The 54,091-nt window shown below is 68.8% G+C and carries 60 protein-coding genes, 1 tRNA gene and 5 pseudogenes; 24 read left to right on the top strand and 42 right to left on the bottom strand.

Translation table 11 applies throughout. The annotated features are described in order from the left end of the window. The first annotated feature begins 13 nt into the window (after positions 1-13). Positions 14-1,099 (top strand): molybdopterin-dependent oxidoreductase, encoded by a 1,086-nt coding sequence (locus tag ASG52_RS18855; RefSeq protein WP_056096995.1) that lies wholly within the window; start codon positions 14-16, stop codon positions 1,097-1,099. Between the two features lie 3 nt (positions 1,100-1,102). Here the strand turns inward: ASG52_RS18855 and ASG52_RS18850 are convergent, their stop codons facing one another. The 5 genes from ASG52_RS18850 to ASG52_RS18830 are packed head-to-tail and all read right to left on the bottom strand — an operon-like array spanning position 1,103 to position 4,070. Further along, positions 1,103-1,474, bottom strand: coding sequence for a YidH family protein (locus ASG52_RS18850; protein WP_055958930.1), 372 nt, complete (start codon positions 1,472-1,474; stop codon positions 1,103-1,105). Continuing rightward, positions 1,471-2,361, bottom strand: a complete 891-nt coding sequence (locus ASG52_RS18845; RefSeq protein ID WP_055958927.1) for a LysR family transcriptional regulator — start codon at positions 2,359-2,361, stop codon at positions 1,471-1,473. The genes ASG52_RS18850 and ASG52_RS18845 overlap by 4 nt, the downstream gene beginning before the upstream one ends. Next, a complete protein-coding gene (locus tag ASG52_RS18840) occupies positions 2,358-3,167 on the bottom strand; it encodes an anti-sigma factor family protein (protein ID WP_055958925.1) in 810 nt (269 codons plus the stop codon). The genes ASG52_RS18845 and ASG52_RS18840 overlap by 4 nt, the downstream gene beginning before the upstream one ends. Then, on the bottom strand, positions 3,164-3,673 hold the full coding sequence (locus ASG52_RS18835; protein WP_055958922.1) for an RNA polymerase sigma factor: 510 nt from the start codon (positions 3,671-3,673) through the stop codon (positions 3,164-3,166). The genes ASG52_RS18840 and ASG52_RS18835 overlap by 4 nt, the downstream gene beginning before the upstream one ends. A 13-nt stretch (positions 3,674-3,686) precedes the next feature. Continuing rightward, entirely contained in the window at positions 3,687-4,070 is a 384-nt protein-coding gene (locus tag ASG52_RS18830) for a COG4315 family predicted lipoprotein (protein ID WP_055958920.1), read from the bottom strand. Between the two features lie 182 nt (positions 4,071-4,252). On the opposite strand from ASG52_RS18830, the gene copM reads away from it, so the two are divergent. Both copM and ASG52_RS18820 read left to right on the top strand, forming a co-directional pair. After that, a complete protein-coding gene (gene copM / locus ASG52_RS18825; protein WP_055958917.1) occupies positions 4,253-4,708 on the top strand; it encodes a CopM family metallochaperone in 456 nt (151 codons plus the stop codon). Continuing rightward, a complete protein-coding gene (locus ASG52_RS18820; RefSeq protein WP_055958914.1) occupies positions 4,705-6,141 on the top strand; it encodes a YncE family protein in 1,437 nt (478 codons plus the stop codon). Before copM ends, ASG52_RS18820 begins: the two co-directional genes overlap by 4 nt. Before the next feature lie 404 nt (positions 6,142-6,545). Here the strand turns inward: ASG52_RS18820 and ASG52_RS18815 are convergent, their stop codons facing one another. The 14 genes from ASG52_RS18815 to ASG52_RS18745 form a co-directional block, all read right to left on the bottom strand. Beyond that, positions 6,546-6,806: a hypothetical protein gene (locus ASG52_RS18815; RefSeq protein WP_056096991.1), complete on the bottom strand. Its 261-nt coding sequence runs from the start codon at positions 6,804-6,806 to the stop codon at positions 6,546-6,548. Positions 6,807-6,995: 189 nt separating this feature from the next. Further along, the gene (locus tag ASG52_RS18810) at positions 6,996-8,321 is read right to left on the bottom strand and encodes an MFS transporter (protein ID WP_056096988.1); all 1,326 of its coding nucleotides are present in this window, start codon (positions 8,319-8,321) and stop codon (positions 6,996-6,998) included. A gap of 7 nt (positions 8,322-8,328) precedes the next feature. Further along, positions 8,329-8,595: a metal-sensing transcriptional repressor gene (locus tag ASG52_RS18805; protein WP_056096985.1), complete on the bottom strand. Its 267-nt coding sequence runs from the start codon at positions 8,593-8,595 to the stop codon at positions 8,329-8,331. A gap of 305 nt (positions 8,596-8,900) precedes the next feature. Continuing rightward, the gene (locus ASG52_RS18800) at positions 8,901-9,356 is read right to left on the bottom strand and encodes a threonyl-trna synthetase (protein ID WP_232627758.1); all 456 of its coding nucleotides are present in this window, start codon (positions 9,354-9,356) and stop codon (positions 8,901-8,903) included. A gap of 383 nt (positions 9,357-9,739) precedes the next feature. Continuing rightward, positions 9,740-12,988, bottom strand: a complete 3,249-nt coding sequence (locus ASG52_RS18795) for an efflux RND transporter permease subunit (protein ID WP_056096979.1) — start codon at positions 12,986-12,988, stop codon at positions 9,740-9,742. A gap of 11 nt (positions 12,989-12,999) precedes the next feature. Further along, positions 13,000-14,406, bottom strand: coding sequence for an efflux RND transporter periplasmic adaptor subunit (locus ASG52_RS18790; protein WP_056096976.1), 1,407 nt, complete (start codon positions 14,404-14,406; stop codon positions 13,000-13,002). Between the two features lie 570 nt (positions 14,407-14,976). Next, positions 14,977-15,225 (bottom strand): hypothetical protein, encoded by a 249-nt coding sequence (locus ASG52_RS27965; RefSeq protein ID WP_056096972.1) that lies wholly within the window; start codon positions 15,223-15,225, stop codon positions 14,977-14,979. Between the two features lie 137 nt (positions 15,226-15,362). Continuing rightward, entirely contained in the window at positions 15,363-15,620 is a 258-nt protein-coding gene (locus ASG52_RS26600) for a hypothetical protein (RefSeq protein ID WP_082476696.1), read from the bottom strand. A 435-nt stretch (positions 15,621-16,055) separates the two neighbouring features. Continuing rightward, complete coding sequence (locus tag ASG52_RS18770) at positions 16,056-16,313, bottom strand: hypothetical protein (RefSeq protein WP_056096966.1); 258 nt, start codon at positions 16,311-16,313, stop codon at positions 16,056-16,058. 99 nt (positions 16,314-16,412) lie between these two features. Further along, on the bottom strand, positions 16,413-17,741 hold the full coding sequence (locus tag ASG52_RS18765; protein ID WP_056096963.1) for an ATP-binding protein: 1,329 nt from the start codon (positions 17,739-17,741) through the stop codon (positions 16,413-16,415). After that, entirely contained in the window at positions 17,738-18,487 is a 750-nt protein-coding gene (locus tag ASG52_RS18760) for a response regulator transcription factor (RefSeq protein ID WP_056096961.1), read from the bottom strand. Before ASG52_RS18760 ends, ASG52_RS18765 begins: the two co-directional genes overlap by 4 nt. Positions 18,488-18,501: 14 nt before the next feature. Then, a complete protein-coding gene (locus tag ASG52_RS18755; protein ID WP_056096959.1) occupies positions 18,502-19,188 on the bottom strand; it encodes a ZIP family metal transporter in 687 nt (228 codons plus the stop codon). 7 nt (positions 19,189-19,195) lie between these two features. Next, the gene (locus tag ASG52_RS18750) at positions 19,196-20,155 is read right to left on the bottom strand and encodes a cation diffusion facilitator family transporter (protein ID WP_056096956.1); all 960 of its coding nucleotides are present in this window, start codon (positions 20,153-20,155) and stop codon (positions 19,196-19,198) included. Positions 20,156-20,237: 82 nt separating this feature from the next. Then, positions 20,238-20,660: a MerR family transcriptional regulator gene (locus ASG52_RS18745; RefSeq protein ID WP_056096954.1), complete on the bottom strand. Its 423-nt coding sequence runs from the start codon at positions 20,658-20,660 to the stop codon at positions 20,238-20,240. Between the two features lie 62 nt (positions 20,661-20,722). Here ASG52_RS18745 and ASG52_RS18740 point away from each other — a divergent pair, with 62 nt between their 5' ends. Next, entirely contained in the window at positions 20,723-22,861 is a 2,139-nt protein-coding gene (locus tag ASG52_RS18740) for a heavy metal translocating P-type ATPase (protein ID WP_056096951.1), read from the top strand. Between the two features lie 417 nt (positions 22,862-23,278). On the opposite strand, the gene ASG52_RS18735 is transcribed toward ASG52_RS18740, so the two are convergent. Further along, complete coding sequence (locus tag ASG52_RS18735) at positions 23,279-23,617, bottom strand: hypothetical protein (RefSeq protein WP_156384035.1); 339 nt, start codon at positions 23,615-23,617, stop codon at positions 23,279-23,281. 753 nt (positions 23,618-24,370) lie between these two features. Here ASG52_RS18735 and ASG52_RS18730 point away from each other — a divergent pair. From ASG52_RS18730 to ASG52_RS18705, 6 genes are all read left to right on the top strand, one after another. Continuing rightward, positions 24,371-25,879: a hypothetical protein gene (locus ASG52_RS18730; RefSeq protein ID WP_156384034.1), complete on the top strand. Its 1,509-nt coding sequence runs from the start codon at positions 24,371-24,373 to the stop codon at positions 25,877-25,879. Position 25,880: 1 nt separating this feature from the next. Then, positions 25,881-26,420, top strand: coding sequence for a hypothetical protein (locus tag ASG52_RS18725; protein WP_056096942.1), 540 nt, complete (start codon positions 25,881-25,883; stop codon positions 26,418-26,420). Positions 26,421-26,547: 127 nt separating this feature from the next. Further along, positions 26,548-26,925, top strand: coding sequence for a hypothetical protein (locus ASG52_RS18720; protein ID WP_056246680.1), 378 nt, complete (start codon positions 26,548-26,550; stop codon positions 26,923-26,925). Beyond that, on the top strand, positions 26,925-27,191 hold the full coding sequence (locus ASG52_RS18715) for a hypothetical protein (RefSeq protein WP_056096937.1): 267 nt from the start codon (positions 26,925-26,927) through the stop codon (positions 27,189-27,191). Before ASG52_RS18720 ends, ASG52_RS18715 begins: the two co-directional genes overlap by 1 nt. Positions 27,192-27,193: 2 nt before the next feature. After that, positions 27,194-27,463 (top strand): hypothetical protein, encoded by a 270-nt coding sequence (locus ASG52_RS18710; protein ID WP_056096935.1) that lies wholly within the window; start codon positions 27,194-27,196, stop codon positions 27,461-27,463. Then, positions 27,418-28,320 (top strand): glycoside hydrolase family 108 protein, encoded by a 903-nt coding sequence (locus ASG52_RS18705; protein WP_442919072.1) that lies wholly within the window; start codon positions 27,418-27,420, stop codon positions 28,318-28,320. The genes ASG52_RS18710 and ASG52_RS18705 overlap by 46 nt, the downstream gene beginning before the upstream one ends. Here ASG52_RS18705 and ASG52_RS28810 read toward each other — a convergent pair. The 7 genes and pseudogenes from ASG52_RS28810 to ASG52_RS27400 all read right to left on the bottom strand — a co-directional run. Beyond that, positions 28,240-28,413 (bottom strand): annotated as a pseudogene (locus ASG52_RS28810) (L5-gp82 domain-containing phage-derived protein); the annotation flags it as partial. The gene ASG52_RS18705 and the pseudogene ASG52_RS28810 overlap by 81 nt on opposite strands. A 38-nt stretch (positions 28,414-28,451) precedes the next feature. After that, on the bottom strand, positions 28,452-28,784 hold the full coding sequence (locus ASG52_RS18700) for a hypothetical protein (protein ID WP_156384033.1): 333 nt from the start codon (positions 28,782-28,784) through the stop codon (positions 28,452-28,454). Positions 28,785-28,797: 13 nt separating this feature from the next. After that, entirely contained in the window at positions 28,798-30,423 is a 1,626-nt protein-coding gene (locus tag ASG52_RS18695) for an AAA family ATPase (protein WP_056096926.1), read from the bottom strand. 73 nt (positions 30,424-30,496) lie between these two features. Next, positions 30,497-31,036: a hypothetical protein gene (locus tag ASG52_RS18690; protein ID WP_056096924.1), complete on the bottom strand. Its 540-nt coding sequence runs from the start codon at positions 31,034-31,036 to the stop codon at positions 30,497-30,499. 71 nt (positions 31,037-31,107) lie between these two features. Next, entirely contained in the window at positions 31,108-31,383 is a 276-nt protein-coding gene (locus ASG52_RS18685) for a hypothetical protein (RefSeq protein WP_056096921.1), read from the bottom strand. A 105-nt stretch (positions 31,384-31,488) separates the two neighbouring features. Next, positions 31,489-31,833, bottom strand: coding sequence for a hypothetical protein (locus ASG52_RS18680; RefSeq protein WP_056096918.1), 345 nt, complete (start codon positions 31,831-31,833; stop codon positions 31,489-31,491). A gap of 364 nt (positions 31,834-32,197) precedes the next feature. After that, the gene (locus tag ASG52_RS27400; protein WP_156384032.1) at positions 32,198-32,737 is read right to left on the bottom strand and encodes a hypothetical protein; all 540 of its coding nucleotides are present in this window, start codon (positions 32,735-32,737) and stop codon (positions 32,198-32,200) included. Between the two features lie 59 nt (positions 32,738-32,796). Between ASG52_RS27400 and ASG52_RS18670 the strand changes: the two genes are divergently transcribed. The 7 genes from ASG52_RS18670 to ASG52_RS18640 are packed head-to-tail and all read left to right on the top strand — an operon-like array spanning position 32,797 to position 35,360. Beyond that, a complete protein-coding gene (locus ASG52_RS18670) occupies positions 32,797-33,027 on the top strand; it encodes a hypothetical protein (RefSeq protein WP_056096912.1) in 231 nt (76 codons plus the stop codon). Continuing rightward, complete coding sequence (locus ASG52_RS18665; protein ID WP_056096909.1) at positions 33,020-33,337, top strand: hypothetical protein; 318 nt, start codon at positions 33,020-33,022, stop codon at positions 33,335-33,337. Before ASG52_RS18670 ends, ASG52_RS18665 begins: the two co-directional genes overlap by 8 nt. Further along, on the top strand, positions 33,334-33,984 hold the full coding sequence (locus ASG52_RS18660) for an ACT domain-containing protein (protein WP_056096907.1): 651 nt from the start codon (positions 33,334-33,336) through the stop codon (positions 33,982-33,984). The genes ASG52_RS18665 and ASG52_RS18660 overlap by 4 nt, the downstream gene beginning before the upstream one ends. An 11-nt stretch (positions 33,985-33,995) precedes the next feature. Then, the gene (locus ASG52_RS18655) at positions 33,996-34,424 is read left to right on the top strand and encodes a hypothetical protein (RefSeq protein ID WP_056096904.1); all 429 of its coding nucleotides are present in this window, start codon (positions 33,996-33,998) and stop codon (positions 34,422-34,424) included. Next, a complete protein-coding gene (locus ASG52_RS18650; RefSeq protein ID WP_056096901.1) occupies positions 34,421-34,693 on the top strand; it encodes a hypothetical protein in 273 nt (90 codons plus the stop codon). Before ASG52_RS18655 ends, ASG52_RS18650 begins: the two co-directional genes overlap by 4 nt. Further along, positions 34,690-35,100, top strand: coding sequence for a hypothetical protein (locus ASG52_RS18645; RefSeq protein WP_056096899.1), 411 nt, complete (start codon positions 34,690-34,692; stop codon positions 35,098-35,100). The genes ASG52_RS18650 and ASG52_RS18645 overlap by 4 nt, the downstream gene beginning before the upstream one ends. Beyond that, positions 35,097-35,360: a hypothetical protein gene (locus ASG52_RS18640; protein ID WP_056096896.1), complete on the top strand. Its 264-nt coding sequence runs from the start codon at positions 35,097-35,099 to the stop codon at positions 35,358-35,360. Before ASG52_RS18645 ends, ASG52_RS18640 begins: the two co-directional genes overlap by 4 nt. Here the strand turns inward: ASG52_RS18640 and ASG52_RS18635 are convergent. Then, positions 35,355-35,708, bottom strand: a complete 354-nt coding sequence (locus ASG52_RS18635) for a hypothetical protein (RefSeq protein ID WP_056096895.1) — start codon at positions 35,706-35,708, stop codon at positions 35,355-35,357. The genes ASG52_RS18640 and ASG52_RS18635 overlap by 6 nt on opposite strands. 81 nt (positions 35,709-35,789) lie before the next feature. Beyond that, positions 35,790-37,310, bottom strand: coding sequence for a tyrosine-type recombinase/integrase (locus tag ASG52_RS18630; protein WP_056246677.1), 1,521 nt, complete (start codon positions 37,308-37,310; stop codon positions 35,790-35,792). 118 nt (positions 37,311-37,428) lie between these two features. Here ASG52_RS18630 and ASG52_RS27395 point away from each other — a divergent pair. Continuing rightward, positions 37,429-37,524, top strand: a tRNA-Met gene (locus ASG52_RS27395). A gap of 234 nt (positions 37,525-37,758) precedes the next feature. After that, a complete protein-coding gene (locus tag ASG52_RS27390; RefSeq protein WP_210170417.1) occupies positions 37,759-38,502 on the top strand; it encodes a hypothetical protein in 744 nt (247 codons plus the stop codon). A 95-nt stretch (positions 38,503-38,597) separates the two neighbouring features. On the opposite strand, the gene ASG52_RS18625 is transcribed toward ASG52_RS27390, so the two are convergent. Continuing rightward, on the bottom strand, positions 38,598-39,287 hold the full coding sequence (locus tag ASG52_RS18625; RefSeq protein WP_056246675.1) for a hypothetical protein: 690 nt from the start codon (positions 39,285-39,287) through the stop codon (positions 38,598-38,600). Positions 39,288-40,096: 809 nt separating this feature from the next. Further along, a complete protein-coding gene (locus ASG52_RS18620) occupies positions 40,097-40,744 on the bottom strand; it encodes a phage tail tape measure protein (protein WP_056246672.1) in 648 nt (215 codons plus the stop codon). 485 nt (positions 40,745-41,229) lie between these two features. Here ASG52_RS18620 and ASG52_RS18615 point away from each other — a divergent pair, with 485 nt between their 5' ends. Both ASG52_RS18615 and ASG52_RS18610 read left to right on the top strand, forming a co-directional pair. Further along, positions 41,230-41,649, top strand: coding sequence for a hypothetical protein (locus tag ASG52_RS18615; RefSeq protein WP_156384030.1), 420 nt, complete (start codon positions 41,230-41,232; stop codon positions 41,647-41,649). A 76-nt stretch (positions 41,650-41,725) separates the two neighbouring features. Beyond that, positions 41,726-42,274 (top strand): hypothetical protein, encoded by a 549-nt coding sequence (locus ASG52_RS18610; RefSeq protein WP_056246666.1) that lies wholly within the window; start codon positions 41,726-41,728, stop codon positions 42,272-42,274. 1,742 nt (positions 42,275-44,016) lie between these two features. Here the strand turns inward: ASG52_RS18610 and ASG52_RS18600 are convergent. From ASG52_RS18600 to ASG52_RS18560, 11 genes and pseudogenes are all read right to left on the bottom strand, one after another. Next, positions 44,017-45,006, bottom strand: a complete 990-nt coding sequence (locus ASG52_RS18600) for a 2-hydroxyacid dehydrogenase (RefSeq protein ID WP_056246660.1) — start codon at positions 45,004-45,006, stop codon at positions 44,017-44,019. Between the two features lie 40 nt (positions 45,007-45,046). Continuing rightward, a complete protein-coding gene (locus tag ASG52_RS18595; RefSeq protein WP_056246659.1) occupies positions 45,047-46,126 on the bottom strand; it encodes a tartrate dehydrogenase in 1,080 nt (359 codons plus the stop codon). Positions 46,127-46,166: 40 nt separating this feature from the next. After that, a pseudogene (locus ASG52_RS18590) lies at positions 46,167-46,571 on the bottom strand (VOC family protein); the annotation flags it as partial. 213 nt (positions 46,572-46,784) lie between these two features. Continuing rightward, positions 46,785-47,138 (bottom strand): annotated as a pseudogene (locus ASG52_RS26585) (transposase); the annotation flags it as partial. A gap of 51 nt (positions 47,139-47,189) precedes the next feature. Next, positions 47,190-47,999 (bottom strand): IS5 family transposase, encoded by an 810-nt coding sequence (locus ASG52_RS18585; protein WP_286159102.1) that lies wholly within the window; start codon positions 47,997-47,999, stop codon positions 47,190-47,192. A 96-nt stretch (positions 48,000-48,095) separates the two neighbouring features. Beyond that, positions 48,096-48,596, bottom strand: a pseudogene (locus ASG52_RS18580) (winged helix-turn-helix domain-containing protein); the annotation flags it as partial. Positions 48,597-48,840: 244 nt separating this feature from the next. After that, a complete protein-coding gene (locus tag ASG52_RS18575) occupies positions 48,841-49,413 on the bottom strand; it encodes a hypothetical protein (protein WP_156384029.1) in 573 nt (190 codons plus the stop codon). A 127-nt stretch (positions 49,414-49,540) separates the two neighbouring features. Next, entirely contained in the window at positions 49,541-49,663 is a 123-nt protein-coding gene (locus tag ASG52_RS28455) for a hypothetical protein (protein WP_286159101.1), read from the bottom strand. A 903-nt stretch (positions 49,664-50,566) separates the two neighbouring features. Continuing rightward, entirely contained in the window at positions 50,567-50,812 is a 246-nt protein-coding gene (locus tag ASG52_RS18570) for a hypothetical protein (RefSeq protein WP_056246645.1), read from the bottom strand. A 46-nt stretch (positions 50,813-50,858) separates the two neighbouring features. Then, positions 50,859-51,428: a hypothetical protein gene (locus ASG52_RS18565; protein ID WP_156384028.1), complete on the bottom strand. Its 570-nt coding sequence runs from the start codon at positions 51,426-51,428 to the stop codon at positions 50,859-50,861. Positions 51,429-51,488: 60 nt separating this feature from the next. Then, a complete protein-coding gene (locus ASG52_RS18560; RefSeq protein ID WP_056246640.1) occupies positions 51,489-52,262 on the bottom strand; it encodes a PRC-barrel domain-containing protein in 774 nt (257 codons plus the stop codon). A gap of 261 nt (positions 52,263-52,523) precedes the next feature. Between ASG52_RS18560 and ASG52_RS18555 the strand changes: the two genes are divergently transcribed. From ASG52_RS18555 to ASG52_RS28075, 3 genes and pseudogenes are all read left to right on the top strand, one after another. Beyond that, a complete protein-coding gene (locus tag ASG52_RS18555) occupies positions 52,524-53,339 on the top strand; it encodes a universal stress protein (RefSeq protein WP_056246638.1) in 816 nt (271 codons plus the stop codon). Between the two features lie 49 nt (positions 53,340-53,388). Further along, positions 53,389-53,631, top strand: a pseudogene (locus ASG52_RS28805) (4-fold beta flower protein); the annotation flags it as partial. A 1-nt stretch (position 53,632) separates the two neighbouring features. After that, positions 53,633-53,839, top strand: a 207-nt coding sequence (locus ASG52_RS28075; RefSeq protein WP_353612500.1) for a 4-fold beta flower protein, incomplete at its 5' end; no start/stop codon positions are given. Between the last annotated feature and the right edge of the window lie 252 nt (positions 53,840-54,091).

Below are 54,091 nucleotides of genomic sequence, written 5' to 3'. Positions count from 1 at the left end.
GGACAAAGACCCCATGCTCGGCCTGTTCCAGCGCAAGGACCGCCTCATCGTCCACGGAAAGACGCCCTACAACGCCGAGCCGCCGCTCGATCGCCTGCGGGCCGCCTTCCTGACTGATCAAGCCGACTTCTACGTCCGCAGCCACGGCGACATCCCGGACCTCGACGCCGACGGCTACCGCCTGACCGTCGACGGGATGGTCGCGACGCCCCTCGACCTCTCCCTCGCCGATCTCAAAGAACGCTTCGCGCCCGTCACCGTGACGGCGGTGATGCAATGCGCCGGCAACCGCCGGGCCGACATGCTGGCGGTGGCCCCGGTCTCCGGCGACCCGTGGGCGCCCGGCGCCATCGGTAATGCGGAATGGACCGGCGTGCGGCTCGCCGACGTGCTGCGCGCGGCCGGCATCAAAGCGGATGATGAGCGCCACGTCGCCTTCGAGAGCCACGACCGGATCGCGGACACGGACACGCGCTTCGGCGCCTCGATCCCGCTCGCCAAGGCGCTGGCGCCCGAGACGCTGCTTGCCTTCGCGATGAACGGCGAGCCTCTCGCCCCCGAGCACGGCCATCCGTTACGCGTGGTGGTGCCGGGCTTTGCCGGCATCCGCAGCCCGAAATGGCTCGCCCGGATCACGGTGCAGGACCGGCCCTCCGACAACCCGATGCAGGCCGACGACTACAAGCTGTTTCCGCCCGACGTGACGGCCGAGACCGCCGACCCGGCCCACGGCATCACCATCGAGGCGATGCCGTTGAACAGCGCGATCTGCGAGCCCGCCCGCGGCGCTGCGTTGAAGGCCGGCCGGCACGCGATCCGCGGCTACGCCATCGCCAGCGACCGCGCGGTCGCCCGCGTCGACGTCTCGACGGATGGCGGCCGCAGCTGGGCGCAAGCCCGGATCGAGCGCGATGCCGACGCGCCCTACGCCTGGACGTTCTGGGAGATCGAGCGCGAACTGACCGCGGGCGAGCACGAGCTCGCGGTGCGGGCCTGGGATTCCGCCGGCCAGACCCAGCCGGCCGCCCCCGACGACACCTGGAACTACAAGGGTTACCTCAGCGCCGCCTGGCACCGGGTGCGAGTGACGGTGGCCTGACCCTCACGCCCAGAGCAGGGCGGTGGCCGCGAGGCCGGAGATCGCGATGAGCAGGGCCGCAATCCCGACGGTGAGGAGGCGCGGCATCATCGGGATCTCGGAATGGGCGAGCCGTGCCCGGATCGCCCGGTCCCGCCACACGGCGCCGGCGAATGAGGCGAGCGCGCAGCCGATCAGCGTCAGCGACAATACCTTCAGCGGCCAGACCGCGAGCACCTCCCGCAGGAAGCGCTGCGCGGCGAGGCCGACGCCTAGGAACGCGAGCCCGGTGCGAAGCCACGCCACGAAGGTGCGTTCGGCCGCTAGAACCGTCCGATCCTCGGCGAGTCTCACCCGGGGATCGTCGGGGGGCACGGGTTTCGCGAGCTCGCTCATCCGGCATTCGCTGTCGCGATCAGGTCGAGAAGCGCGTCGGCGGCCCGGCTGCGGTAGCGCTCCTTGTGGCGCAGCACCCGGAACGGCCGGCTCGGTAAGTCGAACGCCGCCCGGACCAGGGTCCCGGCCCGAAGCGCGGCGGCGACCACGGTCTCGGACAGGACGGCGGCCCCGCCCCCGGCCTCGACGGCGGCGCGGACCGCCTCGTTAGAGGGCAGTTCGAGCGTGACCCGAAGCTGGGCGGCTGCGAGGCCGGCCGCACCCAGGGCCGCCTCGAAGGCCGAGCGGGTTCCCGATCCCGCCTCGCGCAGCACCCAATCGACCCCGGCGAGGTTTTCGGGTTCGAGGTGGGTCGCCTCGGCGAAGGCATGGCCAGGGGCGACCACGAGGACCAGTTGGTCCTGCGCGATGGTCGTGCTCGCGAGCGTCGGGTCGTCCAGCGCCCCCTCGACAAAGCCGAGTTCGGCCTGCCCCGCGCGCACCGCGTCGGCGGCGTCGGTGGTGTTGCCCACCGCCAACCGGATGGCGATCTCAGGGTAGGCCCGGCGGAAGGCGACGAGGTGGCGCGGCAGCCAGTCGCTGGCGATGGTCTGGCTGGCATAGAGGGCCAGCGTCCCGCGTCGCATGCCACTGAGGTCGGCGAGCACCAGTTCGGCGGCCTCGGCCCGGGCGAGTACGGCGCGGGCCTCGACGAGGAACACGCGTCCCGCCTCGGTCAGCTCGATCCCGCGGCCGACCCGGTGAAACAGCTTGGTGGCGTGCCGCCCCTCGATGTTGGCGATCGCCGTGCTGACTGCCGACTGGACGAGGTTCAGCGCCTCTGCAGCCCGGGTCACGTGCTGCCGCTCCGCCACGGCCACGAAGATGCGGAGTTGGTCGAGGGTCATGGTTGCCGCGGCGGAACCGGCAATCCACGGACCTGCGCGTCAACCGCCTGCGCGACGGTCAACAGCCGCGCCTCGTCGGTGCGACCCGTCACGACGTAGGACATGCCGCCATCGACCCAGGAGAAGGCAGCGACATCGCCCTCGCGGGCGAAGCGGAACACCGTGCGGCCATCCGCATCGCCCACGCGGCTGTAGAGCGTCAGCCGGGTGCCGTGATCGTCATCGTACATCAGCATCGCGGCGGATTCGGAACCCGCCGGCAGCAGCCGGCCGCCCATCAGGCGGAAGCCGTAGGCCGTGAGGTCGGGGGTGGTCACCGCCCGGCCGAGGCGCTTCGAGAGCCACGTCACGAGGTGCGGCTTCTCGTCGGCGCGCACCTCCACCGGATGCACCGCCTCGACCACGTAGGTGCGGAAGGCCGCCACTGCGTCGTCGGTCGCCGGCTCGGTTCGCGCGAGCGTGACCGTGGGTACCTGCCGCACGGCATGGCCGAACCAGCCGGCGGCACCGCCGACCGCGAGGCAGAGCACGGCCGCAGCCGCGACCGGAAGCCAGCGCCCGGTTATCGGGCGATGTCGCGAGCGGATATTGGCGACCCTGAGCCGCGCCGGGATCGCCTCCTCGGCGATCGGCGCGAGGCGGGCACGCAAGCGCTCGCGCAAGGCGCGATCCGCCGAGACCTCGGCCGCCCGCGCGGGATTTCCCCTGAGCCATGCCTCGACCAGCGCCTGCCGCTCCGGTTCCAGACGACCGTCGATCAGGCCGTGCAGGTCGTCCTCGCCGACCGGGCGCGGATCCCCGCTCATTTTACCCTCCTCAACAAGCCGGTTCGGCCGGTTTCCAGAAAACTTCGCATCCGCTCCCGGGCTCGGCTTAACCGCGACATCACCGTGCCGAGCGGTACTCCGAGCACCTGGGCCGCTTCCGCATAAGACAGATCCTCAACCGCGACGAGCAGCAGCACCGAGCGCTGCTCCTCGGGCAGCGCATCGAGCCCGGTGAGCACGTCACGGGCTCCCATAGCGGTCTCGGGGTCGGCACCCGGATCAGGCACCTGCTCCAAAGCCTCCGCGCCGAGATCGACGCCGCGCCGGCCCCGGCGTCGAACAGTGCCGAGGAACAGGTTGCGCTCGATCGTGAACAGCCAGGCCCGCAGGTCGCCGTCGCGGCGGCGTCCGGACCAGCCGGACAACGCCCGCTCCAAAGTGTCCTGGACGAGGTCGTCCGCCGCTTCGCGGTCCCGTAACAGCGCGACGGCGTAGCGCCGCAACGCTGGGATCTGCGGTTCGATGAGGGCAGCGATCTCGTCCACGAGGCTTTACCGATCAGGGCTTGGCGATGTGCCATGCACCGTTGAGGAATCCGTCGCCGGTGATGTCGCCGGGCTTCGTATCCTTGGCGAAGGTGTAGAGCGGCTTGCCCTTATAGGCCCACTGCATCGTGCCGTCGTCCCGCGTCACCATCGTCCAGTCGCCACTAGCAGCCGAGCCGGGCGCCGCCATCAGGGCGGGCCAGTTGGCGGCGCAGGGGCCGTTGCACATCGACTTGCCGCCCATGTCCTTGTCGAAGGTGTAGAGGGTCATGCTCTTGGCATCGACGAGCGCCGGCCCCTTGGCAGTCTCGGCCGTCATCGCAGGCGCAGCGGCCTGGGCGGCGACGGCGGAGAAGGCGAAGGCCGCAAAGGCGGCGCGGATCAGCATGGTGCGCATGAGTGAGGTCTCCGGCGGTCGACCATGACCGCATTGGGAGAGATGCCGAACGGGCGCGTCTATTCCACTGACATTTGGAAAAGATCGATCACATCGGCAGGGCCGCGAATTCGTCCCCGGCCAGGGAATAAAACCGTTTCCCCGGCATCTCTCCCCTCGACAACGAACAGGGAGGACGGCTCATGCGCGGAGCATTGGGATTTGCGCTCACGGCCGCCGTGATGGCCGGCGGCCTCGTCGGCGGCCGGATGATGATGCCCCCGACGCTGGCCGCTGCCGAGCCGCCGGCCGTCGTCTCCGCGTCCTTCGACGCGGTGATGGCGCAGTCGATGACGCGGATGCATGCCGACATGATGGTCCCGCCCTCGGGCGATCCGGACCGCGACTTCGCCGCGATGATGATCCCGCACCACGAGGGCGCGATCGCGATGGCCCAGGCGGAGCTGCTCTACGGCAAGGATCCGGTCCTGCGCCGCCTCGCGCAGGGGATCATCGTCGAACAGGGCCAGGAGATCGCGGTGATGCGCCGGGCGCTCGCCGATCTCCCTCCCGCGCCGGATTCGTCCGCCGCAGCCGCCCACCTTCACCACCATGGCACGGCCCCTGCCGCCGAGATGCCTTCGGAGATCTGCCGATGAAGACCGCCCTCACCCTCCTCGCGCTCGCGCTGCTCTCCGGCTCGGCTCTCGCCGGGCAGGCCCCGGGCGCAGCCTCCGCACCGGACGTGCCGGTCAGCGGCAGGGACCGGTTCTACACCTCGGACCAGTTCTCCAACACGGTCTCGGTGGTCGATCCCGCCGCCAACGTCCTGCTCGGCGTGATCCGGCTCGGCGACCCGACGCCGATGAACCTGAGCCCGCTCTATCGCGGCCAGCTCCTCGTCCACGGCATGGGCTTCTCGCCCGACCACAGGACGCTGCTCGCGGTCTCGATCGGTTCGAACTCCGTGAGCTTCATCGACACGGCGACCAACACGGTCCGCCACACGGCCTATGTCGGCCGCGCGCCGCACGAGGCCTTCTTCACGCCGGACGGCCGGGAGGCCTGGGTGAGCGTGCGCGGCGAGGACTACATCGCCGTACTCGATGCCGCGACCGCCAAGGAGACGCGCCGGATCACCGTGCCGAACGGGCCCGGCATGACGATCTTCTCGCCGGACGGCGCCTACGGCTATGTCTGCTCCAGCTTCAGCCCCGAGACGGTGGTGATCGACACGAAGACCCACACCATCGTCGGGCGCGTGAAGCAGGAGAGCCCGTTCTGCCCCGACATCGCCGCGACACCGGACGGCAAGCAGGTGTGGTTGACCCTCAAGGATGTCGGCCGGACCCAGGTGTTCTCTGCGACGCCGCCCTTCGCGCCGCTGAAGACCATCGAGACCGGGCCGATCACCAACCACGTCAACATCGTCTCGACCAAGGCCGGCCAGTTCGCCTACGTGACGATCGGCGGCCTGAACCAGGTCAAGGTGTTCCGCACCGACGACTTCACCCAGGTCGCCACCATCCCGACCGGCGCCCTGCCGCACGGGCTCTGGCCCTCGGGCGACGGCAGCCGCGTCTATGTCGGCCTAGAGAACGCCGACAAGGCGGCGGTGATCGACACCGCATCGAACACCGTGATCGCCGAGGTTCCGATCGGCCAGGGGCCGCAGGGCGTGGCCTACGTCCCGAACGCCGTGCCGGAGGGGGACGGAAAGCAGAACCTCCAGCCGCTGGGCGCAGCCGGCAAGACCAGCGCGCTGACGCTCGCAGGCACCGATGGCAAGCCGGCGACGCAGGTGACCCTGTTCGACCAGGGCGTGCTGCAGACCCTGCAGGCCGCGGTCACGGGACTGGCGCCGAAGACGCCGTTCGTCCTGGCGCTCGCCGCCGATCCGAAGGGGGCCGCCGGCCTGGAGCCGCTCGCCGCCTTCATGACCAACCCGGCCGGCGCGGCCATCGTCAACGCCATCGGCCCGATCCGCCAGATCACCCGCACGGATGCCGGCGCGAGCCGGCGCTACCTCGTGGTGGTCTCGGGCAAGCCCGGTGAACTCGGCGGCGTCGTCCAGATGCAGACTGTGGATTGAACGGGCGGCCTCACGAGCGCGGGAAGCGGGAATCCGAGAGCATGCGTTCGCAGCGCGCGTCCGACTGCAACGTCTGCTTTCGAGGCCGCCGTTAGATTGCTCCTATGACCTAGTTGGGTCGGATACGGCACGTCCGCTCCAGCGCGAAAAGCCAAGGTCCGCTCCCCCTTCATCCCGGACGTTTGTGGCGGTACACAGCGTCAGATTTTCAACACTAGCGCTGCAAAGCGGGATGACGCTGGTCAACCTGTTACGCCCTCTTCGCCTGATAAAAGTTGAGTTTTGGAAGTACGGACCGCGCTTGGACTGCGAGGGCTCCTGTGTCAGGTCCCCGCCATCACGTCGCGACACCTGAGCCCGGGTGTCGTCGGATACGATAAGGGGCCCCGAAGGGCCCCTGCAGATCACATGCGATGGTGGCGATGGCCATGCCCGTGGCGCATCATGTGGCCACGGTGGTGATGATGGTGCCGCAGCATGTGCCCACGATGATGGTGATGGCGCATGCCATGGCCGCGATGACCGTGCATACCGTCCATCCGGACCTCAGTCACGGCGGTCGGGGCATCGACGGCGCCGATCATGCCGGGGGCGGCCGAGGCGGGGGCGACCGCAGCCGCACCCAGGGTTGCCAGGATGGCGGCGGCGAAAAGGGACTTTCTCATGGGCTTCCTCACGTCGTTGTCGGCAATGCGTCGAAAACGACGGCACCCGAGCCTTGGGAACGGCTCCGCTTCCAAGACCGTTCCGCGGGGTACGTTCTCCTCCCGCTCGCGTGCCTAACGGTACATTCGAATTCCACTGCGCTGGCCGGCCCGACCTTCGACTCAGCTGGCAATATCACCGAACGGCCTTCACCCAGCCCTGACCGGCCAACGATGATGCAGGTCGTCGATGACGAAGGCGTGGGCGTGATGGTGGCCTCCATGCAGGTGCGGGTGCCGGACGTCGAGGTCCGCGTGGGCATGCTCGATCACGTCGGGATCGTCCACCGGCCATAGTCGGGCAGCCGCGGCGACGCCTACAAGCGTCACGCCCCCGAGGATCGCCAGCGTGGCGGGCATCCCCATGGACGGGCCGAGCCAGCCGGCCAACGGATAGGTGAGCAACCACGCGGCATGGGACAGGGCGAATTGGGCGGCGAAGACGGCCGGCCGGTTCTCCGGGGTCGCCGAGCGGCGCAGGAGTCTGCCGGTGGGGGTCTGCACGGCGGAGTAGGCGACGCCGAGCACCAACCAGGTCCCGAGGAAAAGCGGCCAGCCGATGGTCCCACCCCAGGTCATGGCGGCGACACCCAGGAGAACCGCGCCGAGCAGGGCTGCCGCCGGGATCATCACGGCCCGGTCGGAGAGCCGGTCGAGGAGGCGGGGCAGCGTCAGGGCGGCGATCATGGAGCCGCCCCCGAACAGCCCGAGGGCGAGGGCCACGTCGGTCTGGGGGCGTCCTAGAAGGCCCTGCACGATCACCACGGTGTTGACGATGACCATGGCGCCGGCCGCGGCGACCGCAAGGTTCAGGGCGAGCAACCCGCGCAGGCGCGGCGTCGCGAGGTAGATCCGAAGGCCGCGCGTCGTCCGGTCGTAGACGCCGCCATGCGGGTCGGACCGGGTGGCGGTCGGCAAGGTCACGGACACCACCAGAGCCGCCGAGCACAGGAAGCCGACGACCGTGCCGCCGAACAGCGCGTTGTAGGGCACCACGGTCAGGAGAAGGGCCGCCAAGGTCGGGCTGAGCAGGTTCTCCAGGTCGTAGGCGAGGCGCGAGAGCGAGAGGGCCCGGGTGTAGTTCCGTTCGTCCGGCAGGATGTCCGGGATGGTGGCCTGGAAGGTCGGGGTGAACGCCGCCGAAGCCGATTGCAGGACGAAGATCAGGGCGTAGACCTGCCAGACCTGATCGACGAAGGGCAGCGTCAGGGCGATGGCGGCGCGGACAAGGTCCGTGCCCGCCAGGAAGGCGCGTCGTGGCAACCGGCTCGTGAAAGCCTGGGCCACCGGGGCGACGAGGACATAGGCGATCATCTTGATGGCCAGCGCCGTGCCCAGCACCATGCCGGCGCGGTCACCGGCGATCCGGAATGCCAGTAGCCCGAGGGCGACCGTGAGCAGGCCCGTGCCGAGCAGGGCGATGACCTGGGCCGCGAACAGATGGCGATAGGTGCGATGGGTGAGGACGCTCAGCATCGGGTCCTCAAAGGTACTTCGCCAGCGCCTTGAACTCGGCCAATGCCTCGGTCGCCCCCTTCGCGCCGTTCTCCATCCCGTGCCCGAGGCAGTGCTCCATGTGGTCCTGGATCAGGATGCGCTTGGCGTTGGTGATCGCGCTCTCGACCGCATGGAGTTGCTGGGCGAGGTCCACGCAGGGTCGTCCCTCCTCGATCATGGAAATGACGCCGGCGAGGTGACCGTGGGCTCGCTTGAGGCGCTTGACGATATCCGGATGCGAGGCGTGTTCCATCCGACGATCCTGTCCCCCTGGAGGGGATATTCCAAACGTCCGGGCACGTCTGCCGGGGCCTTCATCGCATCGTGGCGAGCCAGCCGAACAGCACCAGGACCCCGGCGATCAGGATCGTGGCCATCAGGAACGCACGTCCGGCGGCCTTGCGGATATGCGGCCTCACCTTGCGCCGTCGTCCGCCTCCGCCTCCCCAGGTCTCCATCCGGCGACCAAGCTTCTTGCCCGTCACGGCACCGGAAACCGATTCCGACGGACACGGCGATGAACGGTGGACCGTTCCTCCCCTTGCATCGTCGGCATGCTCATTGGACGCCTGCGCCGATCAGGTCCGCCACATGGGCGTCGGCGGAATGGCCGGTGGCGGCGCGGTGGCTTTCCGAGCAGGCCGCATAGCCCGGGCCGGAGGCCGACATCACCAATTCCCGGGTACCGTCCGGCATCGCGCGCGTCGCCAGGACAGTTCGGCCCAAGGGCCATTCGAGTGACCCGGTGACGGGCCCCGGCCGCGGCTCGCCGTAGCGGCGAACCCCCTCGCGCCGGACGGCGTCGCGGGCGGTGGCGTGGGCCGCGTCGTCGAGCGGTCGCCCGACCCAGACGACCTGCTGGAGACCCTCATTCCGGCAGATTACCAGCACCACCTCGGCCGTATCGGGACCGGAGGCGAGGGGTCGGTCGTGCAAGTAGTACAGCCCGGTCAGGTTGGCCTCGCGGTCGACCATCGAGGGCTTGTCGATCCGGTCGACAGGACCCCACGCCAATCCGAATGGCCCCTCTCCGACGGATGGGTCAGCCATGGCCGCTCCGCTCCACGCCAGCAACGCCATCGCAAGCGGTGAACGGACGCGACGTCGCTTCATGTCGCCTGCCCGCCCATCAACGCCGACCCTTCGGACTGGTCGGGCCTTCATGAGGCGAGGGAACGCCCTGTCCCTCCTCGCAGTGGACGGCTTCGTCCTCCAGCGGATTACGCGGCTTGGACGTGGTCGCCGGCGTGATCGGCATGCGCCTGACCTGGAGAGGTTGGTGGTCGTGCACCATGCATCCGCTACGAGCCGCGTCGGGAGTTCCGACGAGGGAGATGGCGGAGGCCAGGACGAGGGTGGCGACGTTCATGTCACGTCTCCGGAAGATGCGAGGGGGCTCATTCGGCGGGAACCGCGACCGCGTGACCGGTTGCGTCCGACTTGGCGGATTTCGCAGGGAGGACGTCCCCGGCGAAGCGGGCGTAGAGCGCCGGCAGGATGACCAGCGTCAGCAGGGTTGCCGAGATGAGGCCGCCGATCACCACGGTTGCCAGGGGCCGTTGGATCTCGGCCCCGGTCTCGGTGGCCAGCGCCATCGGCACGAAGCCGAGCGACGCCACGAGCGCGGTCATCGCCACCGGCCGGAGCCGGGTCATCGCCCCTTCGAGGATGGCCTCGCGGCGGGGTTTCCCTTCGGCGATCAGCTGCTTGATGTAGGTCAGCATCACCAGGCCGTTGAGCACCGCCACCCCGGACAGGGCGATGAACCCGACCGCCGCGGGCACCGAGAACGGCATCCCCCGCAGCCACAGGGCGGCGATGCCGCCGGTCAGGGCCAGAGGAACCGCGCTGAACACCAGCAACGCGTCCTTGGCCGAGTTCAGGGCTGAGAACAGCAGCAGGAAGATCAGGAAGAAGCACACCGGGACGACGACCATCAGGCGCTGCCGGGCCGAGGCCAGGTTCTCGAACTGCCCGCCCCAGGTCACGTAGTACCCGGCCGGAAGCTGCACCCCGGACGCGACCTTGGCCTGGGCCTCGGCCACGAGCGAGCCGATGTCGCGGCCGCGCACGTTGGCGGTCACCACGACCCGACGGCGGCCGTTCTCGCGCGAGATCTGGTTCGGGCCCTCGGTGACCGAGAAGCTTGCGACCTGCTTCAGGAGTACCGACGACGCCCGCCCGTTGACGCCAGGGGGCAGCGGCACGGGGATGTTCTCCAGGGCCTCGCGGTCCTCGCGGACCTTGTCGTTCAGGCGCACGACGATGGGGAAGCGGCGATCGCCCTCGAACACCATGCCGGCCTCCCGGCCGCCGATGGCCGCGCCGATGACGTCCTGGATCGCGGAGGTGCTCAGGCCGAGGCGCGCCGCCTCCGTCTTGTTGATCTTGATCTCCAGGAAAGGCAGGCCCGCCGTCTGCTCGACCTTGACGTCGTCGGCCCCCTCGGTCCCGCGCAGGATCGTGGCGACCTGGTTGGCCGCCTTGAGCATCGGTTCGAACTCCTCGCCGAACACCTTCACGGCGAGGTCGCCGCGGGTGCCGGCCAGGAGCTCGTTGAAGCGAAGCTGGATCGGCTGCGAGAACTCGTAGACGTTGCCGGCGAGTGCCCCGACCGCCTTCTCGATCTCCTCCTGAAGGTCTGCCTTGGAAAGGCTCGGGTCGGGCCACTCCTCCTGCGGCTTCAGGATGACGAAGGTGTCGGACGAGCTCGGCGGCATCGGGTCGGAAGCGACCTCCGCGGTGCCGGTCTTCGAGAAGACGTAGGCGACCTGGGGGAAGCGGCTGATCGCCTGCTCGACCTTCAGCTGCATCGCCTGCGACTGGGTCAGGGAGGTCGACGGGATGCGCTGCGCGTTGAGCGCGATGCTCTTCTCGTCGAGTTGGGGGATGAACTCCTGACCGAGCTTGGTGAACAGGAACCCGGCCCCGACGAGCAGCACCAGGGCGACCGCGACGAAGGTCATCGGAATCCTGAGCGCCGCGCCGAGGACCGGGCGGTAGGCGGCCTTGATCCCGCGGATGAGGACGTTGTCCTTCTCCGTGACCTTGCCGGTGATGACGATGGCGATCATCGCGGGCACGAAGGTCAGCGACAGCACGAAGGCCGAGACCAGCGCGATAATGACGGTGAGCGCCATCGGCTCGAACATCTTGCCCTCGACCCCGGTGAAGGTGAGGAGCGGCACGTAGACGAGGATGATGATGGCCTGCCCGTAGAGGGACGGCTTGATCATCTCCTCGGCCGAGGCGCGCACGGTGACCAGGCGCTCCTCCAGGTCGAGCTTGCGCCCGAGCTCGGTCTGGCGCTCGGCGAGATGGCGCAGGGCGTTCTCGGTGATGATGACCGCGCCGTCGACGATGAGGCCGAAGTCGAGGGCGCCGAGGCTCATCAGGTTCGCGCTGATGCGGCCCTGGACCATGCCGGTCATGGTCATCAGCATCGCCACCGGGATGACGAGCGCGGTGACGATGGCCGCCCGGATGTTGCCGAGCAGCAGGAACAGGATGACGATGACGAGGGCGGCGCCCTCGGCCAGGTTCTTGGCCACGGTCCTGATGGTGGCCTCGACCAGCACCGTGCGGTTGAGGACGGTCTGCACCTCGACGCCCGGGGGTAGCGAGCGGCGGATCTCGGTCATCTTGTTGTCGACTGTGGCCGCCACCGTGCGGCTGTTCTCGCCGATCAGCATCAGGGCGGTGCCGATGACGACCTCGCGCCCGTCCTCGCTGCCCGACCCGGTGCGCAGGTCGCGCCCGATCCGCACCTCGGAAATGTCGGAGATGCGGACCGGCACGCCGCCACGCGTGGTGACGACGACGTTGCCGATGTCCTCCATGGTCTCCAGGCGGCCGGCGGCACGGACGACGTAGCCCTCGCCGTTGTCCTCCAGGTAGCGGGCGCCCTGGTTGGCGTTGTTGGCCTCCAGCGCCCGTCCGATGTCGGCGAAGGACAGGTCGAGGGCGGTGAGCTTCATCGGGTCCGGCTGGACGTGGTACTGCTTGTCAAAGCCGCCGATGCTGTCGACGCCGGCGACCCCCGGCACGGTCTTCACCTGGGGTCGGATGATCCAATCCTGGACCGTGCGCAGGTAGGCGGTGCGTTCGAGCTCGGTCGTGAGCCGCTGGCCCTCGGGAGTCAGGTAGCTCCCGTCCGATTGCCATCCGGCCTTGCCGTCCGGGGAGACCTTGCGATCCTTCGGTTGGGCGTAGTGGATCGACCACATGTAGATCTCGCCCAGGCCCGTCGAGATCGGGCCCATGTGCGGCTCGGCCCCCGGCGGCAGGGTCGACTTCGCCTCGCCGATGCGCTCGGCAACCTGCTGGCGGGCAAAATAGATGTCCAACTTTTCGGAAAAGACCGCCGTGACCTGGGAGAAGCCGTTACGCGAGAGCGAGCGCGTGTATTCCAGGCCCTTGATCCCGGCGAGCGCGGTCTCGACCGGGTAGGTGACCTGCTTCTCGATATCGACCGGGGAGAGCGACGGCGCCGTGGTGTTGATCTGCACCTGGTTGTTGGTGATGTCCGGCACCGCGTCGATGGGGAGCTTGGTCAGCGAGAACACGCCGAAGCCCGCCGCGAGCAGCGACAGGAGCACCACGAGCCAGCGCTGGTGGACGGAGAAGTCGAGGATCTTGGAGATCATGATGGCCGCCCTCAGTGCGCGTGGTCGGCTTCGGCCTTGCCGAGCTCGGCCTTCAGGACGAAGGAGTTGGCCACCGCGACCTCGTCCCCGGGCTTGAGGCCGGACAGGATCTCGAAGGCGTCGTCGTCGGCCTTGCCGATGGTCACGTCCCGGCGCTCGAAGCCCTCCTGGGTGCGTACGAAAGCCACCTTCTCTCCGCCGATGGTCTGGATCGCGGACTTCGGCAACCGGACCCCGACCTTGTCCTGGGCGATCTCGACCTCGGTGGTCACGAAGGTGCCGGGCCGCCAGGCCATGTCCTTGTTCGGCAGGGAGACGATGACCCGGGCCGAGCGGGTCTCCGGGTTGAGGATCGGGCTGACGAACACGACCTTGCCCTCGGCGCGGGAGGCGTCGTCGCCGCCGACGATGGTCACCTTGGCGCCCTCGCGGACCTTCGACAGCTCGGTGGTCGGGACGGAAAGCTCGATCCACACCGAGGACAGGTCGGCGACGGTGTAGACGTCGGCCGGATCGCCTTCCTTGCCGACGGCGGTGCCGACGTCGACCTTGCGCTCGACCACCCGACCGGCCAGCGGCGACCGCAGTTCGTAGCGGCGCAGGCTCGACAGGTTCGGGGTGGTCTCGTCCTTCTTGGCGGAGGTGGCGACCTCGGCCGCGTTCAGCCCCAGGGCCGACAGCTTCTGCCGGGCGAGGTCGACGCGCAGGGTCGCCTCCGAGTAGGCGGCCTTGGCGTTCAGGAATGCCGACTCGGCCGAGATACGCTTGTCCCAGAGGGCCTGCTGGCGGTCGAAGTTCGTCTTCTCCAGGTCCGCCTTCACCGTCGCGGTGAGGAAGTCGCTCTTCGCCTCGGCGACCTCGCGGCTGTCGAGGACGGCGACGACCTCGCCCTTGGCCACCGCCTCGCCGAGGCGTTTGCGCATTTCGGACACGGTGCCGATCACCCGCACGGGCACCCGGGCGATCCGGTCGGCGTCCTGGGTGATGGTGCCCGGCACCAGCAGGTGGCGCGAGAGGATGCCGCCCTCGACCGTCGCCAGCTTGATGTCCTGCTCGGCGGCCTGCTCGGCCGTCATCTTGATCTTGCCCTCGCCCTCCTCGTCGTGGCCGTGCGCCTCGCCCTCGGCGTGTTTGTGGCCTCCGGCCTCCGGCTTGGCCTCGCCATCCGAATGCTTGTGCTCCCCGGCAGGCTTGGGCTCGCCTTCGGCATGCTCGTGGCCATGCTCGCCATGACCGTGGCCATCGTCGGCTGCGGGTGTCGCCGGCTTGGTCATGGCGGCGTTGGTCGGTGGCGCCGCCCGGGCGTTCGTGAGGCCGGCGGCGGCGAGCGCGCCTTGCACGACCTCGGACACGCGGGGGAAGGCACCGCCGATGGCGATGCCGATGGCCAGGAAGGCCACGGAGAGGAATGCACGCATGGGAATGGGCCGGGTCCGCCAGGGACGTCGCACCTCCGCTCATGCGGCAGGGGACGGTCCCGTACTGGGTATTTCGCGATGACGAGGCGGCCGCGACCCGTGAGGGGCCGACCGGGACGCGCCACGGACGTGGCGACGTCGCCTCAGGCGCGAGGCGGCCTGGGAAGGCGGTCGGGCGAAACCGAACCGACGGGGGTAATCTCGGTCGCGTAGGAGGCGCGCGCTGTCCCGCGGGATGGCAAGGCGGGCGTCCCGTCCACGTTCAGGGCCTGGTGGCACCCGCAATTGGCATGGCAGGCCGGGCAGGCATCGGCGTGATCGGCGCCGGCCGCCTGCGTCGGCGCGGACACGGACAGTTCGTGACCGGCCGGACGATGGGCCTCGGCGGAGTGGATCGCGCCGGGGACGACGAGCGCCAGGACAAGGACGAGCGAGAGCACGCGGACGGTGGTCGCCCACCAGCCGCGCATTGTCTCGCAGGCCCTGATCCGGGGTCCCTTTGTCATGGTCGCCTTATGAACGATTCAGGGCCGCCCGTACATGCCGGATGGCCGAAGACGAGGGCCGAGCCTAGTCATCGTCGTGATGGTGATGGTGGTGCCTGCGCTCGCCGTAGAACCGACGTTCCCCGTAGAACGCCCGGTCGCCGTAATCCCGATGCGGACGGTGGATGACGACGTCGTCGTGGTCGCCATGGTGGTACCGGTCGACGTGGACGTCGCCGCGCCGGTCGAAGTCGCCGCCGTAGTATTGGGCGGACGCGGCGGCCGGCGCCAGGATCAGGCTGACGGCGACCAGGGCCGGAATGCGAACTCGCATGGCTCGTTCCTCAAGGGGGTATGGCGACAGGATGGGCCCCTTGAGTTGAACGGACCCTGAAACCCCCGTTCATCGAAATGCGGATGGAGATCCGGGACCCCGTGATAGCGGTTCACAAGGTCCCGGACCGCAAGGGCTCAGTTACGTTCGATGATCGTCGTGCGACGCTCGCCGCCATGATGATCGTCATGGTGGTCGTCATGGTGGTGATGCTCGCGAACGACCTCATGGTGGTCGTCGTGGCGATCCCGGTGACCCTCGCCATGGCGCTCGCCGTGGCTGTCGCCGTGGACGCCCACGCCGCCCGGGCCGACGTCGATATGCTGGGCCAGGGCCGCGACCGGCGAAAGGGCCAGGGAGACGATGGCGGCGATGGCTGCGAACTTGGTCTTCATGTTGAGGTCCCCTCTATCGATTACGACGCAGGAACGTACCGATAGGGGAAACCGATCCGAATATTCCCGGTGGAACCCGGGAATATTCGGCAATGGGCATTCGTGCGTCGCCGGATCGTCCGCGATGCTTGCTTGGGCGATGATCCTCGATGGCGCCCCGGCATGCGGAACGCGGCATGACCGTGCAGCCGGCCCGCATCGACCGTGTAAGCCCGGGGGGATCGCGGGGTGCCCGCCCCGGCACGGGGCCGAGGCGGGCGGTTCACGGGACCGAGGGGGGCACGACGGTCCCATGAAGGTGTCGGGCGGGAGCGGACAGGTCATCCCCCCGCCAGGGCGTAGCCGATGCCGACGGCAAGGAAGGCGAAGGCGACCAGGAGGGGAAGCATACGCATCGGTGCATCCTCCCGGCCGCCCGAGGTCGGCGACGTCCGCTCACTTCTTGTCGTGGGAGTGACCGTGGGCATGCCCATCCTTGTCGGAATGGATCGGCTTGCCGTCCTTGCCGACCTCGCGGGCCTCGCTCTTGCGCGGGTCGTCGCGATGGGCCGGGCCACCCGCGACGCCGCCGGTGTTCGGGACGGAGCGCTCGGGATTGTTCGCGTTCCCATGCCCGTCCTCGGCGGCGAGGGCGGGAGCCCAGAGGCTCGCCAGCAGGCCAGCGGCGAGAAGGGCGGCGACGGTACGCTTCATGATGATGGTCTCCAGGGCTCGGCGGCCGCTGCGGCCGCCTCGACACCTGAGATAGCGACCCTGTTTGACACCCGGACGCCCGGTTCGTGACGAAGTGTGTCAGCGACCGGCGCGCGGCAGGGAGATCAGCACCCGCAGGCCGCCTTCCGGGCGACTGGATAGGACGATGTCCCCGCGCTCCGCCTCGACGCTCCGACGCGCGATGGTCAGGCCGAGGCCGGTGCCGCCGGTGTTTCGGTTCCGCGACGCTTCCAGGCGGGTGAACGGCTCGAAGGCGCGGGAGACCTCGTCGGGCGCGATGCCGGGACCGTCGTCCTCGATGGAGAGCAGCAGTTCCTCCGGCTCCACCGCGAGCGAGATGCGGGCGCGGGTCCCGTAACGCACGGCGTTGTCGACGACGTTGTCGAGCGCGCGTCTCAGGGCCACCGGGCGCACCGTCGCGAGGGCGCGACCGGGCCCCGCATAGGAAACGTCGCGGCCCGCGTCCGAGGACGCGTCGGCGATGCTCATGAGGACGCTCGCGACGTTCGTGACCTGGCGCGGTTCGGGATCGGCGTCGCCCCTGAGGTACGCCAGGGTCGAATCGACCATGGCCTGCATGTCGTCGAGGTCAGAGCCCATCGCCCAGGTCTCGTCGCCCTCGGGCAGGCCGTCGAGGCGCAGGCGTAGCCGCGCGATGGGGGTGCGCAGGTCGTGCGAGACGGCCGCCAGGGCTTGGGTCCGCTCCATCACCAGCCGATGGATGCGGTCCTGCATCGCGTTGAGGGCCCGGGCGATCCCTCGGGTCTCGTCCGGGCCGGCTTCCCGCACAGGAACGACCTTGCCGTGCCCGATCTCCCCCGTGGCTCGGGTGAGGTCGCGCAGCGGTCCCGCGATCCGGTGCATCAGGATGACGGCCGCGACGCCGACGAGGATGGCCATCGCGGTGGCGAGGTAGGCCCACGATCCAAGCCTGGCGAGGCCGGGCGCGTGCGCCGAGCGGAAGGTCAGGAAGCTTCCGTCGGCCAGGGCGAGCGCGCCGCCGAGGTCGTCCTGGTGAAGGACCTCGTCCCCGCCGTCCATCGCCAGTGCGAGACCGGGCCCGAGGCTCGGCTCGGATGCGATCATCCGGGACCTGAGCGACCACATCGCCGGATCGCCGGCCTCGTCCTGGCGCAGGGGCGAGGTCGCGGACCACCCCAACTCGAAATGCGCGGACGACAGGGCCTTCGCCTCCGCGTCGCGCTCGGTCCGGGGGCGTCGGAGCACCGCCTCGCGCGCCAGGGTAAGCTGGTTGGCGACCTGTCGCGCGAACGCATCGTCCGCCGCGGCGGTCGCGGATTGCCGATAGAGAAGCAGGGCCCCGCCGTGGACGGCGAGGATGGCGAGGAGCAGGACGGCGACCGTGCGGGCTTCGAGGCTGCGGGCCAAGGGTGCGAGGCGCCTCACGCGTGCTCGACCTTCGAGGCGAGCATGTAGCCGGCTCCGCGCACGGTCTTGATGACCGGGGGCAGGCCCTCGGGCGGTTCGAGCTTACGTCTAAGGCGGCTCACCAGGGTATCGACGCTTCGGTCCGTAGGCGACCCGAGCCTGGCACGGGACAGTTCGAGGATCGTCTCCCGGCCGAGCACGCGCCCCGGGTGTTCGAGGAAGACGAGAAGGAGGTCGTACTCGGCGCCGGACAGGTCGACGGCCGCCCCCTCTGGATCGACGAGCGACCGGCTGCGCATGTCGAGCCCCCACCCCGAGAACGTGAGGACCTCCGATGCCGGGTTCGAGGGCGACAACGCTGCCATGGAGGCGCGGCGGAGCACGGCACGGACCCGGGCCAGGAGTTCGGGACGGCCGAACGGCTTGGCGACGTAGTCGTCGGCGCCGAGTTCGAGCCCGAGCACCCGGTCTGCCTCCTCGTTTCTGGCGCTGACCATGATCACCGGTACCGTGCTCCTGGCCCGCAACGCCCGGAGCAGGTCGAGACCTGAGGTTCCGGGCAGCATCACGTCGAGCAGGACGAGGTCGACGCCACCGGCAGGCAGGTGCCGCCAGAACTCGATGGCATTCCTGCAGCCGGTGACGCGGTAGCCGCTTTCCCCGAGGAGACGCGTGACGAGCATGCGCAGGCCGTCGTCGTCCTCGACGAGCACGATGTGGCCCCCGTCGACGGCCGGTGGGCTCTGAGGGTCTTGCGAAGCCATCGATTCCCCCCCGCTCAGGCGATGGCCTGGTCGAGCATGAGCAGCAGCAGGAAGCCGGCGAAGAACATCGCCGTCACCCAGGGACGGTCCTCGGTCTCGTGCGCCTCGACCAGGAGTTCCTCGGTGACGAGGTACAGCAGGGCGATCAGGCCGAAGGAGAGGAAGGCGGCCTGGATCGGCGCAGACAGGGTGGCGACGGGCCCTCCCAGCAACGCCCCCAGCGGCAACAGGACGACGAGGCCGGCGGTCATGCCGACGACCTTGCGCTTCGATGTCCCGCCTTCCCCGAGCTCGTTCGCGACCGTCAGGCCGAGGAACAGCACCTCGATGGTGAGGGCGACCGTGAGCAGGATTCCGGCCTTGGCGCCGGCGGCGAAGGCGATGCCGAGCACGAGCCCGTCGACGAGGATGTCGATGCCCGTGACAGCCATCAGCCCGACGGGGCCGCTCGCCCGCTTCCCCAGCGTCTTCACCAGCAGCATCGCCGCGACGCCGAGCGCGCCGCCTGCCAGCATGGCCAAGGGCGAGCCGGCATGCTTGAGGTCCGGCAGGATCTCGCCGGCCGCCGCGGCGAAGACCACGCCCGCCGCGAAGTGCTGGATGGCGCTGACCAGGATGGGTCCGGGTCGAAGGTTGACCGCGACCGCGGCGCCGATGACGGCCGCCGCCGCGGGGATCAGTGTGTAGGCCCAGGCTTGCATCACGCTCTCAGACGACGTGGTCGGGCGCGAGGGCGCAGGCGTTGTCCGCGCTCGTCTCCACCTGCAGGGTGGTGTGGCCGATGCCGAACCGTTTCTTGATCCCGCCTGCCGCGTCCATCAGGAAGGCGTCGTCGGGACGGCCGCCCGGCATGATGAGGTGGGCGGTCAGGCATGTCTCCGTGGTGCTCATCGCCCAGATGTGCAGGTCGTGGAGGGCGGTGACGCCCGGCAGTCCTTCGAGGTGGCTTCGGACGGCGGCCGGGTCGATGCCCGGCGGGACGGCGGCGAGGGACAGCGTGAGGCTGTCGCGCAGGAGGCCCCAGGTGCTCCAGACGATGACCGCCACGATGGCGAGGCTGACGACGGGATCGAGCCAGGTCCACCCGGTGTAGAGGATGACGAGGCCGGCGATGACCACGCCCGCCGAGACGGCGGCGTCGGCGGCCATGTGCAGGAAGGCGCCCTTGATGTTGATGTCGCCCTTGGCGCCCGAGGCGAACAGCCAGGCGGTGATGCCGTTCACCAGGATGCCGACCGCGGCCACGACCATCACGGTCTTGCCGGCGACCGGGGCTGGCTCGCCGAAGCGCTGGATCGCCTCCCAGGCGATGGCGCCGACGGCGACCAGCAGGAACACCGCGTTGAACAGGGCCGCCAGGATCGACGAGCCCTTCATCCCGTAGGTGTAGCGCGCGCTCGGGGCGCGCTTCGCCAGCACCATGGCGACCCAGGCCACCACCAGTCCGAGGACGTCCGAGAGGTTGTGCCCGGCATCGGCCAGCAGGGCCATCGAGTTCGCCAGCACCCCGTAGGTGGCTTCCACGACGACGAAGCCGACGTTGAGGGCGATGCCGATGGCGAACGCCTTCCCGAAGCTCGCCGGTGCGTGGCTGTGCCCGGGGCCGTGGGCGTGCCCGGCGTGGGCTTGGGAATGGTCGTGTCCGGCGTGGTCGTGGTGGTCCGTCATCTCGGCTTCCGGTCTGAGGATGCAAGCATTGATGCCTAACTCCTCTACCCACTAGAGGAGCAAGCGCCCGTTTCGGCCTCGGTCAGTGCCGGTCGCTGAGACACTCGCCGTGGTCGGCCAGCACCTCGATGATCCGGCATTCCCCGACGTCGCCGCCCGAGCACTGCTCGACCATGGCCTGCATCTCCCGCCGGAGGCCGGTCAGCCGGGCGATCCGGTCGTCGATGTCGGCGAGATGTTTCCGGGCGATGGCGTCGGCCTCCCCACAAGGCCGGTCGGGATGTCCGGCCAGGTCGAGAAGGGTTCGGATATCCTCGATCTCGAAGCCGAGCTCGCGGGCGTGCCGGATGAACCGCAGCGTCCGGACGTCGCCCTCTCCGTAGGTGCGGCGATTGCCCTCCGTACGCACCGGCGTCGGCAGCAATCCGCGTTCCTCGTAGAACCGAATGGTGGGGACCTTCACCGCGGCGCGGCGCGACAACTCCCCGATGGCGATGGACTTCATGCCGCTTGCTCCTCTAGTCGCTGGAGGAAGTAGGGTGCCTGGGGAATTGCGGAAGGCACCTCATGAAAGACGCGACGACCTTGGACCGAACCGATAGCCCCCCGACGCGCCTGCGCGTGTCCGGGATGGATTGCGCCTCGTGCGCCGCCAAGGTCGAGAACGCCGTTCGGCGCCTACCCGGCATCGAGGACATCTCGGTCTCGGTGGCGACCGAGACGCTGACGGTGCGGCATGGACCCGCCACCGACGCCCGGGCCATCGCGGCGACGGTCCGCAGCCTGGGCTACGGCGCGGACGACACTTCCGCCGACGCGGTGTCGGATGCCGAACGACCTGAGCCGGTCTGGTGGCAGTCTCCGAAGGCGCTGCTGGCGTTCGCCTGCGCGGCGGCCCTGGTGCTGGCTTACGCGGTCGGCCAAGCCGCGCCGGCGATGGAGCGCTGGGCCTTTTTGGCGGCGATGGCGGTCGGACTGGTGCCGATTGCACGACGTGCCGTCGCGGCCGCCCGGCACGGGACGCCGTTCTCCATCGAGACCCTGATGTCCGTAGCCGCCATCGGCGCGACCGCCATCGGGGCGACCGAGGAAGCGGCCACGGTCGTCTTCCTGTTCCTGGTTGGCGAGGTGCTGGAAGGGGTGGCCGCAGGCCGGGCCAGGGCGAGCATCCGCGGCCTCACCGGCCTGGTGCCGGACACGGCCCTGCTGGAGGGCGACGGATCGACGGAGCGGGTGCCCGCGGCGAGCCTGCGGGTCGGGGCGACCGTCCTGGTGAGGCCGGGTGACCGGGTCCCGGCGGACGGGACCGTCCTCGACGGGGAGAGCGCGGTGGACGAGGCGCCGGTCACCGGCGAGAGCGTGCCGCGGCGCAAGGCACCGGGCGATGCGGTGTTCGCCGGGACCGTGAACGGGGACGGCGCGCTTCGGGTGCGGGTGACCGCGGCGGCGCGGGACAACACCATCGCCCGGGTCGTGCGGCTGGTGGAGGATGCCCAGGAGGCGAAGGCCCCGACCGAGCGCCTGATCGACCGATTCTCACGGGTCTACACACCGGCCGTGGTCGCGGTGGCCACGCTCGTCGCGATCCTGCCGCCGCTGCTGTTCGGGTGCTCGTGGAACGAGTGGGTCTACAAGGGGCTCGCCATCCTGCTGATCGGCTGCCCCTGCGCCCTGGTCATCTCGACGCCCGCCGCCATCGCGGCCGGGCTCTCGGCCGGCGCCCGCCGGGGCCTGCTCATCAAGGGCGGCGCCGTCCTGGAGCGGCTGGCCGCCGTTACCATGGTGGCCTTCGACAAGACCGGCACCCTGACCGAGGGCAAGCCCGTGGTCACCGACGTCCTAGCGTTCGGCCGGTCCGAACGGGAGGTCCTCTCCTTGGCTGCCGCGCTTGAGGCAGGCTCCTCGCATCCGCTCGCCAAGGCGGTGCTTGCCAAGGCCGCGGAAGCCGGCGCACCGATGCCTCCGGCATTCGGGTCGAAGGCGCTCGGCGGCAAGGGGATCACCGGCAATGTCGGCGGCCTCGACCTGTTCCTCGGATCGCCGCGGGAGGCGGCAGCGCGCGTGACCCTCGAGGCGGAGCAGGAGGCGCGGATCTCCACCCTGCAGGGCGAGGGTAAAACGGTCGCCGCCCTGCTGGCGAACGGGGCGTTGGCCGGGCTGTTGGGCATGCGCGACGAGCCCCGGTCCGACGCCAAGGCCGGGATCGACCGCCTCGCGGCGGAGGGCATCGGGTCGCTCATGCTGACCGGGGACAACGCCCGCACGGCCCAGGCGGTGGCGGGGATGCTCGGCATCGAGGCACGGGCGGGACTGCTGCCCGAGGACAAGCAGCGGATCGTACTTGAGCTCCAGGCCGCCGGGGCCGTCGTGGCGAAGGTCGGGGACGGCATCAACGACGCCCCGGCGCTCGCGGCCGCAGACGTCGGCATCGCGATGGGTGGCGGCACCGACGTCGCGCTGGAGACAGCCGATGCAGCGGTGCTACACGGGCGCGTCGCCGACGTGGCGCGGATGGTGGAACTGTCCCGCAGGACGCTGGCGAACATCCGCACGAACATCGGTGTGGCACTCGGCCTGAAGGCGGTGTTCCTTGTCACGACCATCGCCGGCATCACCGGCCTATGGCCGGCCATCCTCGCCGATACGGGGGCGACGGTCCTGGTAACGGCCAACGCCCTGAGGCTGCTGGGGGTCAGGCTGCGCTAGGACCGGTTGTCCCTGACCTTGCCGGGTGGCTGATCGGCCACTTGGATGGGGATGGCGCGGCGATGCGGCCCATTCCGAACGTACGCGCCACCCGGAGCCCGTCCGTTCTTGACGCGTCCCTGGTTCCTGGATCGTGCCGGGGCGATGTTACGGGTGGCGGATGACTCCCGCGTCGTGATGCAGGTCCGACTTGGTGCCGGGACGCGACCCGCCGTTCGACCATGATGCGAGGGACCCGTCGGGGGTGCCCTCCCAAGTGCGGGAGGAGTCCCCGGGGCATCCACCTAGGATCCACATCCCGGACGTTAAAGTCGAAGCTCAGTCCGGACACGGGGGCGCTCCTGGGTGGTCGGGCCCTTCGCCGTTTGTGGTGGCGCCCGATCACACCAGCCTAACAGACGCCGTCGATTCGTTCAGTCAGGCGTGGTGCTTGGGGGCAGGTGAGAGCTCCTGCAGCCTGTCGAAGACCCTCTTCTTGGCCTCCTTGAAGCGCTCCCTGCCACCGAGCTCGTAGGCGGCCCGGCCTACGACGAAGGCGATGTCCACCCGCTCGTTCCTGGCCATGAGACGGTGCTCGGGGGTGATGTAGGCGTCGACGTCCGCGAGCATGGCCTTCACGATTGCCGCATCGGTCTCGGCGGTCTCGCGCTGGGTCTCGCGCCAGCGTCGGGCGCGGTCGGCGGCATCGCGACGGACGCGGGCGGACCGGGCGGCGGGGTGCTCCTCGGGGAGCGCGGAGGCGGTTGCGGTGCTCATGACGGTAGAGTGCCAGGCCGTCCAGAAAGCCACCATGGGGGATCGCGCACGGTGTGAAGGACGGTCGATCCGGTCCTTCCGGTGGCGTTCCGATCACGCACGTTCCGTTACGGGGTATGGGGCCTTGGCTACGCCAATGTCGGGAAGCGGAAAAAAGATCTGGACCGTTCCCGCGTCAGTTCTCCTCGTCGGACGGCCACCACCGCCAGGGAAGGCCACCAGGGCATCGTGCCTGGCAGGATGTGTCCTTACCCACGCCACCCCCGACTGACCGCCACAGCCTACCTCCCTGTGCCTCACCGGCGGCCGATACCCCCTCGTCCCCGCGATTTTCCGATCCCCTTCCGCAAGTATTGCCCCGCGTAACGGAAGGTCAGGCCCCCGATTGACCTTATCCTCGGCGTACGTATCCTCGTCATGTTGATCCCGGCCTGAGTTGCGGACGTGCTGCCCCGCGACAGGCCCCAGTAGAGGACCGTCGTGACAACCTCCCTCATCTCCCCGACCGCCACGCGTTGGCCCCAGGCTGCTTCCCTGGTCCGTCCAGCCCCCGCCTACTGCTCCGAGCTCCGCCCCCTCGACTACGCCCGTCTCGTCCACCCCAAAGGCGGTGTCGGGTCCGCGATGTTCGGCGACCGCGTCCCTCCCAGGAAGCCCAGGAAGGACGGCAGCACCGAGCCGCGATGGTCCGACCTGCGGTACTCCTCCCACGCCCTCGCGAGCCGCGACGTCGATCTGCAGGGCCGGCGCTTCATGTCGTTCGCATCGTACCCGTACTCCAAGCCGGGCGAGCCCCGCGTCGCCAAGGACGCGATCAACATCGTGTCCCTCGGCGCCTCGTGGCTCGACCTCGACTACTACAACAAGCCGGACTGGAAGGACGTCCCCCCGCGCAAGGTCCTGGAAGCCGTCCGCAACATCTGCGAGGACCGCGGCTGGCCGTCGCCGTCCTACGCCACGTTCTCGGGGCGCGGGATTTTGGTGGTCTGGCTCTACACCGCCTCCCAGCCGGCCCAGCGTGTCATGGCCCGCCACCGTGCCTTGCAGCAGATCCTCCACGAGGAGTTCCTGCCGTTCGGGTCCGACTACACGGCCAAGGCTGCGACGAAGCAGTTTCGGATGCCGGGCACCTACAACGAAAAGAGCGGCCTCCCGGTGGTGGTGATCTTTCCCGACCTGACCGCCGAGATCGCCCGGATCGACTTCGACGAGCTCTGCCGCGTGGTCCTGCCGTTCCAGCGCCAGACCAAGGCCCAGCGGGAGGCCGCCAAGGCCGAGGCGAAGGCCAAGCGGACCGCCGCCCAACTCGCCAACCGGACCCCGCGGGAAGGCCACCACGGCGCCAAGCTGACCGGCTCGTCGTACTGGGACACCATCGCCGCGGACCTCGACCGGCTGTATGCCCTCCGGCACGGCAAGGCCGGCATCAAGGACACCGCGGCCCGCGAGGACACGGGAGCCGGCCGCAACTCCTGGCTTGTCGCCTTCGTCTACGTGGCCTCGTGGCGCCTCCCGGCCTCCGACCTCGACGCGTACGTCATCGAGACCGCCGACCGCCTCGGGCTCGACCACGCCTCCGCCAAGTCGAAGGCTTGCTCCATCGTCGGCAGGGCGAAGGAATCCGCCCGGGGCGTCCGCCGGACGTACCGCGGATTCACGGTCGACCCCCGCTACAAGCCGTCCCCCGCCCACCTCCGGGACCTGCTGGTCATCACCCCGAGGGAGATGCGCCGGGCCGACCTGCGCATCCTGATCGACCAGGCGCGCCGGTCCGAGAACGCCGTCTCGCGCGTCGTCGCCTCTCGCCGGGCCGCGGGCGTCAGGGACCGCTCGGTCCAACAGCAGCACCGCCTCGAAGTCGGGCAGCAGGCCGTCGAGTTCCTCGCCGAGGGCCTGACCGTGAAGGCGGTGGCCGAGCTCTACGGTGTCTCGCCGCGGTGGCTGGACAACGCCCTCCGGGACGCCCGCGCCGTCGCCGGCATCACCACCGCCAAGGCCGAGCCGGTGGTGGCTCCCGTGGTCACCGTCGACGACGTCGGCGACACCCTCGACCTGCCCGTCGGCACCCCCGCCGTGATCGCGCACGAAGTGTTACGGGATATCAGAGAGACCGCGCGCGAGGCTGTTGTCGCAGGCCGCCGTACGCAGTATGTTCCTCGGGTCACGACGAAGGGCAGCACTCTTCTAGGACAGACGCCCGCTGCGCGCCCCACGGCCCGGCGGGCGTCGACGTGTCCGGCCTCCGAGATGGAGGTGGCGTGACATGAAGTGGCGCCTCACACCCGAAGAGCAGCAACTTCAGGACACCTTGCGGGCCGCCGCGGCGAGGCTGCACGCCGTCTGGTACCGCTACCCGGTCGGCGACAAGGAAGCGGCCCGCCGGGCCGAGCGCGAGCCGGTGGGCCGACGTCGGTACGTGGGTGGCGGGATCTGGCACAGCATTTCGGGAGCGGCCCCGATCCCCGTGCCCCCGCGCCACGACGTCGGCCAAGCCCTGCTTCGCGAGGTGCTTCAGGCGTGGCGGACGCCGGCATGGTCGGACATCTCCGTCTGGGACGACTCGCGCCGTGGGCCGATCCGACGACTCCTCAAGGCCGCCGGCCTCGCCCTGCAGGACCCGGACGAGGATGGGGTCGAGCGCGCCGACCTCCTCGTCCGGGTGGCCATCTCGGCGATCCGCTCCCAGTCAGAAAATCCTGACGGGCGCATCGAGCGGTTGGCGGCCCTGCCCAAGGGCGTCTGGCGCGTCGACCTGTCGGGCCTCATGGGCCTGCGCGAAGACCCGCCCGTCAGAAAAGTCTGACACCTGCAAGAACGGCTTGGCCCATCCTTGTCAGCGCCGGGAAAATGACCGGCTAAGCGACGTCAAAATCGCTTAGCCCCCTGATTACCCTTGTCGAATCCAGGTGCGAGGCATTCCATCCTTTTCGATGGAACCAAACCTCGCCCCGCGCGTTTCGGACGCCCCCAACTCGACGCTGGTCCATGCGTCCGGAGCCAGCCGGCAGTGCCGCGGCTCCTACCGGGTCTCGCCCCAAGGGGCGGCGCTCAACTCCTCCCTGATGAAGGGCCTCGCCGCGGTCATCAAGGACCGCCGGCTGACGGCCCCCCAGCTTCGGGTGTTGCTCGGGCAGCTCGAGAGCCGGGACAGCGACCTCCGCGACGAGCTCGCGGCGATCCGGTCCCACGACGGCGACCGCATCACCTGGAAGCGCCTGCTGGTGTTCTGCGACGCCATGAAGGTCGAGGCCGGCGAGCTCATCGCCTCAGTCTACCTCGCCCGCACCGCCGGCCCGAGGGTCCACTGATGGGCACCCGGCTCGACTTCTCCATGGTCCGCATCCTCGGCGAGGATTGCCGGGCCGTCGACGGCGGGCACGAGCTCGCGCTGACCGCCTACGTGGCCCAGGTCGACGGCGACCGTCTCGTCGAGCACGCCGCGGTCGCCCGGGTCACCGAGACCTTCGCCGGCTGGGACCCCCAGGACTACCAGCGCGCCAACCTGAAGCTCCACCGGGCCCTGGCTGCCCGCGTCGCCGAGCTCGCCCTCGCCGCCCGCCGGGAAGAGGGCTGACCATGTCCCGCAGGCGCAACCCCATCGCCATGGCCGCCGGCCTCGCCGCGGTCGCCGCCGCCATGGCCCTCGTCATCCGCGAGGCTCAGCCCTCGTCGCCGCCGGCACCACCACCGCCCCCCCGGAAGCGCCGGTCGAAGCGCATCCCCCGCGAGGTCGTCATCGAGGGCCTGATCGGGACCTACCCCGGCCTGTCCGTCGAGGACGCCGCGCGGATCGCGACGGCGTGGCCGGGCAACTTCATCGACGCACCCGCAAGGAGAGACCAGTGAGCGCCGACCGCTATCAGGACGCGATCACCCGCGTGCTCGTCCACGAGGGGGGCTACGTCAACGACCCGCGCGATCCGGGCGGCGCCACCATGAAGGGTGTCACCCAGCGCACGTTCGACGGCTACCTCAAGCGGAACGGCAAGCCGTCCCGCCCGGTCCGCTCGATCACCCAGGCCGAGCTCGGGGCCGTCTACCGCCGCCAGTATTGGGATGCCGTGAAGGGCGACGAGCTCCCCGAGGGGATCGACTACGTCCTGTTCGACGGCGCCGTGAACTCGGGCCCGGGCCAGTCCATCAAGTGGCTGCAGCGCGCCCTCGGCGTCCGCGTCGACGGTGTGATCGGCGAGGCGACCGTCCAAGCCGCGGAAGCCTACCCCGACCACGACGCCCTGGTCGCCGCGATCCTGGAGCGGCGCCTCGCGTTCCTCAAGTCGCTCCGGACCTGGAAGGCGTTCGGCAAGGGCTGGGGCCGCCGCGTCGTCGAGGTCCGCCAGATCGGGCAGGCGTGGGCCTCCGGTTCGGTCGGGCCCCAGCCGACCTACTTCGCCGGCATGGAGCGCCGCGGCCTCCTGTCCGACGCCAAGGGCGCGCCGTCCCCGGCCATCGCCGACGCGCTCACCGGTGGTGGAATCGTCGGCACGGTCGTCGACCAGACCGTCTCGGCGCTGACCCCGCTCCAGGATGCCCTGCCGTCCATCGGCAAGGTCGAGCGACGCCTCGCGGATCGGCCAGTCATCGATCATGAAGGACGGCCCGGCGAAGGGGTCGAACGAGACCCTCATCGAGGACGCCTGCAGGGGCGCGTCGATCAAGCGGCCGCGGGCCCACGCCATCACGGCGCGCTGTCCCTTGCGTAGCGCCCGCTGCCGGGCGGCCTCGCTGACGACGAACGTCACGTCGTAGAGGGCGACTGCGTGCACGTGCGCGACGACGATCCCGGATTCCCGCACACTCCAGACCCGGCGAACTCTGTTGCGGTAGACGTCTGTCACTGCTGCCTCCTCTGGACGGCGTCGCGGATTGCCTGGCAGGGCATCAGCCGCCCGGGCGCCGCGAGGACGGCTCTGAGGGCTAGGTCGACGAGGAGCCCCTGCACGGGCCCGGGGCGCCGGCCGGGAACGGGGGCAAACGAGAAGCTCACCGCCTCGGCCTCGGCCGCGAGAGCCGCTGCCCGGTCGAGGGGAAGCTGCCCCGCCTGCCACGCCCGCTCGGCCTCGGAGACCCGGGCGGCGAGACCGCGGGACACGAGGCGGCAAGTCCGGCCGGCCTGCCAGCCGGACTTGATGCGCCTGCGGGAGGCGGCGAAATCAAACGTCGTCATGATCACCCCTCCCTCAGTTCCGCGTCGCCAGGTGCTCGCGCGAGGCGAGTACGGTTTCGATCAGCCGGCGCAGGACGCGGACGGACCCGCCGGGCCAGTTCTCCGCCAGGACGCCGGCTTCCTCCTCGTCGAGGTCCGGGAGCCACGTCGCATCGAGGCCGCGCTCGCGGCGAACGTCGGCAAGGATGCCCTTCGTCAGCGAAGGCAGCGACGCCGCCGTCCGGGGGCCCAGCGTCAGGACGCGGAACCGGGACAGCAGGGCCGGATCGAGGCCGGCGACGCTGTTCGCCGTGGCGAGCCAGCTCACCGCCGAGAGGTCGGTCGGGCACTCCAGGAAGGGATCCTGGTACCGCCTCGACGTCTCCGCCTCCGTGAGGGCCAGGACGCCGTCGACGAGCCTGCCGTTGTCCGCCCTGGTCCCCGCGCGGGAGAGCTCATCGAGGACGACGAGCACGCTCGCCGCGCCGGCCTGCTTGATCGCCTGCAGGGGCACCGTCGCCCGGCCGGTGCTCCACTGGCGGGACGTCCCGATCAGGCTGGAATCCGCGACGCCCCCGCACGAGTAGACCGTCACGGCCAGCCCCAGGATCTCGCCCAACCGCCGCGTCAGGCGCGACTTGCCCGTGCCCGGGGGGCCGAGCAGGAGGGTCGGTGGCAGGTGCACGAAGCTCCGCCCGGCCAGCGGGACGAGGATCGCGTCGATGACCGCGGCGTCGTCCGGGAACTCGGACACGAGCACCCGCCGCGCCTCGGCCAGGTCGGGGACGACGGCCAGCGGCAACGCCTTTCCGGCGAGGGGCGCCCACTCCGTCCGGGCAGTGCTGCCCGTGCTCCTACCGGCGCGCGCGCCGTTCTCGGCGCTGCCGGGCAGGTGCTCGACGGACGCCAAGACGACCAGGCTCGGCCCTGCGGCACGCTCCCGATCCGCCTTCTCGCGGGCCGCCTTCGCCCGGGCCTCGGCGGCCCACGACGGCTCGGGCTCTTCATCCTCGGGCGCGGCCGCCCGGGTTGCATCGTGGATCGTGGCGTCCCCGGATTGCAGGGCGCTCGCCAAGGCGCCAAGGCCGGGATTCCCCGGACGCCAGGCGTACCGCACGTCCGCCGACAGCCCGACCAACGCCGAGGCGTACTTGTGCCCCTCCTGGCCGTGCTCGACCAACCAGGCAGCCCTCTCCCGGCAGTAATCTCGGCCGGCGCGGTCGCCACACTCGGCGAGGCAGCCGGCCGCCGCTCCGGCAAGCTGCTCCAACTCGACGCGAAGGACGACTGCATCGTCGAGGTCCTCGGGGTCGAGGTCGAGCCGCTCGTCGAGCTCCTGCAACCTGCGCTCGCACGTCTCCAGGAGGGCGAGGAGGCGGACGTAGCCCGTGTGGGCGCGCCTGGGATCAGTCCAGCCCTTGTCGCGGACGTCCTCGGCTGTGCTCCACGCGGCCTGCCAAAGCCCCAGCACGCCGTCATCGTCGCCGAAGCGCAGCAAGTCGCGGCGCCGCGGCCGGTCCCGCGGGCAGCGGACGGTCAGGAGGAGTTCCAACAGCCGGAACGGCGAGTCGTGTCGGAAGGGAGGAGGCAGGGTGCCGTTCAGGACGGCGTCGAGCGTCACAGCGGACGCGGCCTCGCGCGAGGTGCGATTGTTCTGCATGTTCGGTTTCCTTCGACCAAGAGCTCGGGTGAAAACCGCAAGCTCACGTGAGTTTGACTATAGGAGGAAGGTGTTACTGATCTCCTTCCTGGGTCTTCAAAAAACGGAAATGTTCACGCTCGGCGCGGGCATGATCTATTTCCGCATAGGCTTTCTCCATCTCGACGCGGGCCATCCCGCCGAGATACGCACGCTCCCGCATGCTGGGGCCCTGGTCGACGCCCTTTCCTTTGGAGTAAGGCCCCCGGTCGCAGAGCTCGGCCGAGGCCAGCAGCATGTACCCAAACGCCCTTGGGCAACTGGACGTCGCGGCCCGACCGAGGAGCGTGTAGACCCACGCCGCCACGCCGAAGCGTTCGATCCTGTCGCGGGTCACCGTGCGCCGGTTTAGGCCCGTCACCCGCCCCAAATCGGTGCTCCACTCGTTGCCGAAAATGACCACGGCGGCCTCCTCGACGGCATCGGACAGGTCGCGTCCGATCTCATCGAACGGAACGGCCTCGCCGTCGATGTGCGGGGTCTTGTCGACGAAGGAGAGGACCTGCCCGTCGATTGTGCCGACGGGGACGCCAACGTCGGCCTTGGCTCCGGGGTGGAGGATGATGCGCGCCATGGGGGGAGGCCCTCGAATCAATAGGGCGGCCCCTTCTGGACCGCCCTTGGACAACGTGGATGGGTGGGGTTTTAGGCGCGGTTCTTGTTGAAATGCGCCACAGCTTCGAACAGGCGCTTCTTCGAGTAAGCCGCGTACTGCTGCGCCTGCTCCAGCGACAGCTGCGAGGTCGCGAGCGCGAGCTCCTCCTTCCCCTTCTCAAGCTTCCACACGACCCGGATCGCATGGGGGAAGAGCTTGCTCGCGGGGACTTGGACGAGGCTCTCGACGTACCGGGCGTACTCCCAGGCAGTCCTGAAGAGGACGGGGCGGTCGTAGCGCTTCTGCTTGTTGGATTCCGTTGTCATTACTTCCCTCCAGGGAGTCTCTAAGCGGCGGAGTAGATCTCACCGCGGGGCGGCCGGTCGGCGCTCCCCGATCCCCCAGCACGCCGGGGGAGAAGGGAGGGCCGCTCAGGCGGCTAGGGGCTGGGTGTGCCGGACCTCTTCCGCCAGGGCGGTGGCGAGGGCGGCCTGGAGGACCTGCTGCTGCTCCTGCAGTTTGAGCCAGATCTGGGCCAAGGCGAACCCGTTCTTGCTGCGCCCGGTGAGGATGATCTCGCGGATGTCGGCGAGGGCCTCATCAGTGCGGGCGAGGTTCGCGCGGATGCCCTCGATGCTCGTGGGGATCGGATCGGGGCGGCGCTGGAGGTACCGATCCTCGAACGTCCACACGAACAGCACGGGCCACACGAGGACGCGCCACGCGAAGCGGAGGATGATGGACAGACGGATTCTGGCAGTGGACTTGAGCTTCATTTCTGGTCGGCCTCTAGAGATGAGGAGTTCGAAAGCTGGGCGGGCATCGGCCACACCGCACTGGGAAGAATACGGACGGCGGGATCGCCGTCAAGCTGCGAGGTGCACTATCCACAACGAGAAAGGGCCCCCGGTGAAGGGAGCCCTGCTCGTAGTCCGCACCCCAGATGGAGTGAACCGTGGTCGAATGACCAGCGGGGGTCTTCGTAGGGTCTGTCCTCCCTAGACTGGGAGGGATCGTGAACCAGAGGCTAAGAAAGTCGCGTTGGTTGGTTTGCCCGACAACGTGCCGGCTGACCTCAAGATAGCCAGCCCGCCGCCCCCGTCAATCGCCTCGTGCCGCCTCGGTTAACGCCGGGCTGGATCATCGCCTGGTCGCTGCGGAGACTTCTCGAAGGATCGATTCGAGGGGACCCCAGTGGGCACAGGTTGGCACGTACCGGAGCAAGGCGGCCCGCCCGGGATCGAGCCCGGCTTCTACGCCGAGGATCAGGCGGCCCTCGACGCGCTGCTGGCCGATCCGACGACCGAGCACGCCTTGGTCGCCCCGGGCGCGCCGTCGCCGCTCGTCCACGGGCAGCGCGCCCGCGTGGCGACGCCCGAGCAGGCTGAGGTCCTCCGGGCGCACGAATCGCGGCCTGCGCCCGCCGGCATCCATCCTGCCCGTACGATCCCGTTCAACGACCTGATCAGGGGTCTGGAGCGCGCTCGGTCCGCCGGCCTCGTCAGTCGGAAGACCTGCCAGGACACGGGGCTGATCCTCTACTGCTACACGCAGCGCTGCGTGTACGACCACGGCTGGGATGCCTTCACGCTGCTGGCCCGCGGGCTGATCATCGACCCATTCCGTGGCGCCGTGGTTGCGACGCCCTTCCCGAAATTCTTCAATCAGGCCGACGAACAACCTGCTCGACGGCTACGGCTCGTCCGCCGCCCTCGGCCGCGTGATGGAGGCCGCCTGATATGGCCGACCTGTCGATCTTCAAGCCGGACCTCAAGGGCCTGCTCTCCCTCGAAAAGCGCGAGCTCGCCCGCCGCGTCCTGGAGCTCCACGACGAGCTCGTCCGGGAGCGCGCCCGGCGGGAGGAGGCGGAAGCTCAGATCCGCGTGCCCTCATGGGAGAGGGGCTTCGTCAAGGACACCGGCCGCGCCCGGGACGCCGACCTGCCGGCCGTGGGGTCCTTCCATGGCTGAGAAGCACACCACAACGTCCGGCATCATCATCGGAAGCGCGACCTGGGAGGCGTTCGTCGTCGGCCCCATGGCGCGCGATGCCCTCGGCGCCATCGGTCATCGGTCCGACGTGGAGGCGATCCGCATCGAGGCGGCGGGCGGCGAGTACACGCTCAATCGGGAGCCAGTCTCCAAGTCCGACGCGGACCTCGTCTTCAACGCCTGGCGCTGCGACCCGAAGCGGTTCTCCGAGGACGCGAGCGAGAAGCTGATCGAGCACATGCGCAGGGCCATCACGGTCAGGCGGTTGCTGGGAGGGACGGCGGCATGACCGAGGCTTGGGCTGGGCGCACCTTCCGCAACGCGGCGCCCCTGACGCTGCGAGGGGACAACCCCGTCGACGGCTACTCCGCGGAGGACCTGCGTGGGCATGGGTGGGCGCCGGGCGGGTACATGGGCACCTGCCAGGACTGTGTGGAAGTCCACGTCGGTGGCGACAAGCGGTGCCGGCGATGCCGGGCGTGCGCGATCAAGGCCCTGGAGGCTTCCCGCAACCGTCCGAGATGGCAGAGCGGGCACAAGGGGATCCCGACCGACCGTCCGGTGTGGGCGTACTTCTACTGGAGCGGCAGCAGCGAAGACGAGGACATCATGCTGCTGCACGGCATCTCGGACGAGGGCGGTGAGGTGTTCACCGTCCAGCACGAGAGGGTCCGCGACTGGGACCGGTACGGCCACGTCATCTGCTGGATCGACGTCGAGGAGCGCCCGGCGCTCTCCGTCGAGGCGGTCGACGCCATCGTGGCTGCCTTGGCCGACCAGCGGAGCATCCACTGGTCCTGCGCCGACCACATCGTCGAAGACTGGCTGCACCAGACGGCCCTGCAGGCGGTCGTCGACGGGCACCGGGACGCCACGCGAATCGCGGCGGCCGCGCTCAAGAGCCGCGAGCTCGACTTCTCCCGGTACTACGGCTGAGGGCGACGACCATGTTCTCATCGAAGCTCGAAACCGCCGCGGTCGCTTGGCGCGAGGCCCGCATGAAGGCATGCGCGGCGCCCGTCGAAGGGTTCGTGAAGGACAAGAAGGGCGACAGCATCGCGGTGCCGAACCTGCAGGTCTGGACCGACCTCGGCGCCGCGGAGACCACCCTGAGCGAGGCGGTGGTGGCCCATTTGGCGAAGGAGGCCGAGTTCGCCCGGCTGGAAGCGCGCCCCAAGCTGTTCGTCATCCATGGCTGGATGCATCACGCCCCGCACGAGGAGGAGGCGTGCACCCTGGAGGAGGCAGTCCAAAGCGCCAAGGCGGCGAACGACTGGGGGTATTGGTTCCCGGAGAAGATCTGCACGGTCGCCGGCGAACTCGTGCTTGCCGAGGCAGAGCTCTACGAGCGCATCTGGGCTGAGGACGCGGCATGACCGAGTGTGGGTTCTGGTGGGCCTCGGTCGAGAGACGCGAGCCGCAGGTCGTCGAGGTCTCGGAGAGCCACGGCATCAAGTTCGTGTTCGCGACCGGGAACGACGTCGACCTCAGCGAGGCTGACGTGCGCCTGATCGAGCGGGTGCTCCCGGCCGGGCGCGCTGCGGCCGCCGTCGATAGGCTGGACGAGATCGCCGGCGAGTTGTGGCCATGGCGCGTGGTGGAGGAGATCTCCGCCATCCTGCTGATCGAGGAGAGTGGGGCATGACGACCGATGCGGCCGCGCTGGCCAAGATCGAGGGATGGACGTCCATCTGTGGCGACAAGCCGGAGGTCCTCGTCCATGAGCTCGCTGAACTCGGGTTCGTGATCATGCGCCGGTCCGAGATCGATGCCCTGGCTGATGCCATGTGGCAGTGCCTCGACGACATGGGCGCACAAGGCCAGGGCGTGTGCCTCGCCTCGAAGGCCAAGGCCCGGGTCGCCTACGAGCCATTCCGGGTCGACGCCGATGGCGAGGAGGCGCCCGTCGACTACCCGCTTGAGGAGGCCGAGCGCACCCTGGAGTGGATACGGGATGGACTTCGGCACGAGCTCATCCGGCCCGTGACGGTCCTGCCGTGGTCGGACGAGGCCGTCTCGCCGCTGATCAAGATCGATGGAGGCAAGGCATGACCAAGTCATCCGACGTCGCCGACTGGATCTCGGAGAACGTGGCGCTGTCCCCGCCGGGCGCCTCGGTGCGCCTGTCCGGCTACCAGCGCGCCATCGTCGAGGCCATAGCGGACCCGGCGGTGAAGGTGCGATTCCCGACGCCGGCGGAGATGTGGCGGGCAGGCCAGCGCACGGAGGCGGCCCACCTTATGCTGTGGGCGGCCCTGCAAGGGCGAGGACGTCTTGCTCTGCGAGCGGACGCCGGTTGCCTCGGCCTATGAGTGGAGGGTTCGGCCTTCGCCGAACACCTGCCATGCCGCATGCGCCTCGGCCTTCTCGCGGAACATGACCGGGACGCTCACGAGATCGATTTCCTCGCCGGGCTCCCTGCGCTTGTCGAGGATCGCCTGACCCTTCAGGACGGCCACGCCGTAGCCGCCGATGTTGTGCTTGGTCGGGTCCGGTTCGGGCCAGTAGCCGTACACGACGTCCCCGTTGGCCATGAGGATGTTCAGCGCGTCGGCCGGGATGGGCTCCTGGGCGATCATGCCGATGTTCGCCTTGGCCGGCTCGATCATCTCGGCGAGGTACGAGATGAGCTCGGGGCTCTCAGGGGTATAGCGCTTCATGATGGTGTCCTCCGGTGATGGGGACACCATGCAGGCCGACCCGTCGCCTTTGATTGAATCCAATCGATCAAATACGACGCATCAGGCCGCTTTTGCCTCGCGTTCGGCGGCGGCCTTGGCCTTCTCCTCGGCTTCCTTCGCAGCCTTCAGCGCAGCCGTTTTGGCCTTGCCGGCGGCCTCGTTCTCGCGGCGCCGGCGCGTGATGTCCGCCCGGAGCGTCGACAGGTCCGGGAGCACCGTCGCCGCGACCTGCTCGTCGACCCAGGCGCACCACTGCTCCATCACGGGCGCCTTCTGGTCGAGGCGGTCGTCAGCCGTGTAGTGCCGCTCCAAGACGTCGTCGCTCCTGATGCCCTCGTTGTGATCGAGCACGAGTTTCACCGTGTCGCGGGACACCCGGAACTCGTGCTGCAGGGTCGTTGACAGGCAACGCCGCAGGTCGTGCGGGGACGCCTTGATCCCCAGGTCGATGAGCCTGTGGTTGATGGCGGCGTCGGACATGTGGCCGAACGCATCGCCGCCCGCCTTCTTCGGGCGGATCTGGGGGAACAGGTACGGCGAGCCGCCGGTCCGGCGTAGCTGCTCCTGGATGCGGGCCCACAGCGCCGGCGGAAGCGGAACGACGTGCCGGTGCTTGTCCTGGCGCTTCGCCGCGGTCTTGCGGTGGCTCGGGCCCATCGACCACACGCCCCAGCCCGGCATCTCGATCCAGTCGACGAAATCGACGGTCAGGGCGCCGGCGACGGGACGACGGCGCTGGCCGGTCGCGATGAGGAGCTCCAGCGACATCGAGACCGAGCGGTCGAGGATGCCGGATCGCGCGACCGCGACCGCGGTCCCGACCTCGGCCGGCGTCGCGATGTAGGTCCCCGGCTCCTTTCCGTTCGAGCGGACCTTGGCCTCGGTCGAGCGCTCGGGCGCCTTCAGGCCCGCCATCGTCGTCGTGACGCCGGAGAGGTGCTGCCGCCGGTCCTCGGCCATGTACCCCCAGAAGGGGCGCAGGACGCTGGCCAGGTGCTCGGCATGCCGCTCCCGACCGCTCGCGTGGATCTTGTCGACGATGACCGCGAGCTCCGACCGGGTGATGCCGCGGACCTGGCGATTGGCGAGGACCGCGAGCTCGGGTTGCCCGAGCATCACCCGGTAGTCGTTCCAGGTGTCGTGGCGGCGGATGCGCTTCACCTCCGCGAGGTACGATTCCCGCGCCTCCTCCCAGCGCCAGTTCAACAGGTGCGGGATCTCGGCCTCGAACGCCGCGACCAGGGCGGGGTCGCGCTGCGGCCGGGCATGCGCCATGCCGAGACCGACGTACTGGTCACGGAGCCACTCCTCACCGAGCTCGGCATGGGGCGAGTTGAGGGCCTTGCGCGCCGCCCCGGCGATGCTCCGGGCCTGCTCCAGATCGAGGATCCCCGGCACGCCGATCTTCAACCGCATCGTCCGGTCGCCCCTCTCGAACTTGAGGCCCCAGCTTGGGCCCCGCGGCTTGATGCGGAGGATGAGGCCGGGCGCCCCCTTGTCGATGACGTCGTAGGGGGTCACGCCCGCCTTCGCCTTCGCCACGTGCTTGTCGACGGATTGCTGGGTGAGGGTGACGGCCACGGGCTACTCCGACGAACAGGGGCGGAACTGGGGCGGGGACTCTGGGGCGGGGTTCGGCCTGGTCGCAAGAGGGGAAACGGTGTCATGGTGAAGACCGGCAGCGCCATCAGGGGGTTATGGCGGGGTCGTCAGGGCCTGAAAACGGGGGCGGAGTGCCTAGACACTTGGAATCATAATCCTTGTGTCGGGGGTTCAAATCCCTCCCTCGCTACCAAACTTTTCGCCCGCCTGGTCAACGACTTGGCGGGTTTTTCATTGGCCGAAACACGTTCCTGCAGGCTTGCAACACGCTGCAACGCGCCTTGTGGTTTTACAACGGGTTACGACCCGGCGTAGGTTGGTCCGCGCAACACGGATGAAACACGAGACTTTCTGAAAGCCGGCACAGCCTATGCCAGATAAAAACTTTCTTGAAACTTATCCGTTGTATCGGCCGATGAGCTTTGAGGTGAGTCAGTATCTATCAAGTATCCCTAAGCCGCAAACGAATTTTGCTTGCCCCATTTGTGAGTCAGTACAAACATATGCAATGAATAACCATTACCATGACTCGTATCCCTATCCCAATTATCTTTCCCACGGCGAACGTGTTAAGGCAAATTATGTCTGCCTTGGCTGCAGAACGCACAATAGAGTATTTTTTATATACCTTGATGCCGCTAGCAAGCAAATCACGAAGGTTGGCCAGCATCCAGCCTGGACAATAGATTCAGATGAAAATATTGAACAGATGCTTGGTAGTCATAAAAATTATTTGAGGAGAGGTCAAATCTGTGAGTCTCAAGGCTATGGAATTGCCGCCTTTGCATATTACAGACGCATTATTGAGGAAGTAATTGATGGCTTACTTGATAGGATACCTGCGCTCCTAAGTGATCAAGAAAAAGAGCAATACCAGGCAGCGCTCGAACGAACTAAAACTACTCGTGTGGCAGCTGAAAAAATTGAACTCGTCAAAGACCTTATGCCGCCGATCTTAAGGCCGAATAACATGAACCCGTTGAAAGCTCTGCATGAGGCTCTAAGCGAGGGTCTTCATTCTCAATCCGAAGAACAATGCCTTGAACTATCCGAAGTCATTCGGGGCGCTCTTGTGTTTCTGGCAACGCAGATCAATGTGTCTACAGCAGCGGCCAATTCTTTTACAGAAAGTATGAGAAAATTACTCGAGAAAAAGAGTGGCCGATCCTAACCTATAATATGCCGAAGCTTGCACGAAAATCGATGATCCTTGTGTGGCATTATTCGTCTAAATTAGTAGATCAAGCGCATTTCAGCTGGGTTCCCCTACGGTTGCGCACCCTCTCTATCGTCTTCAAAACACGCCCATCGCTTAACAATTCGCGTGGAAATGGACTTGCGCGTGAGCGTGGTATGTTGGCAGAACGCTCCAACCACGCTCATTTTCCGGCCGTCATCCAATGCGAGCGGGATATCTCGCTGTAGCTCCATCATCTGGAGCATCACGCTCTCCGGATCGGAGAGTAATACGTCCCAGTCGATCGCGCGCGCTTTTTTGACAAGCGCCGCATCCGACGGGGCGACGATGCAATTGCCGCTCTCGATCGCGAACGGCTGCCAGGGGGCTCGCCCATCCCGGTCGTGGCTCTGAAAGCCGTAGGCTTCCAGGCATCCCCGCTCACCCGACCATCCAGCCACTACGAACTCGGCGTCACGCGGGGTCTGGTCGGCGATTCCGCGCTTACCCATTTCGGTGCGGTACTGGTCATGCACCGCGCGGAACAGCACGGGCGCGGCGTCGGCGAGCCCATCGAATTCCGTGAAGTTGGCGGACACGTTGGCGACGAGCGACGGGATAAGGATGGACGGACCCCGAAGCGCGATCACTGCCGGCAGGTGTGCCAGGATCGCGACCTTCTGCCCCTCGTGCACAACTCGGCCATCCGGCAGCCAGCTTGCACCGTCCGTCGCGATGTGAATCGCATCCGGCGTGGCAAAGACGTTCATCGCGGTCATGCTGGAAACTCCGAAGGGGGACGAGGGCAGTGCTGCCGAGGGCGGCGCCCGCCTGGACGAAGGCGGCGCCTGAGATGCCGGCGAACGATGCGCCGGCTAGGCCAAGGAGAGGAGTGAGGCCTGCTGCGAGCGGGCCGGCGAAGGCCATGAGGGCAAGGCCCGCGATGCCGGCGACAATGGCGAGTGGGCTCTTGCTCCTGCCGCCGCCCGCGCCGCCTCCGCCACCACCGCCGTGCGGCAGGTAGACCACCACCACCGTGCAGTCGCGGGCGAGGTATTTCCGCGGCCACGGCTTCACCCGACCGGCGGTGATAATCTCGCCCTTGTCGTTCTTGACCGGCGGCACCTTCCAGCCGCGCAGCACCCACGATTCACCGATCGGCTTCGAGAGCTCGGAATCGCGCTGGACCGCGATCATGAACGGCCGGGAGCGGTCGACATGCGCGGCAATCACCTGAGGCAGGCGACGGCGACGGCGGTCCAGCGCGATAGGCTCGCCGATCTCGCGGCCAGCGGCGTTGACCTGGATGAGCTGCGACATGTGCGACTCCTATTCGGGGGCGCCCGCGGTGCATGTACAACTGCACCGCGGGCTCGGCCGTAGAAGCGCCGGCCTTTGCGCACCGACCACGCCCCCGAGAAAAAGGGCCGCCGGTTCCGGGTGTTTTGAGCCACCGCCCGGTGGGCGCCGCCGGAGAAAATGAAGAAACCCCGGCGATCTCGAATTCCTGCCGACCGCGGACCCTCCATCCCGCCGACCCTCGGGCGTCCCCGAGCCGCCCGACGCTGCAGAACGCCAGGCTGACCCGTTAGAACCCCCTCAGCCGCTCGCGAGACGCGATGGCAGCCGCCATGGGTCCGCGGTTCCGGCCGACTCGCTCCGCCTGCCGGCGCTCGAGCATGTCGGCGACCACCTCGAGCGAGCCGTCTTGCCCGCGGCGGACCTCGTGCGATCCGACCTTGTCCCCGCCCGGCGCCTCGTTGACGATGAGCTTGACGCCCGGGGCGCTGGTAGCGGCCGCACGGTACATGGCGCTGCTGTCCTGGCGCGCATCCGTCGCAGCCGTCATCCTGAGGGCATCGGCCGCGACGCTGACCGGGCCGCCGCGCTCATAGCCGGGCAGGCCTCCTAGGCGCAGCGCCTCGACTTTCTGCACGCCGCCATGTCGGCGCACGTCAGCCTGCGAGAAAACCACCTCACCGCGGTGGACGATGCCGGCCGGTTCCTTGCTCTGGCCAAGGCCGGTGTAGCCGCCCGATTCGAACAGCCGCACGCCGCCCGTCGGAGATCCGGCGGCCGCGCTCGCCACCGAGAAAATCAAGCTGAATGGCAAGTCGCCTCCACCGAACATCGACTTGAGCCCGCCCATCAGGCCGCCGACGGCATCGGAACCTGCGCTCGCGGCCGGCGCCGTTCCCAGCAGGTGGGCCAGCGGCCCCGTGCCGGACAGCACCATTGGCCGCCTCCCGGTACTCGACCGACGTCGTCTTCGTCAGACCCAGGGCCCGCAGGATCGCCGGGCCCGGGGCGCGACGACCCGCCAGGGCGTCGTGGACGTAGACAGGCGACACCCTGTTCTCGCGCGCGAAGGCCGTGCTACCCCCCGCTTTATCTATGCGCGCCCTCAGGCGCTCCCGCACTTCATCGACCGTCACGACTCGCTCCTGGCTATTGACTCGTAGAAGCGTAGTATGCGTGAAACGCGTTTACAAGGTCTGGCTCAGATTGCACCCAGTATAGACTTTTGGGTGCAATTTTGGCCACGGGCAAAAGCTTAGACTTTCGAAGGATTACATTATGAATGCTTGCTGTGCGGCGAAGGACGGAGAGCGTGATCCTTCAAGGATAGCGGCGCCAGTCCTTGTGATCCCCGCCTGGGAGCGGGCCTGCGAGGCCGTCCTGGAGCAGGATTGCCTGGCTCTCGGGAGGCGCCTTTCCCCTGTGGATAGGACCGATGAGCGGGTCCGGCGGGGGCGTATCGAGGACGCCTATCCCCGCGCCCACTACGAGCTCGCGCCCGGGACGGTGGCGGTCGTGGCGCCGGGGTCCGGACGCGTCCCGCACCGGGCCTACGTCGGCCGGGACGACGGGACGGTGGCCGAGATCTCGTTCATCGAGGCGGGGGACCGGCTGGACCCGGCCGGCGCGAATCGGCGCGCATGGCACCGGCGCGTGCGGGCTTCCGGCCTGACGGCGACGCCGACGCGGCACCGCATGGAGCCCGGGCACGGCTACGAGGCCGACGTCGTCTACGACCGCCATGGTCAGCCGCACGTCGCCCTCTGCACCAGAGCGGCCGACCGGTACGTATGGCTGCGGGCCGTGACGTATGCCGAGGCCCAAGCCCTCGGGGTGGCGTGACGTACCGAGGGCGGCGCGTGTCGTATGCGTCGCCCCGCGGCATCATCGAGAGGTCATGTCAGGGAGGGAATTTCACATGCTCAAGCTCATCGGCGCAGCCATCGCCCGGGCGCTCGCCGCCATGAAGCGCATCGCGCTCGTCCCGGTCATCGAGGGCGGCCGCCTCGTCTGGCGCGCGGTCCAGGCCCTGGCGCCGCACGATCCCATCGCGGAGGCCGAGGCGGCCATCGAGGCGCAGGCCGCGGAGCCCGCCCCGGCGCCGGTGGCGCTGTCCCCGGCCGAGCAGTGGGGCCGGGCGTCGGTAGCCTATCTGATGGGCGAGGAGCGGGAGGCCGCCGACCTGGACGACGCCGCTCGGTTCTATCTCGACCACCTCTCCCTGGATCAGCAGGTCGCCCTGTCGCAGAACGACGCCATCGTGATCGGCCGACACCTCCTCGGCGAGCGGCTCCTGCCCAGCCTGCCGCGCCCGATGACGCCGGCTGAGTACCGCAGCATGGAGGCGGCCCGCGCCGCCGCCGCGGCCGCCGCAGCGCACCACCGCCTGACGGGCGACGAGAACAAGCGCCGCCACTTCGTCGCCGTCCTCGACGAACTCATCGCCGAGCCGCCGCGCGCTGCCTGATCGCGCCACCGTCGGAACGACGAAGCCCGCCCCGGGCGATCGGGGCGAACTTTTTCATGCGCCAACGTGCTTGTGGATAACTTGTCTCACTTGCTGGTTTTCGCTTGATCTTCCTCGCGCGCACACGCCGTGGCATCCCGTGAGCACATCATGGCATGCGCAGCGCCCTTCTCAGCCCCGGGCCCGCTTGGCGGCGAGGGCCCGCAGCCGGATGGCGGCCCGCCAGCGGTCGAAATCGGCACGGGCCTGACGCTCGGCCTCGTCGAAGGCGTGCTGGGCCATGACGCGGTCGTAGGCCATCCGCCCGGCGACCGCGCGGATCGCGGCGGCTTCCCGGCGAACGGCATTGCGCGCCTGTTGCTGCTGGATGAGGATCGACCCGAGCGCCATGGCGCCACCCGTCAGGGCGGTGTCGAAGGTGGCGGCGACCTGGTGGGCGGAGGTGTGGTACGNCTGTTGCTGCTGGATGAGGATCGACCCGAGCGCCATGGCGCCACCCGTCAGGGCGGTGTCGAAGGTGGCGGCGACCTGGTGGGCGGAGGTGTGGTACGACATCAGGGCGGCCTCCAGGTGCGGCGGGTGTACGAACAGTGATCGGGATCCCCGAATCGATGTCCAGCCGTCGTCTGCCGACGTGGTTACCGAACTGCCTGGYCCCTGTGGACAGCCATGCCGCTTCGGCCGCTCGGTACGAACGGGGAGCACGTATAGYCGACCTGGCCTGGCCCCCCGTTACACCAGCACGATACGAACGCCCCTTCTGCAAGGCGATGTAGCCGACGAGGTCGGCGAGGGCCGTGTTCTGGGTCGCCGGCGCCGTCANCAGGGCGGCCTCCAGGTGCGGCGGGTGTACGAACAGTGATCGGGATCCCCGAATCGATGTCCAGCCGTCGTCTGCCGACGTGGTTACCGAACTGCCTGGTCCCTGTGGACAGCCATGCCGCTTCGGCCGCTCGGTACGAACGGGGAGCACGTATAGCCGACCTGGCCTGGCCCCCCGTTACACCAGCACGATACGAACGCCCCTTCTGCAAGGCGATGTAGCCGACGAGGTCGGCGAGGGCCGTGTTCTGGGTCGCCGGCGCCGTCACTGTCAGCACGTCGCCTTGGCTGACGAAGTACGGGTTGCCTCTGGTCGTCTTAAAGGTCGCCACGGCCTTGCCGGCCGCGAAGGCGACGGTCCCGATGGTCGACCCGTTCAGGGCTAGCGTCAGCGTCACCGCCGCGCTCGCCGGACGATGAGGAACCCGCTTTCGGCATAGCCGATGGAGTTCAGCCGAGCGGCCCACCGGACAATCAGTGTGCGAAATTCTGACCCCTTGCGGACATTCGGGGCGCTGCCGCTGAAGGTCCGGATGGGGTGGGTAGCGGTCCCTGGCCTTTTGCTCCAAAGCCGACATACTGCCTTCGACCCAAACGCAGTCGTTCACGTGTAGCCGTCCGGCTTTCGAAAGTGGACGTCTGTTCAGCCGCTACTCTGACAGTGACGCGCCCATCCCGGTCATTCAGTGTGCCTCCGCCGTGGTCGGAAGTCAGTTCGTCCCGCGCGCATGAGCGGAAGGCCAGGGGATCTCCGGCACCGGCGTCACCGGACCCTTGCCGGCGAACCATCCTGCCAGGTTCTAAACGCAGTCGTTCACGTGTAGCCGTCCGGCTTTCGAAAGTGGACGTCTGTTCAGCCGCTACTCTGACAGTGACGCGCCCATCCCGGTCATTCAGTGTGCCTCAGCCCTTGTCGGAAGTCAGTTCGTCCCGCGCGCATGAGCGGAAGGCCAGGGGATCTCCGGCACCGGCGTCACCGGACCCTTGCCGGCGAACCATCCTGCCAGGTTCTCGATGACGAGCTCGCCCATCATGCGCCGCGTGTGGTGCGAGGCCGATCCGACGTGCGGCAGCAGCACGGCGTTGTCGAGCGCCGCGAGTTCCGCYGGGACATGGGGCTCGTTGGCAAACACGTCGAGGCCAGCCGCGTGGATGGCCCCGCTGCGCAACGCCTCGATCAGCGCCGTCTCGTCGACCAGCGTGCCGCGGGCGACGTTCACGAGGATTCCGTCCGGTCCGAGCGCCGAGAGCACCTCCGCATCGACCAGGTGACGCGTTCCGTCGTTGCCCGGCGCGACCACGATCAGCACGTCGCAGGCTTTGGCTAGACCGACGACGCTGTCGTGGTAGGCGTATGTCACRCCGGGCCGCGGCCGCCGGCCGTGGTAGGCGATGCCCACCCCAAAGCCTTCCAGGCGTGACGCGATTGCCTGTCCGATGCGTCCGAGGCCGACGATGCCCACGGTCCGGCCGCGGAGGGACGCCGTGAGGGGGAACGTCCGTCGGGGCCAGCCACCCTCCCGCAGGTAACGGTCSGCCTGCGGGATACGGCGGACGGCGGCGAGCAGCAGGCCGAGCGCGAGATCGGCCACCTCCTCGGTGAGCACGTCAGGCGTATTGGTTACCATGATGCCGCGACGGGCGGCCTCCGCGGTATCGATGGTGTCGTACCCGACGCCGAAGTTGGAGACGATCTCCAGCCGTGGCAGGCGGTCGAACAGGTCGGGGCCGGCCGGCGCCTGGCCGCCGACGACGACCGCGCGGATGCGCGGCCCGACCACGCCGAGAAACGCGTCCCGGTCCTCCGCCAGATCGAGGCKGTGAAGCCGGAAGCGCTCGTCGAGCGAGCGCATCGTGTCCGGCAGGATCGCCTTCAGAAGAAGGATCTCCGGCTTCTCGCCAGCCGCCATGTCCCAGGGTTCCTCGTGCTTGCAAGGATGGTGCGTGCCGCTATCCCAGCGCCTGCTCGACCGCTTGGCCGCATGCCTGGGTATCGGCGTTGCCGCCGAGGTCGCGCGTGCGCAGGGTCCGCTCCGCCAGCACCCGCTCGATGCCGGTGACGATCTCGGTCGCCGCCTCGGCCTCGCCGAGGTGCTCCAGCATCATCGCCCCCGACCAGATCTGCCCGATTGGGTTGGCGATGCCCTGGCCGGCGATGTCGGGGGCCGAGCCGTGGACCGGCTCGAACACCGAGGGGAAGAGCCGCTCCGGATTGATGTTGCCCGATGGCGCGATGCCGATGGTACCTGTGCAGGCGGGACCGAGGTCGGAGAGGATGTCGCCGAAGAGGTTCGAGGCGACGACCACGTCGAACTTGTCCGGGTTCAGCACGAAATGCGCGGTCAGGATGTCGATGTGGTACTGGTCCCAGGTGACGTCCGGGTAGCGCTCCGCCACCGCCCGGACGCGCTCGTCCCAGTACGGCATCGTGATGGAGATGCCGTTCGACTTCGTCGCGGAGGTCAGGTGCCGGCGCGGGCGCCTCTGCGCCAGCTCGAAGGCGAACTTGAGGATGCGGTCGACCCCGTGGCGGGTCATGATTGTCTCCTGCAGGGCGAACTCCMGGTCGGTGCCGGCGAACATGCGTCCGCCCGCGTTCGAGTATTCGCCCTCGGTGTTCTCGCGGACCACCCAGAAGTCGATGTCGCCGGGCTTGCGGCCGGCCAGCGGGCTGGAAACCCCGGGCATKAGGCGCACGGGACGCAGGTTGGCGTACTGATCGAACTCCCGCCGGAACAGGATGAGCGAGCCCCAGAGGGAGATGTGGTCGGGCACCCTGTCGGGCATGCCCACCGCGCCGAAGAAGATGGCGTCGTGCYCCCCGATCTGGGCCTTCCAGTCCTCGGGCATCATCCGCCCGTGCTTCTCRTAGTAGTCGCAGGAGGCGAAATCGAACCAGTCGAGCTGCAGCTCGAAGCTATGACGCTTGGCGGCCTTCTCCAGCACACGGWCGCCCTCGGGAACGACTTCCTTGCCGATGCCGTCGCCGGGGATCACCGCGATCCGGTAGCCGCGTCGCGTCTGGGCCATCTCTGTTTCTCCGGGGACACTCAGCTTTGTCGTTCTGGGGTTACGATGGCCACATCAGTTTCGCGGTCGAGGGATTGTCCCCGAAGGATGTGTCCGTACGCTGCAGGATTTCGATGCGAACGCCGTCCGGACCATCGATGAARATGACGCGGAGCCCAGGCCSGGCCTCGGTGATGCCGGAAACGACTCGTGCGTCGCGATGCCGGAGCTCGCGCATGGCCGTTTCGATGTCGTCGACGGCGAGGTCGATGTGCTCAATTCCGAGATGAGGCGGCACGGCTGCGCCGTTGAGGTCGTCTGGGGCTTGCTCGATGAACAGCGTCAGGCCGCCCAGGGAGATCGTCACCCGGGTGACGGCGGGAGAGCCGTCCCAGCGGATCTCCCGACCGCCGAGGGTGTCGACGTAGAACCGGGCCGCGGCGACGGCATCCCGGCTGCGCAGATGAAGGTGGTCGCAGCGGCAATCCATCGGTCCCGTCCCTTTCGTGGCTCCGCGACGGCATCCCGGCTGCGCAGATGAAGGTGGTCGCAGCGGCAATCCATCGGTCCCGTCCCTTTCGTGGCTCCGGCTTCGCGCCGGACAATCGGCATCCAAGTTCCGTGCGCCGGCGGGACCCACGGCCCGCCGGCGCCCTCGACTGGCTGTTACTCGGCCAGTGAGTTCGGGGGCATGAGACGGCAGCGTCAGCAAGGTGATGTTGCCGGGCACCACGAGGTCGGCGGCTACATGCCAGCCGGCGCCGTCGAGGATCAGGACAGCGTGAGCCCCGGGATCGACGGCGCGGCTGATCTCGGCCAGATGCGCGTTCATGGCCGGCGTGGCGCAGCAGGGCAGGACAAGGCCGGCGCCCTTGCCCTTCTCGGGACAGATCGCCCCGAAGATGTAGGCGGAAGCCGTGCGTTGATCCTTCGGGGCCGCGGGCCGGCTGCCCTTGCGGGTCCAGCGTCGCGGCGCGGTGTTCTTCTGGCCGACGCGGGCCTCGTCCTGCCACCAGAGTTCGAGCGGCATGCCGGCCGGCAGCGTGGCGCGGATCGCTCTCAGAGCCTGTTTGAGGTCGAGACCTTATGCTGGATTGTTGAGAGCGTTGGCGGCGATGAGGCAAGCCACGCAAGCGAGGCGGCCGGTTGCGACATCGAGGCGTCCGGCCCGCTCGCGGTTCAGGCCACCCCAGTGACTGAACCAGCCGAAGGTGCGCTCCACGACCCAGCGGCGCTCCAGCACCACGAAGCCCTTCTGGTCCGGGTGCTTCTCGATGACCCGGCGGCGCATGCCGTGGACGTTGCACCACACCTCGCAGCGCTCGGCTCGGAAGACGCTGTCGAAGAGGCCCAGACGCAGGCTCGGCCAGAACGGCTTGTCCTCGTCCAGCGCCGACAGCGCGTCACAGTCCTGCACGTTGGCCGCCACCACCGCCATGGCGAGGATGTGACCCTCGGCATCGACCATCATCACGCGCTTGCGGCCGACCACCCTCTTGGCAGCGTCGTAGCCGCGCGGCCCGCGCACGCCGATACACTTGACGCTCTGGGTATCGATGATCGCCAGCCGCGGTGTGGATCGCCGTCCGCAGCGGCGGCGCTGACGGCGGGCCAGCGCCCGCATCAGGGTGTCGAACAGCCCCTTCTCCACCCAGCGCCGGAACCAGCCGTAGACGGTGCGCCAGGGCAGGAAACCGTCGGGCAGAGCCCGCCAGCCACCGCCCGTCCGCAGATGCCAAGCAACCGCCGCCATGACTTGGCGCGCCGACTTGGCGTTCGATCGAGCCGGCGGGTCCGCCCGTTCCAGAGAGCGGGCTACCTCGTCCAGGCCCGCTTGAGCCACTACATCCTTCAGGCGCGTCTCATGGCGCGTCCGATGCCGGTCCGTCCACATCTGCTCTCCACGCCGCCCCGCCAGGCGCATGCCGGTTGCACACCAGAGACAGATGGGGACGACTGGCGGAGGACCTCAAACAGGCTCTCAGGCGGGCGGGGAGGTTTTTTTAAACGCCGTCAGGGCTTCCGGGTCCTGCTGGTGATGGCGCGGGCGAGCCGACAGCTTGGCATAGCCCATCCGCTTCACCTCCCGCCCGACGCTGCTCTCGTCGAGGCTGATCCCGAAGCGCTCGAACAGCCAAGCGGCCATGTCCTTCAGCCGCCACCGGACTACGCCGTGCCGCTGCAGGTCCGGCCCTTCCTCAATGACGGCCGCCAAGGCCTGCCGCTGAGCATCGTCGAGTTTGGGCCGCGGGCCGGGCTTCTTGCGCTCGATCAGGCCGTCCGGGCCGGCCGCATTGAAGGCCAGAACCCAGTCGCGCACCGTCTTCAAGCCGACGGCGCCGATCCGGGCAGCCTGGGTGCGGCTTTCGCCTTCGTAGATCGCGGCCAACGCCAGAAGCCGCCGGCTCTGACCGGCATCGCGGCTCGTTCGGGCCAGACGACGCAGGGCAGCAGCATCAAAGTCCTCGTGCAGATCCACGGCCTTCGACATGGCAAACCTCCTGGCTCGCCAGATCGAATCACACCTGCCGCTCACGCGTAAACCCGTGAGTCCTCAGCCATGCCAATTGGTATAAGGGGGGACATTGTGTCCCTCGTCATCCGCGCCTTACAGGGCGGGCTGCTTATCTATTCGTGCGCACGGGGGCACGGGGCAGGGTCTTGGATCGGAATGCGCCGACCTCGTACGGTGGGCTATTCGTGCGCACGGGGGCACGGGGTCCGGCCACCGAGATCTAGCGTCCCTCGATGCCGAGGTCGAGTTGGTCGCTGGCGTCATCCACAGCCGGAATTGGCCCGCCTTCGACAGCCCACCGTTCAAGCGCAGGGCGCGCCGGGAGGGCCGGCTCCTCGAATGGGGCGAGCCTTCCGAGGTCGCGGAGGGCGCGCAGGTTACGCTCCCGCTGCGCCATGCGCTCCGACCGCTCGTCCTCGTCGAAGGCCTCCTCGTCGGAGATGCCCGAGGCGACCTCGAACAGGCGCGTGAGACGGGCGCGGCCCGCGTCGTCCGGCGCCGCGAGCGCCAGGATGTGGTGCCAGTCGCCCTCGTCCGTCGCCCCGTCCAGGAGGCGGGCGACCGCCATACTTTCGAGCAGGGACCTGACGTGCCAGTCCTCGACCGGCTCGTCCTCCCCCATCGGGGCGCCGATGCCCGCGTTGCCGAGCGCGCAGTAGACCTCGCCGTAGGCGTGCTCCTCGGCGGTGAGAGCCGTGAACCGGCGGAGGGACTCGCGCTCCGGCTCCGTCACGTGCTCCCAAACGTAGTCCCCGACCGGGAGCCGCGCCCGGTCCATCCGATGCCCACTCACGCCAAAACTCCCGTCGCAGGGCTGGATGCCCCGTACGGGAGTAGAATTGGATTCGTGCTCCAAAGTCTATCCTACAACCTGGACTCTCGCGTGTCATGGTAAAGTAGGCAAAGCGGTTAACAGGTGGTTAACTCGCCAGGGCTATAGCCTCGTCGTACGCCTCAAGGAATTCGGCCGCGCCGCCGTCCTGGCAGATGACGTGCAGGTAGGCCGAGAGCTCGCTGTGACGCGTCTCGTTCTCGCGGCCCATCAGGTGCTCGCGCAGGACAAGGTGTCGCTCGCCCGGCGGTATGGTCCGGCGGGTCCAGTGGTCGGTCTGCTGCGCCTGACGAGAACGGCAGCATGCCGAGGGACGCGGTCGAGGATGCAGTCCGGCAAGGCGCCCGCCGGGTGCGGCTCTAGCCGGGCATGCCCCCGGCCCTGAGCCTGCCGGGTCGGGACGAGGTACAAAGAATCGCCGTTATTGCCGAGAAAGTACCTTGTAGGCCCGGCTCACCTTCCGCAACATTATCCGGGGGCGGTCGTGACGAGTCGCCCGAGGCCATTGCCAAGCACCCGCCGGCGGGCCGGGCAGGCCGACTATGGTGAAGACTCAATCAGCTTGTCCGTGAGCAAGACTGCTAAGCGCCATTAGCGGCCTTTAGCACAGGAGCGCTGGAATGACCGCTTGGCCCATAAGAGCCGCCATTGACGTGGGATGGCAGGTCCGGGCGGACACAACATTCTCATGTTGTGGCCCATTNGCACAGGAGCGCTGGAATGACCGCTTGGCCCATAAGAGCCGCCATTGACGTGGGATGGCAGGTCCGGGCGGACACAACATTCTCATGTTGTGGCCCATTAAACCGTTAGCAGGATGCCTCGTACACGCACGTCGACAGCGGTCCCCGCGCCAAGGGAATGTCCATGTCGGCGGTCATCCGATCTCGGGCGGCGAACCGCCCGGGACGCCCAGCGGTTCGTTCGAGGGCGGCATCTCGTCAGGTCCGAAGTCAGGCACGCCGCGCGGCTCTGGAAGCGGGCTCTGGTCGGGACTGGGTGGATGCGCAGGCGATGGGTCGGGGAACGTCGGGATCGGGCGGTCGGGAAAATTCGGGTTCGCCATGGTGGGATTCCTGTTCGCTGGTGATGGGAAAAACGACGCGCGGTCGCGTCAGCCCATGAAGTGCCAAGCTACCTCGGATCTGGTCCGCCCATCGTCGACCACCCCATCGGGGCGCAGGCCGACCTCGTCGATCCGGGCCTTCTCGGAGTGGTCGAGGGCGAAGTCCCGTTCCTTCGCGGCGGCGGCATGCTCGCCTTTAGCCAGATGCCTAGCCGAATGCCGGTAATGGGCGGCGGCCCGGTCGTGCTGGTGYGCGGCCTCCTCGCACGCCCGCGCCATCTTGCTCATAGCCATGGTCGTTCTCCTGGAGGGGGKGTTCGGAAGCCGCGTCAGCCCGCCGTCAGCCGCGAACCTGGGTCTGGGCCATKTCGCGGTTCCAGGTAGTCCTGGCGGCCTCGCGGGCGGCACGGGCGGCGTTCGCGGTGGCCGTGGCGGCCTTGACGATGGCGGCGCGGGCACCCGATGCGGCCCGGCGTACGGCCGCCATGTTCGACCGCAGCGATGCCTCGGCGGCATCCTGCGACTTCTCCATCGCCGCTTGCGTCGCCGCGACCGACTTGCGTGCGGAATCGGCGGCCTTGAGCATCGACGCGTTGGCCGCGATGCCTGCGRCCCGGTTGGCGTCGGCGATCTTGGCCTCGGCCCGGTTGGCGGCCTCCGCCGCGTCCGTGACGAGCTTCCCGATCATGTCGGCGGATTGCTTCGGGGCGCCCTTCASCGCCGCCTTCGAGGCCTGCATCGCGAGCCGGGCCGCCTCGCGGGCCGCATCGGCGGCCTCGTTCGCCTCGCGCCMGGCCTCACGCATCGTCGCCGCGGCATCCGTGGAGGGCGTCATCGGCGCTTGCGCCATGGCCGTGGTCATCGTCGTCAGGGCGAGGAAGGTCGCCGTCAGKGCCGTCATCGTACGCATGGTTGGATCCAATCGTGTCTTGGGGATGGGAGGCAGGGCAAGCCTGCTGAGGGGTTGGGCTCAATCGACCTGCGGGGTCTTGGAGGCGGCGCCCCAATAGGCGTYCGCCTTCGCCGTCTGCTGGGCGAACGGCTCCGCCTTCACGAACCGGCCCTCGACGATGCGGGGGGCCTGGTCCATGGCGTCCTTGCTCGTGTCGAGGACGAGGATGTTCAGGTTGGGCGAGACCTTGAACCGGTCCCACGGGACCGCGACGTGGCGTTCGCCGAGGCCGAAGACGCCGCCGCGGGCGACGACGAGGTAGGCGATCCCACCGCCCTCGGCCCCCATGACGATGTCGTCCACGCTGCCGAGTGCCACGTTGCCCRGTGTGCGCACTTCGCTTCCGAGCAGGTCGTCCGACCGGAAGGCGGCGGCCCGGCTCACGACCGGCCGCGCSAGCGAAAGCTCCTGCTTGCGGAAGCCCAGGGCGTTCGCGACCCGGAGATCACGACCCTGCATGCCGGTCTTGTACTGGTCGTAGCTGGCCTGGATCTGGACGAGCACGTCCTCGCACGGCTGCTGCATGCCGTGACGCGCCAGGATGTCGGCGGCGGAGAGGAGCACCCGGACCTCGTATCCGGGGCGGGCGTTCGCGTACCCCATCATCGCGGAGGCGGCGCCCATCGCCATGCCGTTGTTCCCGGCCATGCCGCCGAACCAGTAGCCGCCGAGCGGATAGCCGTAGCCGTAGCCCGACCCGCCGAGCCAGTAGCCGTCCTTCTCCATCCGGGCGTCGAACGCCTTGAGGTGGTCGAGGCATGCCTGCGCCGGCTTGGCCTCCGTCTCCACCATGGGTCCAGCCTTCGGCTCCTCGGCTGCCCGGAGCGGGGCCATAAGGGAGAGCGAAAGGACCGCCCCGAGAGCGATGGATCTGGCAGGCCGTTGCATGATCGGTTTCCGGGATGGCGGGCACCCAAAGGCTGTGCGCCCCGTCCACCCCTCCTGTCTGACCGCTCCGCCGCCTCGGTACTTTGTCCTGGATCAAGGCCGACCCAGGTCGGTCCGTGCTTCCTTCCGGCCATCGATCCYGAGGATCAAGGACAGAGCGCCGACATGAACGTGGCCAGTATCATGGTCTCCGTGGACCTCGGCCCCGCCGCGGCGGACCGCATCCAACTCGCGGCCTCCCTCGCCGGGCGGTTCGAGGCCGAGCTCATCGGCGTGGCGGCCCGCCAGGTATCGCCGCCGGCATACTCCACGAGCGCCTACGCGGCCCTCCAGGTCACCGACGTCGAAGTGGCCCGAGCGGCTGAGGACTTGGCGCAGGCGAAKCTCGTCTTCGAGCGCAACGTCGAGGGCGTCGCCAGGACCGACTGGCGTTCGGACATAGCCGAACCCTCGACCTACCTCGCTAGGCAGGCCAGGGCGGCCGACGTGGTGGTGGTGGGCCGTTGGGGCGTTCCCGATCCCCAGCCCGGCTTCCTGGGCGTGCTGCCCGGCCCCTTCGTCGTGGARGCCGGACGTCCGGTCCTCGTCGCGCCGCCCGGGATCGAGTCGCTTCGCATCGGCCGTGTCGTCGTCGCCTGGAAGGACACCCTGGAAGCGCGCCGCGCCGTCCTCCACAGCCTACCGTTCCTCGAACGGTCGGATCAGGTTCTCGTCGTCGCCGTCGGCCGGGAGGCGGAGGGCGACGGCATCGACGACGTGGCCAACTACCTCTCCMGGCACKGCCTGGCGGTCACGGCACATCGGCTCGGCAACGACGATGCGGGCGCGGGCGAGGCGATCCTSGGTTTCSTSGCACGCGAGGATGCGGACCTGCTCGTCATGGGCGCTTACGGACATTCCAGGTTGCGCGAATGGATGTTCGGCGGCGTCACCCGGGACGTCCTGCAGAACACCCCCGTCTGCTGCCTGATGAGCAATTGACCGCCCCCCGACAGGCGGGAGCCGCCATCYCATTCCGACGGAGACCCACATGATAGAACTGTTCGACCGCGAGGGCCGGGAAGCCGCCTTCTGCCGCGACGGGCACTCCGTCTACCTYTGGGACGGGACGCCCGCGGCCTACCTCGACGGCGACGCGGTCTACGCCTATTCCGGCCGGCTCATCGGCTGGACSAGGGACGGCTGGATCTCGGACGAGGCGGGCGGTCGCCTCCTGTTCGAGTTCGACGCCGTCGGCGGCCCGGAGAAGCCGAGGCGCCAAACCAAGACCACGNAGGGACGGCTGGATCTCGGACGAGGCGGGCGGTCGCCTCCTGTTCGAGTTCGACGCCGTCGGCGGCCCGGAGAAGCCGAGGCGCCAAACCAAGACCACGGCGGGGCCGAGAGGCACCAAGCCGGCCAAGGGAACCCCGGAGCCCGTCTCGCCACGCCCGGCCCCGTCGCAAGCATGGTCCGACCGGTCCTTCGCCGAACTCGTCTGACCCCGGTGCCGTCCGTACCGTCCCTCAGCATGGACGCACACGCTTCCCCTCATGCATCACGCGCCCACGCCGCGAACGTCCTCCTCGTTTGTACCGGAAGGCTGAAGCGCATGGCCGAGCGCCTGAATGCTCTCGGTGATGTGGGTCAGCACCGTCCGTATCCTCGGCGTGTCGCGATTGTCCTTATGGACCAGCAAGAGGATGTCGGCRCTGGGAGGCTCGGGAGGGCGCGGCCCGGCTGGAACTGCGCGT

The sequence above is a fragment of the Methylobacterium sp. Leaf456 genome, assembly GCF_001425465.1.
In the GTDB taxonomy this organism is placed as follows: Bacteria; Pseudomonadota; Alphaproteobacteria; order Rhizobiales; family Beijerinckiaceae; genus Methylobacterium.
The sequence above is the reverse complement of the archived record's forward strand: the minus strand, read 5'-3'. Positions and strand labels throughout refer to the sequence as shown.

What these genes read in the sequence shown, in the direction of transcription:
- ASG52_RS18665 (WP_056096909.1), top strand. Translation starts at nt 33,020, where the DNA reads ATGGCTGAGAAGCACACCACAACGTCCGGCATCATCATCGGAAGCGCG.
- ASG52_RS18635 (WP_056096895.1), bottom strand. Translation starts at nt 35,708, where the DNA reads ATGAAGCGCTATACCCCTGAGAGCCCCGAGCTCATCTCGTACCTCGCC.
- ASG52_RS18715 (WP_056096937.1), top strand. Translation starts at nt 26,925, where the DNA reads ATGGGCACCCGGCTCGACTTCTCCATGGTCCGCATCCTCGGCGAGGAT.
- ASG52_RS18755 (WP_056096959.1), bottom strand. Translation starts at nt 19,188, where the DNA reads ATGCAAGCCTGGGCCTACACACTGATCCCCGCGGCGGCGGCCGTCATC.
- ASG52_RS18620 (WP_056246672.1), bottom strand. Translation starts at nt 40,744, where the DNA reads ATGGTGCTGTCCGGCACGGGGCCGCTGGCCCACCTGCTGGGAACGGCG.
- ASG52_RS18760 (WP_056096961.1), bottom strand. Translation starts at nt 18,487, where the DNA reads ATGGCTTCGCAAGACCCTCAGAGCCCACCGGCCGTCGACGGGGGCCAC.
- ASG52_RS18735 (WP_156384035.1), bottom strand. Translation starts at nt 23,617, where the DNA reads ATGAGCACCGCAACCGCCTCCGCGCTCCCCGAGGAGCACCCCGCCGCC.
- ASG52_RS18670 (WP_056096912.1), top strand. Translation starts at nt 32,797, where the DNA reads ATGGCCGACCTGTCGATCTTCAAGCCGGACCTCAAGGGCCTGCTCTCC.
- ASG52_RS18850 (WP_055958930.1), bottom strand. Translation starts at nt 1,474, where the DNA reads ATGAGCGAGCTCGCGAAACCCGTGCCCCCCGACGATCCCCGGGTGAGA.
- ASG52_RS18855 (WP_056096995.1), top strand. Translation starts at nt 14, where the DNA reads ATGCTCGGCCTGTTCCAGCGCAAGGACCGCCTCATCGTCCACGGAAAG.
- ASG52_RS18640 (WP_056096896.1), top strand. Translation starts at nt 35,097, where the DNA reads ATGACCAAGTCATCCGACGTCGCCGACTGGATCTCGGAGAACGTGGCG.
- ASG52_RS18845 (WP_055958927.1), bottom strand. Translation starts at nt 2,361, where the DNA reads ATGACCCTCGACCAACTCCGCATCTTCGTGGCCGTGGCGGAGCGGCAG.
- ASG52_RS18830 (WP_055958920.1), bottom strand. Translation starts at nt 4,070, where the DNA reads ATGCGCACCATGCTGATCCGCGCCGCCTTTGCGGCCTTCGCCTTCTCC.
- copM (WP_055958917.1), top strand. Translation starts at nt 4,253, where the DNA reads ATGCGCGGAGCATTGGGATTTGCGCTCACGGCCGCCGTGATGGCCGGC.
- ASG52_RS18645 (WP_056096899.1), top strand. Translation starts at nt 34,690, where the DNA reads ATGACGACCGATGCGGCCGCGCTGGCCAAGATCGAGGGATGGACGTCC.
- ASG52_RS18740 (WP_056096951.1), top strand. Translation starts at nt 20,723, where the DNA reads ATGAAAGACGCGACGACCTTGGACCGAACCGATAGCCCCCCGACGCGC.
- ASG52_RS18585 (WP_286159102.1), bottom strand. Translation starts at nt 47,999, where the DNA reads ATGTGGACGGACCGGCATCGGACGCGCCATGAGACGCGCCTGAAGGAT.
- ASG52_RS18685 (WP_056096921.1), bottom strand. Translation starts at nt 31,383, where the DNA reads ATGACAACGGAATCCAACAAGCAGAAGCGCTACGACCGCCCCGTCCTC.
- ASG52_RS18810 (WP_056096988.1), bottom strand. Translation starts at nt 8,321, where the DNA reads ATGCTGAGCGTCCTCACCCATCGCACCTATCGCCATCTGTTCGCGGCC.
- ASG52_RS18820 (WP_055958914.1), top strand. Translation starts at nt 4,705, where the DNA reads ATGAAGACCGCCCTCACCCTCCTCGCGCTCGCGCTGCTCTCCGGCTCG.
- ASG52_RS18650 (WP_056096901.1), top strand. Translation starts at nt 34,421, where the DNA reads ATGACCGAGTGTGGGTTCTGGTGGGCCTCGGTCGAGAGACGCGAGCCG.
- ASG52_RS18840 (WP_055958925.1), bottom strand. Translation starts at nt 3,167, where the DNA reads ATGAGCGGGGATCCGCGCCCGGTCGGCGAGGACGACCTGCACGGCCTG.
- ASG52_RS18815 (WP_056096991.1), bottom strand. Translation starts at nt 6,806, where the DNA reads ATGAGAAAGTCCCTTTTCGCCGCCGCCATCCTGGCAACCCTGGGTGCG.
- ASG52_RS18730 (WP_156384034.1), top strand. Translation starts at nt 24,371, where the DNA reads ATGTCGTTCGCATCGTACCCGTACTCCAAGCCGGGCGAGCCCCGCGTC.
- ASG52_RS18745 (WP_056096954.1), bottom strand. Translation starts at nt 20,660, where the DNA reads ATGAAGTCCATCGCCATCGGGGAGTTGTCGCGCCGCGCCGCGGTGAAG.
- ASG52_RS18720 (WP_056246680.1), top strand. Translation starts at nt 26,548, where the DNA reads ATGGAACCAAACCTCGCCCCGCGCGTTTCGGACGCCCCCAACTCGACG.
- ASG52_RS18725 (WP_056096942.1), top strand. Translation starts at nt 25,881, where the DNA reads ATGAAGTGGCGCCTCACACCCGAAGAGCAGCAACTTCAGGACACCTTG.
- ASG52_RS18695 (WP_056096926.1), bottom strand. Translation starts at nt 30,423, where the DNA reads ATGCAGAACAATCGCACCTCGCGCGAGGCCGCGTCCGCTGTGACGCTC.
- ASG52_RS18660 (WP_056096907.1), top strand. Translation starts at nt 33,334, where the DNA reads ATGACCGAGGCTTGGGCTGGGCGCACCTTCCGCAACGCGGCGCCCCTG.
- ASG52_RS18790 (WP_056096976.1), bottom strand. Translation starts at nt 14,406, where the DNA reads ATGCGTGCATTCCTCTCCGTGGCCTTCCTGGCCATCGGCATCGCCATC.
- ASG52_RS18655 (WP_056096904.1), top strand. Translation starts at nt 33,996, where the DNA reads ATGTTCTCATCGAAGCTCGAAACCGCCGCGGTCGCTTGGCGCGAGGCC.
- ASG52_RS28455 (WP_286159101.1), bottom strand. Translation starts at nt 49,663, where the DNA reads ATGGGCCGCGAGAACGAGACGCGTCACAGCGAGCTCTCGGCCTACCTG.
- ASG52_RS18625 (WP_056246675.1), bottom strand. Translation starts at nt 39,287, where the DNA reads ATGACCGCGATGAACGTCTTTGCCACGCCGGATGCGATTCACATCGCG.
- ASG52_RS18690 (WP_056096924.1), bottom strand. Translation starts at nt 31,036, where the DNA reads ATGGCGCGCATCATCCTCCACCCCGGAGCCAAGGCCGACGTTGGCGTC.
- ASG52_RS18680 (WP_056096918.1), bottom strand. Translation starts at nt 31,833, where the DNA reads ATGAAGCTCAAGTCCACTGCCAGAATCCGTCTGTCCATCATCCTCCGC.
- ASG52_RS18710 (WP_056096935.1), top strand. Translation starts at nt 27,194, where the DNA reads ATGTCCCGCAGGCGCAACCCCATCGCCATGGCCGCCGGCCTCGCCGCG.
- ASG52_RS18805 (WP_056096985.1), bottom strand. Translation starts at nt 8,595, where the DNA reads ATGGAACACGCCTCGCATCCGGATATCGTCAAGCGCCTCAAGCGAGCC.
- ASG52_RS26600 (WP_082476696.1), bottom strand. Translation starts at nt 15,620, where the DNA reads ATGAAGACCAAGTTCGCAGCCATCGCCGCCATCGTCTCCCTGGCCCTT.
- ASG52_RS18700 (WP_156384033.1), bottom strand. Translation starts at nt 28,784, where the DNA reads ATGACGACGTTTGATTTCGCCGCCTCCCGCAGGCGCATCAAGTCCGGC.
- ASG52_RS18795 (WP_056096979.1), bottom strand. Translation starts at nt 12,988, where the DNA reads ATGATCTCCAAGATCCTCGACTTCTCCGTCCACCAGCGCTGGCTCGTG.
- ASG52_RS18750 (WP_056096956.1), bottom strand. Translation starts at nt 20,155, where the DNA reads ATGACGGACCACCACGACCACGCCGGACACGACCATTCCCAAGCCCAC.
- ASG52_RS27965 (WP_056096972.1), bottom strand. Translation starts at nt 15,225, where the DNA reads ATGCGAGTTCGCATTCCGGCCCTGGTCGCCGTCAGCCTGATCCTGGCG.
- ASG52_RS18770 (WP_056096966.1), bottom strand. Translation starts at nt 16,313, where the DNA reads ATGAAGCGTACCGTCGCCGCCCTTCTCGCCGCTGGCCTGCTGGCGAGC.
- ASG52_RS18610 (WP_056246666.1), top strand. Translation starts at nt 41,726, where the DNA reads ATGCTCAAGCTCATCGGCGCAGCCATCGCCCGGGCGCTCGCCGCCATG.